Annotated in this window: 54 protein-coding genes (1 of these 54 cut by a window edge); 28 read left to right on the top strand and 26 right to left on the bottom strand. The window is 52.5% G+C overall.

What is annotated here, in order from left to right; translation table 11 throughout:
• The 3 genes in view from KK062_RS16115 to KK062_RS16105 are tightly spaced (at most 54 nt apart) and all read right to left on the bottom strand, a layout consistent with a single transcriptional unit that may run on beyond the window.
• A protein-coding gene (locus KK062_RS16115; RefSeq protein WP_254085352.1) for an FKBP-type peptidyl-prolyl cis-trans isomerase crosses the window boundary here: on the bottom strand, nt 1-862 show its 5' portion. Its footprint begins 83 nt before the window's first position; 862 of the gene's 945 nt are visible here — the first part of the coding sequence; its start codon is at nt 860-862; the stop codon falls past the left edge of the window.
• A 17-nt stretch (nt 863-879) separates the two neighbouring features.
• The gene (locus tag KK062_RS16110) at nt 880-1,782 is read right to left on the bottom strand and encodes an FKBP-type peptidyl-prolyl cis-trans isomerase (RefSeq protein ID WP_254085351.1); all 903 of its coding nucleotides are present in this window, start codon (nt 1,780-1,782) and stop codon (nt 880-882) included.
• A 54-nt stretch (nt 1,783-1,836) separates the two neighbouring features.
• Nucleotides 1,837-2,856 (bottom strand): DHH family phosphoesterase, encoded by a 1,020-nt coding sequence (locus KK062_RS16105; protein WP_254085350.1) that lies wholly within the window; start codon nt 2,854-2,856, stop codon nt 1,837-1,839.
• A gap of 150 nt (nt 2,857-3,006) precedes the next feature.
• On the opposite strand from KK062_RS16105, the gene ndk reads away from it, so the two are divergent.
• A complete protein-coding gene (ndk, locus tag KK062_RS16100; protein WP_254085349.1) occupies nt 3,007-3,426 on the top strand; it encodes a nucleoside-diphosphate kinase in 420 nt (139 codons plus the stop codon).
• 73 nt (nt 3,427-3,499) lie between these two features.
• On the opposite strand, the gene KK062_RS16095 is transcribed toward ndk, so the two are convergent.
• The 7 genes from KK062_RS16095 to KK062_RS16065 form a co-directional block, all read right to left on the bottom strand.
• Nucleotides 3,500-5,011, bottom strand: a complete 1,512-nt coding sequence (locus KK062_RS16095; protein WP_254085348.1) for an APC family permease — start codon at nt 5,009-5,011, stop codon at nt 3,500-3,502.
• A 191-nt stretch (nt 5,012-5,202) separates the two neighbouring features.
• Nucleotides 5,203-5,895, bottom strand: a complete 693-nt coding sequence (locus KK062_RS16090) for a lipoprotein signal peptidase (RefSeq protein WP_254085347.1) — start codon at nt 5,893-5,895, stop codon at nt 5,203-5,205.
• Nucleotides 5,896-5,917: 22 nt separating this feature from the next.
• Nucleotides 5,918-9,391: an isoleucine--tRNA ligase gene (gene ileS / locus KK062_RS16085; protein WP_254085346.1), complete on the bottom strand. Its 3,474-nt coding sequence runs from the start codon at nt 9,389-9,391 to the stop codon at nt 5,918-5,920.
• A gap of 147 nt (nt 9,392-9,538) precedes the next feature.
• Nucleotides 9,539-12,001 carry an efflux RND transporter permease subunit gene (locus KK062_RS16080; protein WP_254085345.1) on the bottom strand — a complete coding sequence of 821 codons (2,463 nt, stop codon included), beginning with the start codon at nt 11,999-12,001 and terminating at the stop codon, nt 9,539-9,541.
• 341 nt (nt 12,002-12,342) lie between these two features.
• Nucleotides 12,343-13,668, bottom strand: a complete 1,326-nt coding sequence (locus KK062_RS16075) for a deoxyguanosinetriphosphate triphosphohydrolase (RefSeq protein WP_254085344.1) — start codon at nt 13,666-13,668, stop codon at nt 12,343-12,345.
• 164 nt (nt 13,669-13,832) lie between these two features.
• Entirely contained in the window at nt 13,833-15,371 is a 1,539-nt protein-coding gene (locus KK062_RS16070; protein ID WP_254085343.1) for a glycine--tRNA ligase, read from the bottom strand.
• Between the two features lie 129 nt (nt 15,372-15,500).
• The gene (locus KK062_RS16065; RefSeq protein ID WP_254085342.1) at nt 15,501-16,781 is read right to left on the bottom strand and encodes a sensor histidine kinase; all 1,281 of its coding nucleotides are present in this window, start codon (nt 16,779-16,781) and stop codon (nt 15,501-15,503) included.
• Nucleotides 16,782-17,252: 471 nt separating this feature from the next.
• Between KK062_RS16065 and KK062_RS16060 the strand changes: the two genes are divergently transcribed.
• Complete coding sequence (locus tag KK062_RS16060; protein WP_254085341.1) at nt 17,253-19,040, top strand: M2 family metallopeptidase; 1,788 nt, start codon at nt 17,253-17,255, stop codon at nt 19,038-19,040.
• Nucleotides 19,041-19,044: 4 nt separating this feature from the next.
• Here KK062_RS16060 and KK062_RS16055 read toward each other — a convergent pair whose 3' ends face one another.
• Nucleotides 19,045-19,821: a Rossmann-like and DUF2520 domain-containing protein gene (locus KK062_RS16055; protein ID WP_254085340.1), complete on the bottom strand. Its 777-nt coding sequence runs from the start codon at nt 19,819-19,821 to the stop codon at nt 19,045-19,047.
• 158 nt (nt 19,822-19,979) lie between these two features.
• Between KK062_RS16055 and KK062_RS16050 the strand changes: the two genes are divergently transcribed.
• The 9 genes from KK062_RS16050 to KK062_RS16010 are packed head-to-tail and all read left to right on the top strand — an operon-like array spanning nt 19,980 to nt 25,919.
• Nucleotides 19,980-20,414: an RrF2 family transcriptional regulator gene (locus KK062_RS16050; RefSeq protein ID WP_254085339.1), complete on the top strand. Its 435-nt coding sequence runs from the start codon at nt 19,980-19,982 to the stop codon at nt 20,412-20,414.
• A 47-nt stretch (nt 20,415-20,461) separates the two neighbouring features.
• On the top strand, nt 20,462-22,267 hold the full coding sequence (locus KK062_RS16045) for a cbb3-type cytochrome c oxidase subunit I (protein WP_254085338.1): 1,806 nt from the start codon (nt 20,462-20,464) through the stop codon (nt 22,265-22,267).
• Between the two features lie 13 nt (nt 22,268-22,280).
• A complete protein-coding gene (locus KK062_RS16040) occupies nt 22,281-23,309 on the top strand; it encodes a cytochrome c (protein WP_254085337.1) in 1,029 nt (342 codons plus the stop codon).
• Between the two features lie 4 nt (nt 23,310-23,313).
• Nucleotides 23,314-23,580 carry a hypothetical protein gene (locus KK062_RS16035; protein ID WP_254085336.1) on the top strand — a complete coding sequence of 89 codons (267 nt, stop codon included), beginning with the start codon at nt 23,314-23,316 and terminating at the stop codon, nt 23,578-23,580.
• Entirely contained in the window at nt 23,577-23,984 is a 408-nt protein-coding gene (locus KK062_RS16030) for a cytochrome C (RefSeq protein WP_254085335.1), read from the top strand. Before KK062_RS16035 ends, KK062_RS16030 begins: the two co-directional genes overlap by 4 nt.
• Nucleotides 23,981-24,397, top strand: a complete 417-nt coding sequence (locus tag KK062_RS16025) for a group III truncated hemoglobin (protein ID WP_254085334.1) — start codon at nt 23,981-23,983, stop codon at nt 24,395-24,397. The genes KK062_RS16030 and KK062_RS16025 overlap by 4 nt, the downstream gene beginning before the upstream one ends.
• Nucleotides 24,394-24,834 carry a hypothetical protein gene (locus KK062_RS16020; protein ID WP_254085333.1) on the top strand — a complete coding sequence of 147 codons (441 nt, stop codon included), beginning with the start codon at nt 24,394-24,396 and terminating at the stop codon, nt 24,832-24,834. The genes KK062_RS16025 and KK062_RS16020 overlap by 4 nt, the downstream gene beginning before the upstream one ends.
• Nucleotides 24,822-25,556 (top strand): iron-sulfur cluster repair di-iron protein, encoded by a 735-nt coding sequence (gene ric, locus KK062_RS16015; protein ID WP_254085332.1) that lies wholly within the window; start codon nt 24,822-24,824, stop codon nt 25,554-25,556. The genes KK062_RS16020 and ric overlap by 13 nt, the downstream gene beginning before the upstream one ends.
• A 9-nt stretch (nt 25,557-25,565) precedes the next feature.
• Nucleotides 25,566-25,919: a 2Fe-2S iron-sulfur cluster-binding family protein gene (locus KK062_RS16010; protein ID WP_254085331.1), complete on the top strand. Its 354-nt coding sequence runs from the start codon at nt 25,566-25,568 to the stop codon at nt 25,917-25,919.
• A 12-nt stretch (nt 25,920-25,931) separates the two neighbouring features.
• Here KK062_RS16010 and prmC read toward each other — a convergent pair whose 3' ends face one another.
• On the bottom strand, nt 25,932-26,789 hold the full coding sequence (prmC, locus tag KK062_RS16005; protein WP_254085330.1) for a peptide chain release factor N(5)-glutamine methyltransferase: 858 nt from the start codon (nt 26,787-26,789) through the stop codon (nt 25,932-25,934).
• A 28-nt stretch (nt 26,790-26,817) separates the two neighbouring features.
• Here prmC and ribD point away from each other — a divergent pair, with 28 nt between their 5' ends.
• The gene (gene ribD / locus KK062_RS16000) at nt 26,818-27,864 is read left to right on the top strand and encodes a bifunctional diaminohydroxyphosphoribosylaminopyrimidine deaminase/5-amino-6-(5-phosphoribosylamino)uracil reductase RibD (protein ID WP_254085329.1); all 1,047 of its coding nucleotides are present in this window, start codon (nt 26,818-26,820) and stop codon (nt 27,862-27,864) included.
• Here the strand turns inward: ribD and KK062_RS15995 are convergent.
• Nucleotides 27,824-28,555: a CTP synthase C-terminal region-related (seleno)protein gene (locus KK062_RS15995; protein WP_254085328.1), complete on the bottom strand. Its 732-nt coding sequence runs from the start codon at nt 28,553-28,555 to the stop codon at nt 27,824-27,826. The two genes, ribD and KK062_RS15995, sit on opposite strands and share 41 nt — an antisense overlap.
• A gap of 113 nt (nt 28,556-28,668) precedes the next feature.
• Here KK062_RS15995 and KK062_RS15990 point away from each other — a divergent pair, with 113 nt between their 5' ends.
• Both KK062_RS15990 and KK062_RS15985 read left to right on the top strand, forming a co-directional pair.
• Nucleotides 28,669-29,151 (top strand): free L-methionine (R)-S-oxide reductase MsrC, encoded by a 483-nt coding sequence (locus KK062_RS15990; protein ID WP_254085327.1) that lies wholly within the window; start codon nt 28,669-28,671, stop codon nt 29,149-29,151.
• 11 nt (nt 29,152-29,162) lie between these two features.
• Nucleotides 29,163-30,950 (top strand): MutS-related protein, encoded by a 1,788-nt coding sequence (locus tag KK062_RS15985; protein ID WP_254085326.1) that lies wholly within the window; start codon nt 29,163-29,165, stop codon nt 30,948-30,950.
• A 4-nt stretch (nt 30,951-30,954) separates the two neighbouring features.
• On the opposite strand, the gene KK062_RS15980 is transcribed toward KK062_RS15985, so the two are convergent.
• From KK062_RS15980 to glmM, 4 genes are all read right to left on the bottom strand, one after another.
• A complete protein-coding gene (locus KK062_RS15980; RefSeq protein WP_254085325.1) occupies nt 30,955-31,398 on the bottom strand; it encodes a cold-shock protein in 444 nt (147 codons plus the stop codon).
• A 267-nt stretch (nt 31,399-31,665) separates the two neighbouring features.
• The gene (locus KK062_RS15975) at nt 31,666-32,613 is read right to left on the bottom strand and encodes an NHL repeat-containing protein (protein WP_254085324.1); all 948 of its coding nucleotides are present in this window, start codon (nt 32,611-32,613) and stop codon (nt 31,666-31,668) included.
• A 42-nt stretch (nt 32,614-32,655) separates the two neighbouring features.
• Nucleotides 32,656-33,795: a cysteine desulfurase family protein gene (locus KK062_RS15970; RefSeq protein ID WP_254085323.1), complete on the bottom strand. Its 1,140-nt coding sequence runs from the start codon at nt 33,793-33,795 to the stop codon at nt 32,656-32,658.
• 66 nt (nt 33,796-33,861) lie between these two features.
• Nucleotides 33,862-35,241, bottom strand: a complete 1,380-nt coding sequence (gene glmM / locus KK062_RS15965; RefSeq protein ID WP_254085322.1) for a phosphoglucosamine mutase — start codon at nt 35,239-35,241, stop codon at nt 33,862-33,864.
• Between the two features lie 153 nt (nt 35,242-35,394).
• Between glmM and mazG the strand changes: the two genes are divergently transcribed.
• A complete protein-coding gene (gene mazG, locus KK062_RS15960; RefSeq protein ID WP_254085321.1) occupies nt 35,395-36,210 on the top strand; it encodes a nucleoside triphosphate pyrophosphohydrolase in 816 nt (271 codons plus the stop codon).
• On the opposite strand, the gene KK062_RS15955 is transcribed toward mazG, so the two are convergent.
• Complete coding sequence (locus KK062_RS15955; protein WP_254085320.1) at nt 36,194-37,141, bottom strand: alpha/beta hydrolase; 948 nt, start codon at nt 37,139-37,141, stop codon at nt 36,194-36,196. The two genes, mazG and KK062_RS15955, sit on opposite strands and share 17 nt — an antisense overlap.
• Before the next feature lie 221 nt (nt 37,142-37,362).
• Here KK062_RS15955 and KK062_RS15950 point away from each other — a divergent pair, with 221 nt between their 5' ends.
• From KK062_RS15950 to KK062_RS15940, 3 genes are read left to right on the top strand one after another with little or no spacing between them, the layout of a single operon-like run.
• Entirely contained in the window at nt 37,363-38,232 is an 870-nt protein-coding gene (locus KK062_RS15950) for a DUF3667 domain-containing protein (protein ID WP_254085319.1), read from the top strand.
• A 22-nt stretch (nt 38,233-38,254) separates the two neighbouring features.
• Entirely contained in the window at nt 38,255-39,238 is a 984-nt protein-coding gene (gene hemB / locus KK062_RS15945; protein WP_254085318.1) for a porphobilinogen synthase, read from the top strand.
• A gap of 16 nt (nt 39,239-39,254) precedes the next feature.
• On the top strand, nt 39,255-41,258 hold the full coding sequence (locus KK062_RS15940; RefSeq protein ID WP_254085317.1) for a sensor histidine kinase: 2,004 nt from the start codon (nt 39,255-39,257) through the stop codon (nt 41,256-41,258).
• Between the two features lie 6 nt (nt 41,259-41,264).
• On the opposite strand, the gene KK062_RS15935 is transcribed toward KK062_RS15940, so the two are convergent.
• The gene (locus KK062_RS15935) at nt 41,265-41,717 is read right to left on the bottom strand and encodes an acyl-CoA thioesterase (protein ID WP_254085316.1); all 453 of its coding nucleotides are present in this window, start codon (nt 41,715-41,717) and stop codon (nt 41,265-41,267) included.
• An 86-nt stretch (nt 41,718-41,803) separates the two neighbouring features.
• Between KK062_RS15935 and gloA2 the strand changes: the two genes are divergently transcribed.
• The 3 genes from gloA2 to KK062_RS15920 are packed head-to-tail and all read left to right on the top strand — an operon-like array spanning nt 41,804 to nt 43,463.
• Nucleotides 41,804-42,193 (top strand): SMU1112c/YaeR family gloxylase I-like metalloprotein, encoded by a 390-nt coding sequence (gene gloA2 / locus KK062_RS15930; RefSeq protein ID WP_254085315.1) that lies wholly within the window; start codon nt 41,804-41,806, stop codon nt 42,191-42,193.
• On the top strand, nt 42,183-42,809 hold the full coding sequence (locus KK062_RS15925) for an LbetaH domain-containing protein (protein ID WP_254085314.1): 627 nt from the start codon (nt 42,183-42,185) through the stop codon (nt 42,807-42,809). Before gloA2 ends, KK062_RS15925 begins: the two co-directional genes overlap by 11 nt.
• A 3-nt stretch (nt 42,810-42,812) precedes the next feature.
• Nucleotides 42,813-43,463 carry a DUF4230 domain-containing protein gene (locus tag KK062_RS15920; RefSeq protein WP_254085313.1) on the top strand — a complete coding sequence of 217 codons (651 nt, stop codon included), beginning with the start codon at nt 42,813-42,815 and terminating at the stop codon, nt 43,461-43,463.
• Between the two features lie 58 nt (nt 43,464-43,521).
• On the opposite strand, the gene KK062_RS15915 is transcribed toward KK062_RS15920, so the two are convergent.
• Both KK062_RS15915 and KK062_RS15910 read right to left on the bottom strand, forming a co-directional pair.
• Nucleotides 43,522-44,265, bottom strand: a complete 744-nt coding sequence (locus KK062_RS15915; protein WP_254085312.1) for a LytR/AlgR family response regulator transcription factor — start codon at nt 44,263-44,265, stop codon at nt 43,522-43,524.
• A gap of 53 nt (nt 44,266-44,318) precedes the next feature.
• Nucleotides 44,319-45,437: a sensor histidine kinase gene (locus tag KK062_RS15910; protein ID WP_254085311.1), complete on the bottom strand. Its 1,119-nt coding sequence runs from the start codon at nt 45,435-45,437 to the stop codon at nt 44,319-44,321.
• Nucleotides 45,438-45,576: 139 nt separating this feature from the next.
• Here KK062_RS15910 and KK062_RS15905 point away from each other — a divergent pair, with 139 nt between their 5' ends.
• The 6 genes from KK062_RS15905 to KK062_RS15880 all read left to right on the top strand — a co-directional run bounded on the left by KK062_RS15905 (nt 45,577) and on the right by KK062_RS15880 (nt 51,063).
• Nucleotides 45,577-46,791 carry a carboxypeptidase-like regulatory domain-containing protein gene (locus KK062_RS15905; protein ID WP_254085310.1) on the top strand — a complete coding sequence of 405 codons (1,215 nt, stop codon included), beginning with the start codon at nt 45,577-45,579 and terminating at the stop codon, nt 46,789-46,791.
• A 213-nt stretch (nt 46,792-47,004) separates the two neighbouring features.
• Nucleotides 47,005-48,774: a circadian clock protein KaiC gene (kaiC, locus tag KK062_RS15900; protein ID WP_254085309.1), complete on the top strand. Its 1,770-nt coding sequence runs from the start codon at nt 47,005-47,007 to the stop codon at nt 48,772-48,774.
• Nucleotides 48,758-49,048 (top strand): circadian clock protein KaiB, encoded by a 291-nt coding sequence (kaiB, locus tag KK062_RS15895; protein ID WP_254085308.1) that lies wholly within the window; start codon nt 48,758-48,760, stop codon nt 49,046-49,048. The genes kaiC and kaiB overlap by 17 nt, the downstream gene beginning before the upstream one ends.
• A gap of 26 nt (nt 49,049-49,074) precedes the next feature.
• Nucleotides 49,075-49,368 carry a circadian clock KaiB family protein gene (locus KK062_RS15890; RefSeq protein ID WP_254085307.1) on the top strand — a complete coding sequence of 98 codons (294 nt, stop codon included), beginning with the start codon at nt 49,075-49,077 and terminating at the stop codon, nt 49,366-49,368.
• A 4-nt stretch (nt 49,369-49,372) separates the two neighbouring features.
• The gene (locus KK062_RS15885; protein WP_254085306.1) at nt 49,373-50,665 is read left to right on the top strand and encodes a sensor histidine kinase; all 1,293 of its coding nucleotides are present in this window, start codon (nt 49,373-49,375) and stop codon (nt 50,663-50,665) included.
• Entirely contained in the window at nt 50,662-51,063 is a 402-nt protein-coding gene (locus KK062_RS15880; RefSeq protein WP_254085305.1) for a response regulator, read from the top strand. Before KK062_RS15885 ends, KK062_RS15880 begins: the two co-directional genes overlap by 4 nt.
• A 7-nt stretch (nt 51,064-51,070) precedes the next feature.
• Here the strand turns inward: KK062_RS15880 and KK062_RS15875 are convergent, their stop codons facing one another.
• The 5 genes from KK062_RS15875 to KK062_RS15855 all read right to left on the bottom strand — a co-directional run bounded on the left by KK062_RS15875 (nt 51,071) and on the right by KK062_RS15855 (nt 55,475).
• The gene (locus tag KK062_RS15875; protein ID WP_254085304.1) at nt 51,071-52,195 is read right to left on the bottom strand and encodes a hypothetical protein; all 1,125 of its coding nucleotides are present in this window, start codon (nt 52,193-52,195) and stop codon (nt 51,071-51,073) included.
• Between the two features lie 127 nt (nt 52,196-52,322).
• Nucleotides 52,323-53,519: a pyridoxal phosphate-dependent aminotransferase gene (locus tag KK062_RS15870; RefSeq protein WP_254085303.1), complete on the bottom strand. Its 1,197-nt coding sequence runs from the start codon at nt 53,517-53,519 to the stop codon at nt 52,323-52,325.
• 187 nt (nt 53,520-53,706) lie between these two features.
• A complete protein-coding gene (locus KK062_RS15865) occupies nt 53,707-54,222 on the bottom strand; it encodes a hypothetical protein (protein WP_254085302.1) in 516 nt (171 codons plus the stop codon).
• 304 nt (nt 54,223-54,526) lie between these two features.
• The gene (recR, locus tag KK062_RS15860) at nt 54,527-55,141 is read right to left on the bottom strand and encodes a recombination mediator RecR (protein WP_254085301.1); all 615 of its coding nucleotides are present in this window, start codon (nt 55,139-55,141) and stop codon (nt 54,527-54,529) included.
• 52 nt (nt 55,142-55,193) lie between these two features.
• Entirely contained in the window at nt 55,194-55,475 is a 282-nt protein-coding gene (locus KK062_RS15855) for an ATP-dependent Clp protease adaptor ClpS (protein WP_254085300.1), read from the bottom strand.
• A 120-nt stretch (nt 55,476-55,595) separates the two neighbouring features.
• Between KK062_RS15855 and KK062_RS15850 the strand changes: the two genes are divergently transcribed.
• Nucleotides 55,596-57,059, top strand: a complete 1,464-nt coding sequence (locus KK062_RS15850) for a sodium:solute symporter (protein ID WP_254085299.1) — start codon at nt 55,596-55,598, stop codon at nt 57,057-57,059.
• The last annotated feature ends 146 nt before the right edge of the window (nt 57,060-57,205 follow it).

Below are 57,205 nucleotides of genomic sequence, written 5' to 3'. Positions count from 1 at the left end.
CACCCTGCACGCCAAAGCCCAATCCCGACGGAATGTAGAACGTGGCTTTCGAGCCTTCGCGCAGCTGTTGCAACCCGATCATGAGGCCCTGGATATAATCCACGGGGCGGCTATCTGTTACGTCTTCCTGCGGCTTCAGTTCCAGCACGTCGGTCACCGCGCGGGTATCGTCCGTGAGCAGCTTGTACTGCGCTTTGAACGTCACCTTGTGGAACCAGCCCGGCTGCAAACCACCACCCTGTGTCGTGATCCGGTAAGCAATGCCCGTGCTGTCGTAGACCACATCGGTATAATCCTTTCCTTCCAGGTACGTGCGGATAGCCGTTGTATCTGACTTAAACTGGTTTTGCTCTGCGCTGCTGATCTCAGCATTTATTAAATCGAAGTGGAACAGCAGGGGCGTGTTTGGCGCAATTTTGGCATTTCCTTGAGTACCATAAGCCCACAGGGAAGGAACATAGAGCTCGGCTTCCGTACCCACGGGTAGCTTCATGGCCATGGTTTGCCAGGCTGTGATTAGCGTGCCGAGTTGGTCACCAGAGATTTGTCCCTGATCAACGGGGGTGGTACTGGCGGGGGGAATCGTAAAGAGTTTATAGTCCGCTGTGATCTTTGTCGCCGTCGTACGCGCCGGCAGCTTCGTTCCCAGTTTTTTAATGACGAAACGGATCTTGGTATACTCGTCTTCCTGGTAGGCGTATATGCCCTCGGTCAACATGTAATTGTCGATGGTCGCTATATCTTTTTGCAGCTGGATATTCGGGTCTGCAATGTCGTCCGGTGTATCCAGGCAGCTACTCACGCCAAGCAGCGCCGCGGCTACCAGGGCAACTCCGAAAAATCTATGAACACTTCTCTTCATGATGGTATGGATGTTTTCTACTTACAGCTGTGTGCTTCCTGGTCGTAGGTATCGCCTACACCCAGCAGCGCCACGTCAAAAATCAAAATGGCATCCGGCGGGATAGCGCCCGGGTAGCCTTGTGGTCCGTAGGCCAGCGCAGAGGGGATGTAGAATGTTGCCGAATCGCCAATGCCCAGCATCGGAATGCTGATTCTCCAACCCGGAATAACCTGGCCAAGCGAGAAGGCGATCTTTTCATTCTTATCGAAAATATGCTCATCCTTCAGGAATTTACCTTCGTATTTCACTTCCACGCAGCTGGCAGCCGTAGGTTTTTTACCACCGGCGTTGTTGTGGATCACGTAGCGAATACCGCTGGTATCAGTCTTCACGTCGGCGATCTTTTTCTCGGCGATGTATTTGTCAATCGCGCTTTCGTCTTTGCTTTTTTGCTTGCCTTTGCGCTTCTCATACAGCTTGGCCTGGAATTCGTTGAACTTCTGCATGTCGAGAATTTCAATCACGCGCAGGTTGCACGTAATGGTGACGGTAGAGTCAACTTCCGGTGTGAGGGGCCGACCCAGTACGTCCTTGAAGAATTCTTTGGCCGGCTTGCTGATCGTGATGCTGTCATTGTCCGACAGCTGGCGGAACATTTGCATCATGCCGATTTCGGTCTTCAGCGCCGAAGTGTCCTGAATACGGATCACGCCGGGGAAGCCATTTTCATAGGTATCGATCCAAACGGAATCTTTGGAATCTTTCATAACGTATTCAAATACCAGCAACTGGTCCTGCTTCGGCACAATGCCGTCGCCAGCTTCTACTACTTGGTACTTAAAGCCATTGGGAGTTTCTTTTGTTTCAGCGTTTTTGCATGCCGCTACACCGAGTAACAGCAATCCCATCAGCACGTTCGCGAGTTTGGTCATCTTCATGATTAGACAAGAGTTTAGAGTATAAAGTTGGAATTAGGTAACACTTTTTTAGGGTTAAGGCTCATCCGCCGTGAGCTCGTCTTTGTAGGTGGGCAGCAGTTCCAGGAATTTCTGCAACGTCTGGTCCAGTGTCAGATTGGTCTGGCCGCCGGCGGCATTGCGGTGACCTCCCCCTTCAAAATGTTTACGCGCCAGGTCGTTTACGGAAAAACTTCCGAGCGACCGGAACGACAGCTTAATATTATCCCGCCGGTCCGAGATCATCACGGAAAGCCGGACGCCTTTAATGGACAACCCATAATTCACCAGGCCTTCCGTGTCGCCGGTCTGCGAGGCGAATTTCTTCAGGTCTTCGGCCGACAGGGCCATGTAGGCCGTTCTGTATTCGGGCAGCACTTGCAGCTTTTCACTCAGCACGTAGCCCATCAGCCGGAGGCGCTCCAACGAGTTGGTGTCGTAGATCTGCTTGGAGACCTTGGCCGGTTCTGCCCCCAGGCCCACCAGCTCGCCCGCGATCTGAAATACTTTATGCGTGGTATTCGGATGGCGAAATCCCCCGGTGTCGGTCATAATGCCGGCGTACAGGCAGCTCGCAATATTGGGGTCGATCAGCGATTTGTCCCCCAGCTGCTCGATCAGCTGATACACCAGCTCGGCAGTCGATGCCGCGGTTTCGTCCCACTGCTCGAAGTCGGCAAACTTTTCGGGCTCGAGGTGGTGATCGATCAGCACCTTGCGGGCCGTCGAAACTTTCACCATTTCGCCCAGGTCGTGAATGCGGTTGAGGCTGGAGAAATCGAGGCAGAAGATGATGTCGGCAGCCTCTATCACCTGGCGCGCCTTCTGCGGCCGGTCCTTCTGGAAAACGAGCACCTCGCTGTTTCCCGGCATCCAGGCGATAAAATCGGGATAATCGCTGGGCGTGATCACCTGCACGGTGTGGCCTTTTTTCTTCAGATAGCCGGCCAACCCCAACGACGAGCCAAGCGCGTCGGCATCGGGCTTAAAATGCGTGAGAATAACCACTTTCCGTGGCTGATCCATATAATCCTTAAAGGCCTGGATGTTTTGCATGGTCAGGGTTATAGCAGGGCGCAAAAATGAGTATTTTTTTTAACAGTGCACAGACCACCTTTTTTTCTATTTTTGCCGCCGCTTGCCGGACGCCGTTTAAAACATTATCCGGCCGCGATCCATAAACCAAACGAAATAACAATAACAAAAATGGCTACAAACAGAACTTTTACAATGCTGAAGCCCGATGCCGTCGGTGCGGGCAATACCGGAGCGATCATTAAACGGATCGAAGAAGCAGGCTTTAAGATCATCGCACTGAAGAAAACTCAACTTTCTGCTGCGTTGGCGGGCCAGTTCTATGCCATCCACAAAGAACGCTCTTTCTACAACGAGCTTTGCGCGTATATGTCGTCTGGCACCATCGTGCCGATGATCCTCGAGAAAGACAACGCCGTAGAAGACTTCCGCAATCTGATCGGCGCAACCGACCCGAAGAAAGCAGCTCCCGGCACCATCCGTGCCGACTTCGCCAAGTCTATCGAGGCGAACGCCATCCACGGCTCTGACAGCGACGAAAATGCAGCCAACGAAGGAAACTTTTTCTTCTCGGCATTCGAGCAATTCTAATTCTTAGAAGATACACAGCAATAAAAAAGGCTCCTTGCGGGAGCCTTTTTTATTGCTGTGCCAGTGCGACAGCCTATTTCTTTTGCCGCAGCTTGCTGTGGTGCTTGCTGTAGCCAAAGTATACCACCAACCCAACAACCATCCACGCAAACGCTACCGTCAGCGTCTGGCTGTCTAGTGCTACGATCATGCCCAGACAGATGAGCGCGCCCAGGATCGGCACCAGCGGGAAGTAAGGATTCGACAACGGCGACTTAAACGGCCGCTCGACGTTAGGCGATTTAAACCGCAGAATCCATACGCCGATGCTCACCAGCACAAACGCAAACAGGGTACCGAAGCTGGTCAGGTCACCCGCTACGTGCCCAGGCACAAAACCTGAGAACAAACCAACGAACACAAAAAGAATCCAGTTGGCTTTATAAGGAGTTTTGAATTTAGGATGCAGGTCGCTGAAGATGGGAGGAATAAGACCATCTTTGCTCATGGTATAAAATACCCGGCTCTGGCCCATTAACATCACAAGAATAACCGATGAGAAACCCGCCAGGATGGCGACCGTCACGGCAGTAGCCAACCAGCCATAACCGGCCATATAGGTACTGATCGCATAGGCAACAGACGCTTCACGGCCTTTCTCCGGATCGACAAAGTCCTGCCAGTTCGCCACACCGGTCAATACGTGACCAAACAATATATAGAGTATTGTACATACCAGCAGCGAGCCGAGAATACCGATCGGCATGTCGCGCTTCGGATTCTTTGCCTCTTGAGCAGCGGTAGACACAGCATCAAAACCAATGAACGCAAAGAATACAATGGCCGCACCGCCCAGTACACCGCCCCAGCCGTGCTTAAATACACCGGAGTAGTCGGCAATAACTTTACCAGCCTGGTCTACCACGGGGGGAGTACCTTCGGGAATAAGATAAGGCGTATGGTTTGCAGGATTGATGAACTGCCATCCGATAGCGATGAACAGCAATACAATAGCAACCTTGATAAATACGATAATGGCGTTAAATATAGCAGACTCTTGCGTGCCTTTGATCAGCAGCATGGTCAACGCCACCAAAATAATAAGGGCCGGAAAATTGACGAGGCCCTGGTGTAACACACCGGCCGAATCGGTATAGCTTTCAAATGGTGAGTGGCACCATTCATACGGTATGCCTCCCCCCAAAAGCTTATTGAGGTATTCACTCCAGGCAATACTAACGGTAGCCGCCCCCAGGGCATATTCCATGATCAGGGCCCATCCAATGATCCAGGCAGTAAGCTCGCCCATCGTCACATAACTATAGGCATAGGCGCTCCCGGCAACCGGGATCATCGAGGCAAATTCGGCGTAGCATAATCCTGCAAAGGCACAACCCACCGCGGCAACGATAAACGAAAGAGTAACGGCCGGACCAGCAGCCTGACCGGCAGCAGCCGCTGTACGCACAAAAAGACCCGCGCCGATAATAGCGCCAATGCCCAACGCAACAAGATTTCCAGCGCCCAACGTTCGCTTTAATCCTTTCTCTCCCTCGTCGGCCTGTGAAAGCAGCTGCTCCAACGGCTTCTTAATAAACAAACTCATTATAGTGTTATAGGTTTAAGGTTAGGGGATAATTAACTATACGTTATCCGTTAAATACTTATCAGCCTTAAAAGTAATAATAATAATGAACTTGGCTAACGAGCAGTAGCATCGATCGACAAAATTAATGACCGACGGTATGCGGGGCCTGTATTAAATCTACAGGCCCGGTAGAGGTGTCCGCGTTACTGTTAACGCGAAGAAGACGTGGAGTCCGCAGGCTTTTCAATCGTTTCTTTCGATGAAGGCTCCTGCGTATCGGTGTGTGTTGTATGCAATTCCGGCGGCACGGTGTCGCCGATGTGCTCGCCAAAGAAACGGCGCTGAAAGAGCAGGATGACAACTACGCCGACAAAAATGGAAGAATCGGCGATATTAAATACGGGGCTAAAGAATAAGAAATACTCCCCGCCGACGACCGGCACCCACTTCGGCCACGTCAAATCAAACAAGGGGAAGAACAGCATGTCGATTACCTGCCCGTGAAACCACGGTGTAGGCGAATCGACCGGATGGTTATTAAACCACACACCGTAAAAGGTGCTGTCGATAACATTGCCCACAGCGCCCCCCAGGATCAATGCCATACACCACAGAAAACCAGTGTGGGCATGTCGTTGCGCCATCTTCCACAAATAATACGCTATACCGCCCATAGCCAGGATACGAAACACCGTCAACGCCAGCTTGCCAAACTCATTGTTCCAGCGTATACCAAATGCCATACCCGGGTTCAATAAGTAATGTAGCTTAAAGCCAAAACGCTCGCCACCCAGTATGGTGATCTCTTCGTGCAGATCCATGTGATGATGCACGAGCAATTTAGAAGCCTGGTCGATCAGGATGACAACGACGGCGAGAATAAAGTATTTATATATTTTCATGGGCTTCAAGCCTTTTTCCAGGTTACTTCTTTAAGCTGATTTTGACAGTAAGAGTAAAGTCGTCCATATCCACCTCGGTGGCTTCCACCAATGCCTCGCGGAAATCCAACGTGAGGGCTTGTGTTTCCGTGCTGATATACTCTTTGAAGTCCGTCAGCGCCGCCGTAACAGCGTCGTCGGGCTTGCCGACTTCAATCGCAATCTTATCCAGCACTTCCAGACCCATATCTTTACGCAGGTTCTGCACGCGGTTTACAAAGTCGCGGGCAATGCCCTCGCGGCGTAGTGGCTCCGTCAACGTAATATCCAACGCTACCGTCACGGCCCCTTCGGTCGCGACCGACCAGCCCGGTATATCTTCGGATGAGATCAATACATCATCCAACGCCAGATCAAATCCACCTTTCGCAAGCGCACCTTGTTTCTCCAGGGTACGAATATCGTCCGCGGTAAGTGTCGCGATCACCGCCGCTACTTCCTTCATCTTCGGTCCATACTGCTTACCAAGCTTAGGCAAATTAGGCTTCACCTTCTTCACCAACACGCCCGAGGTATCGTCCATATAGTCGATGCTCTTCACGTTCACCTCGGCCAGGATGATCTCCTCCACCGTTTTGATGCGTGTAGCGAAAGCGGTATCAAGCACGGGCAACAGAATGCGCTGCAACGGGGTTCGTACCTTGATGCGTGCGTTCTTACGGATGGAGTGTACTAACGAGCAGATCTGCTGCGCATACGCCATCGACTTCTCCAGCTCGGCGTCGGTGCGATGGGCTTCGGCTTGTACCAGGTCTGTCAGGTGTACGGACAGGTGACGCAGCGGTGTACCGTTGGTAACAGCTACCTCGCGGATGTTGTCCGTCAGGTTGCGGTATAACCATTCGCTAAAGAACGGCGCGATCGGCGACATCAGCTGTGCCGTTACCAGCAAGCATTCGTACAACGTTTCATACGCCGCCTTTTTATCTTCGCTCATCTCGCCTTTCCAGAAACGCTTGCGGTTCAACCGCACGTACCAGTTAGAGAGATGATCGTTTACAAAATCCTGAATGGCGCGCGCGGCGCGCGTAGGCTCGTACTCTTCGTAGGCCTTTGTCACTTCGATGATCAGCGACTGCAGTTTGGAGATGATCCAGCGGTCCAGTGACGTCAGTTTTTCGTATGGTACCACATTCGACTCGTCTTTTACAAAGCCGTCGATGTTGGCATACAAAGCAAAGAACGAATATGTGTTTTGCAGCGTACCGAAGAAACGGCGCTGTACTTCTCCAATGCCTTCGAAGTCAAATTTGAGGTTGTCCCACGGCGGTGCGTTCTCGATCATATACCAGCGCACAATGTCGGCGCCGTACTTGCTCAACGTCTCGAACGGGTTCACCACGTTACCCTTGCTCTTCGACATTTTGTTGCCATTCTTGTCGAGTACCAGGCCGTTGGAGATAACGTTCTTAAATGCCACGCCTCCATTACCGGTCTTTTTATTGACCGCCTGCACTTCCGGACTACTATCCTGGATCATCGCCGCAATAGCGTGCAAGGTGAAGAACCAACCACGCGTCTGGTCCACACCTTCGGCAATGAAATCGGCGGGATAGTTCTTTTCAAAGATCTCCTTGTTCTCGAAGGGATAATGCCATTGCGCATAGGGCATGGCGCCCGAGTCAAACCACACATCGATCAGGTCGGGCTCGCGGTACATCGGTTGGCCGCTGGCGCTAACCAACACCACATCGTCTACATAGGGACGGTGCAGGTCGAAGTCCGGCGACAACGGCGCCGCCATGTGCCCGGCTGTAACAGCCCTGGCTACTTCATTATTCAGCTCTTCCAACGAACCGATACAAATCTCTTCCTTACCATCTTTGCTGCGCCAGATCGGCAGCGGCGTGCCCCAATAGCGCGAACGCGACAGGTTCCAGTCTACCAGGTTCTCCAACCAGTTGCCAAAGCGGCCCGTACCAGTCGACTCCGGTTTCCAGTTGATGGTTTTGTTCAGCGCCACCATTTTGTCTTTCAGGGCCGTGGTGCGGATAAACCACGAGTCCAGCGGATAATACAATACGGGCTTGTCCGTGCGCCAGCAGTGCGGATAGGTGTGCTCATATTTCTCCACCTTGAAGGCTTTGTTCTCTTCCTTCAAAATGATGGAGATGATCACATCCGTATTCTTGTAGTCCGGGTTCGACTCGTCTTCGTTGGTATAGTTCTTAACGTAAAAGTCAGCAGGGCCCATCGGCTTATGGGTCTTGATGCTATAGCGCGCGACACCGGCCTGCAGTTGCTGACCGATCGCGTCGATAAACTTACCCTTGCGATCTACCGTCGGCACTTCGTTGCCCGCTTCGTCTTTTACTGTAATGGGCGGAATACCTTGTTGTTTGGATACCCGGAAGTCGTCCGCACCGAACGTAGGCGACGCGTGTACCACACCCGTACCGTCTTCGGTTGTCACAAAGTCGCCCGCAATTACTTTAAAGGCTTTGTCAGCATCGTACAGCGGCTGCACGTAGGGCAGCAATTGCTCATAGGCAATGCCCACAAGGTCTTTGCCGGTAAACGCCCGCACAACCTGATAGGGTATTGCTTTGTCGCCGGCTTTATAGGCATCCAACGCCAGGTCCTTATTCTTTTCAGAGAAGTATTTACCCAGCAGGTCTTTTGCCACCACTACACTAACCGGTTTGTGAGTATAGGGGTTATAGGTGTTTACCTGTACATAGTTGATCTTCTCCCCCACCACCAGCGACGTGTTAGAGGGCAGCGTCCACGGCGTGGTCGTCCAGGCCATGATATATACTTTGTCGCCAAACGCATCGGGGAAGAGAAACTCCGACTTCGCGTCACGCTTCACCGTGAACTGCGCCACGATGGATGTATCTTTTACATCTTTATAGCAGCCGGGCAGGTTCAGCTCGTGCGAGCTAAGGCCGGTACCGGCGGCGGGTGAATAGGGCTGAATGGTGTAGCCCTTGTAAAGCAGTTTCTTGTTGTAGAACTGCTTGAGCAACCACCACAGCGACTCGATGTATTCTTTCTCGTACGTGATGTAGGGATTCTCGAGGTCGACCCAGTAACCCATTTTCAGGGTCAGGTCGTCCCACTGGTCTTTGTACATCATGACCGTCTCGCGGCACTTGCGGTTGTACTCTTCGATCGAGATCTTCCGGCCGATGTCGTCTTTGGTAATGCCCAGCTGTTTCTCCACCTGCAGCTCTACCGGCAGGCCGTGTGTGTCCCAGCCGCCCTTGCGTTTTACCTGGAAACCCTGAAGGGTTTTGTAACGGCAGAAGATGTCTTTCACCGTGCGAGCCATGACGTGGTGAATGCCGGGAGTGCCGTTTGCAGAAGGCGGGCCTTCGTAGAAGGTAAACGACGGTGCCCCTTCACGATTAGTCACAGATTTCTCGAAAATCCCTTCCTTTTTCCAAAATTCAAGGGTTTCAGCAGCGATCTGTGCAAAATTCAATTCTTTTAGGTCATTATATCTGGCGGCCATTTCGAGGTACGATCTTACGCGTTAATGGGTACTACTTCGATTAAGACCGCAAAGATATTTGTTATTTACGATTTCCGAGACATGGAACAGCGCACCTCACCAAATTTCCTATGGGTTCAGCACCCCGCTGTCAGCATCTTCTTTTGCTCACTCGGCAGCCGAGTGCCGGTTGTGAATCTGAATCTTATCCAGGTCGATCTCTTCATCCTCCGACTCACCATAAAAACTTGCATCAAAATCGTCGATCGGCAGGTGCTCGCCTTTCTTCTTTTTGGGTCTGTCGAACGTCAGGATCAACGCCGGTAGCAGAATCAGGTTCGTGAACATCGAGATAATCAGCGTCACGGATGTTAACAGGCCCAGCGCAATCGTACCGCCAAAGGACGAGAATGTGAAAATGATAAAGCCCGCAAACAGCACGATAGAAGTATACATGATGCTCTTACCGGTCTCGAGAATAGCATCTGTCACGGCCACCGGAATAAAGAAGTTGTTGGCCAGGATCTCCTGCCGGTACTTCGCCAGGAAACGAATGGAGTTATCGACGGAGATACCAAACGTAATGCTGAAGATCAGCGCCGTGCTGGCCTTGAGCGGAATATTGAAATAACCCATCAACCCCGCCGTGATCATCAACGCCAGCAAGTTGGGCACCAGCGAAATCACAATCATCCGCACATTGGCAAACATAATTGCCATCGACAGCGTGATGAGAATAAACGCCAGCAACAAGCTCTCGCGCAGGTTGTCGACAAGGAATTTGTTGCCTTTTATAAAGATCTTGGTCGAGCCGGTGACTGTTGCGACCACCGAGTCTTTTTCTGTCGAGACAAAGATCGAGCGCATGCGCGGTTCGATCACATCGTGCACCAGCGAGTCCATGCGAATGGACCCCACGTCGGCAATTTGACTCGACATCCGCACCCTGGTAAAGGTAGAGTCTACGAACGATTTGAATAGACCCTTGCCCTCGCCACTACCTTCCCCGCCCGCGCTCGGGTCGACCTGGCCCTTCATATAGCGCAGAATAAATGCGCCCTCGCTCTTCGACGGCAGCGCGTAGCGATCGGGGTTGCCATTGTAGAAGGCTTGTTTGGAAGCTTTGATCAGGCTTAATACCGACACCGGCCGCGACACTTCCGGCAGCGAGTCGAGGAAATTTTCAAACTCTTCCAGTTTCTGCAGGTTCTTCACATCCAGCACCGGGCGGCGTTTCTTCGTCTTAAATTCCACGACGATCTCCAGCGGCATGACGCCGGTGAAGTTGGCTTCAAAGAAGTGCAGATCTTTTTTTATCTGGCTTTCTTCCGGAATGTCGTCTACCATGTACGACACCGAGCGCAGCTGCATCATGCCATACGCCGAGAAGATGGCCAGCGCCATCGACACCATATAAACCAGCGGACGACGACGATGTACCACCGCGTCGACACCTTTCAGGAAGTCGCCCATGATGCGGAAGTTGAGGTGGCGCAAGTGTTTCTCCGACGGCGTCGGCAGCCACGAAAACACACTGGGAATCATCACGAGGCTGACCAGAAACAATACCATGATGTTGATCCCCGCCACAATACCGAACTCGCGCAGGATAAGGATATCCGTCGACAGCAGCGTCAGGAAGCCAATCGCTACGGTAAGGTTGGTGAGGAACGTAGCCAGGCCCATCTTCTGTACCACGGTGGCAATCGCCTCGAGCTTGTTGTTGGTCTTGACGAACTCCAGATGGTATTTATTCAATAAATAGATTGCATTGGTAATCCCGATCGTCACAATCACCGGCGGAATAAGGCCACTCAGCAGCGTGATCTTAAAGCCGAACAACGACAGTGTACCCAGTGTCCACACCACGACGATACCAATAATGATCATCGAGAAGAGTACAGCGCGGAACGAACGGAAGAACAGGAACATAATCAGGCCGGTAACAATGGCTGAGGCGTAGAGAAAGAAGGCCATTTCGCGCTTCACCTCGTTGGCTACCAGCGTGCGGATAAAGGGCAAGCCGGCATAATGCAGTTCAATGCCGGTGTTATCAACAAAGCGTTTGCCAGCATCTTGCAGTGACTGTGCCAGGGCCTCCCGCCTGGAAGAGTTCATCACTTCTTTCTGTACCCACACCAACATCATCGCGGCACCATTGCTTGTATTGACAATGCGGTCCATGTACACCTTTTGATTGTAGGCTACCGCCAGGGCGGTGTCAAGGTCGGCCTGGCTGGAAAGTTTTTCGGGAAATACCGGCAGCAGGGTAAACCGTTGCGCCGCCGTATCTTTCACGATCATTTTCATGACCGGCAGGCTCAACACCTCGTTCACACCTTCAATCTTTTTGATGTCGGCGGAAAGCGTGCGGAAGGCCTCAAAGTTTTTCAGCTTGTAGACGTTGCTGTCTTTTACGCCTACGGCAATCATGTTGCCGTCCTCACCGAACTGCTCCTTGAATTTGTTAAGGTAGATCATGTCGGGGTCCGACAGTGGCACCGTGCGGGCAAAGTCGTAGCTCATTTGCACGCGTGATGCGTAATACCCCATGACCACGGTTAGCAAACCGATGACGATAATCAAGGGCAACCTGTATTGAATGATAAACCGGGCGATCCTATTCCACATAGCTGTTTATATCAGTAATCCGAGGGGCCAAAGCTAAGAATTTTGGCCGGAAGTCGGCACACCCCCCGTACGTCCGTTCGCGCCGCTCATAACGTGCTATTTACCAGCCCCCCAGCCGTACAACTGTGGACTTTTTTTTACTATTTTTGAAGACCAAATAACTTTTACAAGCTATGGCGAAATCACAAGATGCTCGGAAAGAAGAGAAGAAAAAACCGGTTAAGACCCTGAAGGAAAAACGTGCTGAAAAGCGCGACAAGAAGTCTAAGTAATAAACGGCTTTCCAATCTTCAAAAGGCTTCAGCGTTCAGGGAACGCTGAAGCCTTTTTTGTTGCACGGATTAGAAGGAGATGCCCTTGATGCGACGGTAGAGCGACAACGCATGCCGATCCGTCAACCCCGACACAAAGTCGATGACCAGCCGCAGCATATTGTACACATTTTTCTCCGTGCGTATAGCCGCCTCGATCTCCGCCGGAAATAGCTTCTGCAAATTCTCATATTTGCGCGACTTCCGCCGTTCCATCAGGTACATTCCGGCTTTCGTGAACTCTTCCAGCAGCCCCGGCAACACTTCGTGCCCGGCCGCTTCGATCTCCACCACCTTGCGCGCGCGGTAGATCTTTTCTTGTGATACTTTAATAATTTGCTCAAGCGCCTGCCACGAGGGGCATTTATCGGCCAGGGCCACATCAAAGTTGCCTTGCAAAATTTCCTGCTCATGATCCAGGAACAGCGTGGCGCATTCGCCCATCAGGTCGCCAATCGCCAGGGCGCGCAGATAGCCGATCTTTTCCTGTTGGCCATTGATCTCGTCGAGCTTGCCAATCTTGGATTTACCCTTTGTCAACACGTTTTCAAAAAGCTGGCGTGCTTCTTCGTAGCCTACCAGCCCCAGGCTGCACCCGTCTTCCAGGTCTATTATACTATAACAAATATCGTCCGCAGCCTCCACCAGGAAAGCCAGTGGGTGGCGATTCCAGCTGATGTCGCTCGTCGTCGCAAGCCCCAGCTGCCCGGCTACGTCCGTAAAGATGTCTTTCTCCGATTGGAAGAACCCGAATTTCTTCTGGCTCCGTTGGTTCTTGTCGCGGTTGGGAAAAAGCGCGGGGCAAGGGTATTTCGTAAAGGCACCCAGCGTGGCGTAGGTCAGCTTCAGCCCATATTGATTTTTATTGAGGATGCGAAAGCCCTGCGCATTGCCTTCGAACTTGATGAGGTCGCACCACTCCGCTTCCGACACATGCACTTTAAATTGCTGGCCCTGTTCGTGGCAAAGGAAAAAGTCAGAGATGGCATCTTCGCCGGCGTGGCCAAAAGGCGGATTGCCCAAGTCGTGGGCCAGCGATGCTGCCGCCACAATGCTGCCGAGGTCAAAGAGTGAAAATTCTGGGGCGAGCTCGGGGTGGCGCTTTAACAGCTCCTCTCCCACACGCTTACCGAGTGAGCGCCCCACGCTCGACACTTCCAGCGAGTGCGTCAGGCGAGTGTGTACAAAGTCGTATTCAGGCAGCGGATGCACCTGGGTTTTGTCTTGCAGCCGCCGGAAGGGTTGCGAGAAAATAATCCGGTCGTAATCTTGCTCAAAGGCGCTGCGCGATTGTTCCGACGCCACCACCCGGGTTTGCCCGGCTCGTTGCGGCGAAAAAAGCTGCTTCCACTCCATAGATCTGGGTAAAATTTGCTGCAAGATTAATCGTTTTCTGCCGTCAGCACAAAATCCAGCTGGCTTTAGACGCTGCTCTCTGGCGCAAAAAGTACCCCGGAGCACAAAAAAAGCGCCCGGGAGAGTGCCCAGGCGCCTGTTGATTATCTTCCTGTTAAACGTGATTAGATCTTCCGCAGCAAGTTGTTGATCGAGCAGGCGTCGACCAGCTTCGCCTTCAATTCGGCAATCTTCACACGCTCTTGTTTCATCGTGTCGCGATCACGGATGGTGACGGTGTCGTCTTCCAACGTTTGGTGATCGACCGTAACACAATACGGTGTGCCGATCGCATCCTGTCTTCTGTAACGTTTACCAATGGCGTCTTTTTCTTCGTAAAAGCAGCGCAGGTCGTATTTCAGGTCGTTCATGATTGCCTCTGCCTTTTCGGGCAGGCCGTCTTTCTTCATCAGCGGCAGAATAGCCACCTTGTGCGGCGCCAGCGGTGCGGGTATACGCAGCACAACACGCTCGCTGCCGTCTTCCAGCTTCTCCTCCACATACGATTTGGAGAGTACCGACAGGAACATCCGGTCAAGCCCCACCGACGTCTCTACCACGTAGGGGATATAGTTTTGGTTATCTTCGGTATCGAAGTATTGCAGCTTCTTACCGGAATGCTTTTCGTGTGCTTTCAGATCGAAGTCGGTACGCGAGTGTATACCTTCCAGCTCGCGAAAGCCCATCGGGAAGTTGAACTGAATGTCGCACGCCGCGTTGGCATAGTGCGCCAGGTTGAGATGGTCGTGGTAGCGATAGTTCTCGCTGCCCAGGCCCAGGGTCTGGTGCCACTTCATCCGCTTGTCTTTCCAGTACTCGTACCACTTCATCTCTTCGCCCGGCTTCACAAAGAATTGCATCTCCATTTGCTCAAACTCGCGCATACGGAAAATGAATTGGCGCGCGACGATCTCGTTGCGGAAGGCTTTACCGATCTGCGCAATACCAAAGGGGATCTTCATCCGGCCGGTCTTCTGCACGTTCAGAAAGTTCACAAAGATGCCCTGGGCCGTTTCAGGACGCAGGTAAATCTTATTGGCATCATCGGCCAGCGAGCCGATCTCAGTCGAGAACATCAGGTTAAACTGGCGCACGTCCGTCCAGTTCTTTGTGCCGGAGATAGGGTCGGCAATTTCCAGGTCGTCGATCAGTTGCTTCATGGCAGCCATGTCGCCATTGCCCATGGCGTCTTTCAGCCGGGCGTTGATGTCATCAATTTTTTTCTGATATTCTACCACGCGGGCGTTTGTGGTCACAAACATGGCCCGGTCAAAATTCTCAAAGCGTTTGGCGGCCTTTTCAACTTCCTTCTCAATCTTCTCCTCCAGCTTCTCGATCACACCTTCAATCAGTTGGTCCGCGCGGTAACGTTTCTTCGAGTCGCGGTTGTCTACCATCGGGTCGTTAAAGGCATCTACGTGGCCAGACGCCTTCCAGGTGGTGGGATGCATAAAGATGGCGGCGTCAATGCCCACGATGTTGTCGTGCAGTAGCGTCATGAACTTCCACCAATATTCCTTGATATTGTTTTTCAGCTCGGCACCATTTTGACCATAGTCGTATACGGCGCTAAGCCCGTCATAAATTTCACTGGATGGAAAAACAAACCCATACTCCTTGGCATGGGCAATCACATTCTTGAAAAGGTTGTCTTCATTCGCCATAGCGGGCAAAGATAATATTAGTCCACAGTCTGCGGCGTACAGGCTGTGGGAATTTGTTAAACGCCCGGTCTGAAAAAGGAATCCTTTCGGTCGTTAGGAGCCGGTTTTCCCGAAAAAGGTAAGCGGCGGTTAACGCTTCGGCAACTTTACGGTAAAGATCGACCCCTTGCCCGGTGCCGATTCCAGATGTATGGAACCCGACAGTTTGACAAGCGCCTCCTTTACAATATACAAGCCGAGGCCCGAGCCTTTGGATTGCTCGTTGCCACGATAGAACATGTCGTAAATACGGCTGTGATACTCCGGTGCGATGCCCTGCCCGTTATCTTCCACGCGCAGGTAAAACACCTTGCCGTTCATCTGGTGCTGCAGCCTGATAAACCGCTCGGCCTTGGCCAGGTCGTGGTACCGTATAGCATTGGAAATCAGGTTGCCCATGATCACACGCAAGCGGTTCTTGTCCGACTCCACGAAGGCATCCTGGGGAATCTCCACGTGGAAGTTAATGCGCTCCGCCTCGGGCGCGAACTTCAGGCTGTCCCAGATCTCGTGGGCCATCTCCGACAGGTTAATCTTCTCGCGCACAATCTCCAGGCGGTTGTTGCGGGAGTAATCGGTAATATCCCGAATAAATTTATCCAGCGAATGGACCCGTTCCTTCATCATGGACAGGTACCGTTTGACATCCTGTAGGTTTTCCGTGCGGTCGGCAATGTTGATCAACCCCAGCACGGAGCTGAGCGGCGCACGCAGGTCGTGCGAGGTGCTGTATACAAAGCGGTCCAGCTCGGAGTTGGTCTTGGTCAGCATCTCGTTGCTTTGCACCAACTGAATGGCGTTATAATGATTCAGGCTGATCAGCAGGTAGACACCCATGGTCGTGGCGGGCAAGGCGACAGTAAAATTCACCACCACATGAAAGAGCAGCATTTCTTCGGTGTAGTCACGCTTCGGCATAATGCTGAAATCGATGAAATACGCCAGCGCAAAAAGTATATAGGTGAACACCGCAAATAAAATCGACACCAGGCGCTCCTTGTAGTTAAACACCGCAAAAGCGGCGACGGCCACTACAATAAAAAACATAAACGCCCCGGTATTGGGCGATTCGCTGGCGGCAAATAGGTATACCGTAATATTGATGGTGGGCAGCATGAAGTAGTTTGCCAGCCCATGGTCGCCCTGGCGATGTATAAAGACGGAGAGTGCGAGGAAAAAAATTGCCGTGGCAAACACCGGGATCGATACGTAATTACCCGACGAAAAGTCGAACAACATATACACCAGGCATAACAAGATACCGATCAACGCGAAGTGCCCCGACAGCATGACCTGTTTGTACTCCCCCCACGACTCAATGTATCGGTCTTCCCCAATGATGATGTTCCGTACTCTCTTCTTCAGCGACATACCCACAGTAATATTTGCCTCTGGGCAAAAGTAGGCGGATGGCGCGGGGTAGATTTTAGATTTCTCGGGTGGCTGGTAGCCATGCAAGTTTTTTAGTGGAAATTCACAGTTTGGGAAAATTGCACCTCAACAAAGCAATCAAGATAAAATGGACAACCTATAGTTATTCAGGGATAATGCGGGCGCTTATCCGGTCGACTGGAGGATGACCCTGAGGCAGCCCACCACACACGGGTTGCACACCGACCGTACTTTCTACCGGCATATAGCTCGTTTCCTGGTATCAAAAGCACTATTTCAATAAAAATGCACAACCCTATACGATGGTTGCGAAGATTGCGTGGTCCCGTGTCGTTATGAAACCCTCCCAGCCCCCGAAGAGATATCATTTGTTAACCCGCTACCCACGTCCCCTTGCCCAAGCGCCTACTTTTTATATACCTTCACCGATTACCAAACCTATTTACGTGTATGAGACGGTATTTACCTCTACTGGCCATCATTTTATGGGGCGCCTGTTCCAATCCGCAACAAGACGTCCAAAAGTTCATCGATCAGTATACCAAGACCTATGTGGAACGGTATACCGCGTCCTCCCAGGCAGCCTGGCAAACCAATATCGAGATTAAAGAAGGCGATACGGTCAATGCCTATAACTCGCGCGTAGCCGATGAAGCCCTTGCCTCCTTCACCGGCAGCGTAGAAAACATCGGGCAGGCGCAGAAATTCCTGGCGCAGAAAGACAAGCTCACCCCCCTGCAAATCCGCCAGCTGGAGATAATACTGTATAAAGCCGGCAGCGACCCGCAAACCGTAAGCGGCGTGGTGAAAGAAAAAATCCGCGCCTCGGTAGCCCAAACTGAAAAGCTCTTTGGATTTGCGTATACCCTGGACGGTAAATCCGTGTCGACCAACGACATCGACAACATTCTCAAGACCGAAAGCAACGAACAAAAACGCCTGGCCGCCTGGAACGCCAGCAAAGAAGTGGGCAAAGTATTAAAGCCCGGCCTGGTAAACCTGCGCCGGCTGCGCAACGAAACCGTGCAGGCCCTGAAGTATCCCGACTTCTTTTCGTACCAGGTATCGGACTATGGCCTTTCCACACCCGACATGATGGAGCTCATGAAGCGCCTCAACCAGGAACTGCGCCCGCTGTTCCGCGAACTGCATACCTACGCCCGCTATACCCTGGCCAAAAAGTACGGCGCCACAGAAATACCCGACTACCTGCCGGCACACTGGCTACCCAACCGCTGGGGCCAGGACTGGAGCGCCATGCTCGATGTTAAAGGGCTGAACGTCGACAGCGTGCTGGCGACAAAAACACCGCAGTGGATTGTCCAGGAAGGCGAAGCATTCTATAAGAGCCTGGGCTTCGATGCCTTACCGGCGTCGTTCTGGGAAAAGTCCAGCTTATACCCCTATCCATCCGACTCGGTGGTAAAGAAAAATAACCACGCATCTGCCTGGCACATCGATCTGAACAACGACCTGCGCAGCCTCATGAGCATCGAGACCAACGCCGAGTGGTTTGAAACATCCAACCACGAGCTGGGCCACATCTATTATTATCAAAGTTATACTACTCCCGAAATACCGCCGCTATTGCGCGAAGGTGCTAACCGCGCTTTTCACGAAGCCATCGGCAGCATGATGGGCATGGCCGCCATGCAAAAGCCTTACCTCATCGGCCGCGGATTGATCGCTCCGGGCACCAGGACCGACTCCATTCAGATCCTGTTAAAAGAGGCACTCAACTTTGCCGTCTTCATTCCATTTGCCGCTGGCACCATGAGTGAATTTGAAAAGGCGCTGTACGCCGACAACCTACCCGAAAGCGAGTTCAACAAAAAGTGGTGGGAGCTGACAAAACAATATCAAGGCATTGTACCACCTTCCGAACGCGAAGAAACATACTGCGACGCCGCCACCAAGACACACATCAACGACGATGCCGCACAATATTATGACTATGCGTTGTCGTATGTCATCTTGTTCCAGCTGCACCAACACATTGCCGAAAAGATCCTGCACCAGGATGCCCGCGCCACCAATTACTTTGGCAACCAATCGACCGGTGAGTTCTTAAAGAAGATCATGGCTTCCGGCGCCTCTAAAAACTGGCGCGACGTACTGAAAGAAGCCACCGGCGAAGACATGAACGCAACGGCCATGGTACGCTACTTCGAGCCGCTCATGCAATGGCTCAAGACCGAAAACCAGGGGCGAAAGTATACGTTGCCCGAGCAACTATAGCCGACTAAGTATGATACCGATCGACGATATGCTGACTCACGATCTTATACACCTCCGCCAACGACGGGTCGGTCTGTAAAAAGATCATATGGTTGTCTAAGATCTCAAAGTCACCGCGCTTAGCCGGCCCCGTCTGCGCATTCTCGGGACCGATGCTTAAGCTCTTATTGATAGTCTCGGCAATGAGCGGCTTCAGCCAATCAAAGCTGAGACTATTATCTTTCATAACCTCCTGCGCCAGCAGCAGCATATGGTTGGTGAAGTTCGACGCAAACACTGCCGCCACATGCAAAGCCTTCCGGTCATGAGACGTAATCTTCACCCCATCGCGACCCAGCGCCCTGGCCATCTTTTGCAATACCTTTTCGGTCTCCTTGTTATCGCTTTCTATAAAGAGCGGTATGTCGGCAAAATCTACCTTCTTGGATTTGGAGAAAGTCTGCAGGGGATAAAACACACCGATATTTGGCGTGGCCGCAAAGCCCAACACGCTCAAGGGCCTGCTGCCGGACGTATGCACCAGGATAGCATCGGCCGGCAGGATAATCTCTTGCACAACGTCTTCTATAACATCGTCGGTCACCGCCAGGATAAAGATGCGCGATGTGCTGGTAGAAAAGTCCAGCGACGCCTTCACCTGGCCCTCGTATAGCTTTTCCACCAGGGCGGCGGCGTGGGCCGGGTTCCGGCTATATACCTCGCGGACGGCAAAGTCCGTGTTGTCCAGGGCCGGCGCCAGATGCCACGCCAGGTTGCCCGAACCGATGATCGATACCTGCATACTTGTTACGTTTCGATTGTAAAAATGCCCTTTTTCCGGGAAAAACCGCATCCGATTACCAGAACCATCGGCGGGTAAATAAAAAGACAAAATTATCCTTTATTCCTCAACCCGTTGTATCTTTGTCCCGTTCAACGTCATACCAACCACCAAACGGCATGTTCTCAAAGGCTTGTGAATACGGCATACGCGCGATGATCTACATCGCCCAGCAATCGCGGCAGGGTGAGCGTGTCGGGTTGAAAGACATCGCGCAAGGCATTGATTCGCCCGAGGCGTTTATGGCCAAAATATTACAAGCGCTAAGCCGGCAAGGTTTGGTGCAATCAGTCAAAGGTCCCAATGGCGGCTTTTATATGGACGCCCGGGGCCTGAAAGTAACGCTGGCCGAAGTTGTACTGGCAATCGACGGTGATCAACTTTTTAATGGTTGTGGCCTCGGCCTGCCGGAGTGTAATGAGAAAAAGCCCTGCCCCATACACGATGAGTTTAAGCTCATCCGCAATAAGATCAGATCACTTTTAGAAACTACCCAGGTGGGCGAGTTCAATGAGCTCCTGGAAAAAGGAGTTTTACACCTGAAGCGCGTCTAAAAAAATTTACTCTAATAAAGGACAAAAATGTCTTAATATATACGGTTATGAAACCTGCTCGATCGCTTCTTACCTACACTCTCTTGCTCACGGCTCCCGCGTTGCCACGGGCAGGCTACGCACAGCCTGTGGCAGAACAAAGTGCCCCTTTGTTAGCGCAGCCCGGTATTCTCATTACGCTGGTGCTGATTCTTATTCCCTTGTTGGCTGCATTCATCTTTATGGTGTTGCAGGTACGCAGAACGTTGCTCCGTCTGCAGTGGCAAAAGCAACCCACCACGCAAGCCGATCAGCTTGAATACCTCGAAGGTGAGGCCATCGATGCCACTCGCTTACAGTACAAACCCGCCGCGGCATATCACCTGAGCGGCCGCGAGCTGGCAGGCACCTACGCCCCGGACGACAGCCGCGGTGTCATTCAACAGGCCAGCAATAACCACGCTATACCCTTTGTAGCCGAAAAGAAAAAAGCACAGGCAAGGCCGGCTGTTGACCCGATGCTGACGCGTCTCATTTTGTGGTATCTGGGCACGGCTACGTTCTGGCTGGTGGTAGGGACCACCGTGGGCGAATACCTGGGGATCAAATTCGTATCGCCTGATGTGGATACCACGTCGTGGCTGAGCTTCGGGCGTCTGCGCCCTGTACATACCAACGCCGTGTTCTGGGGTTGGTCATCCCTCGCGATGCTCGGTCTGGGATACTATGTCGTGCCCAAGGTTAGTAATACAACGATCGCAAGCTTACGCCAGGGCTGGCAGACCCTGATTCTCATCAATGCCGCGGTCGTGCTCGGCAGTCTTTGCCTGATGAGCGGCATCAACAACGCCGGTGGCGAATACCGCGAATATGTCTGGCCGGTGATGGCGCTCTTCGGCGTGGGACTAATCATTACCCTCATCAACTTCCTGCGTACCGTAGCACGGCGTACCACCACCGAAATATATATTTCTAACTGGTACATCATCTCGTCCATCATCTTTGTATTGGTGATCACCGTCATTGCCTATTGGCCTACGTGGCAAAACGGCCTGGGCGAGACAATCGTGCAAGGGTACTATATGCACCAGGGGGTAGGCATGTGGTTCATGCTCTTCAACCTGGGCCTCGTGTATTACTTCCTGCCGCAACAGCTGAACAAGCCGATATATTCCTATAGTCTCGGCATCCTGGCTTTCTGGGCACAGATCCTCTTCTATACCCTTATCGGCACGCACCATTTTGTGTTCAGCTCCATACCCTGGTGGTTGCAAACGGTGGCTATTGTGGGAAGCATGGGCATGTTGATACCAGTCATTGCCGGCACGACCAACTTCTTCATGACCTTAAAAGGCGGCTGGAACAAGATTGGCAGCAGCTATACGCTACCGTTCTATGTAACGGGCATCATCTTTTACTTCACCGGCTCCTTTCAGGGAACAGCCGAGGCCTTCCGGTTTACCAACTTGCTGTGGCACTTTACAGATTTCACCGTGGCACACTCGCACTTGACCATGTATGGCATCATCGCCTTCTTGCTGTGGGCCAGCATCTATGCCCTGGTGCCGCGTCTCACAGGCCACGAGCCGCCGCAGTGGCTGGTGGGCGCTCACTTCTGGCTGGCGTTCCTGGGGCTGATGTTTTATACCATTCCGCTCATGATCGGCGGTACGCTGCGCGGCCTGATGTGGATGGACGGTAAACCCTTCATCGAAAGTGTCGTGCTCATGGCTCCTTACTGGCTGTGGCGCGCCATCGGCGGCTCGCTGATGTGGCTGTCGCACTTGCTCTTTGCCTATAATTTTTATCGCATGGTGGTGGGTGCCCGCGTGGCCCACCGGGCGGCAGCGCCTGTACGCGAAGTCCTGGCTTAATCTTCTGACCGATATGAATCTCTTTCGTAATCATACATACTTATATACCACCGCCTTCCTGTTCTTTGTAGGCTTGTCGCTTGTCATCGCCATACTCCCGGCGCTGTATAACCAGGAGAACAACGCGCCGCTGCCCGGCACCGAGCCATTGAGCGAAGACGCGCTCGCCGGCAAGCATGTCTTTATTGCCAACGGCTGTGTGGCCTGTCACTCGCAACAAGTGCGCAACGTCGCCATGGACAACGTCTGGGGCCCACGTCCGAACGTGGCCGCCGACTATGCCCACAACACGCGCATGCACTGGTGGATGAACACCGCTACCCTCATGGGCACCGAGCGCACCGGCCCCGACCTGACCAACATCGGCGCCCGGCTGCCCAGTATTGACTGGCACTTGTTGCACCTGTACAATCCGCGCGCGGTGGTAGAAGAATCTGTCATGCCCGCTTACGCGTGGATGTTCGAAATCAAAGAACATGTAGAAGAAGGCGACAAGGTGGTAAACGTACCGACTGAATTTCTGCGCGGCCAGCAAGGCACGGTAGTGGCCACACGCGAAGCCCTGCAACTGGTTGCCTACTTGCAAGCGCTGCAACAAGCGCCGCTGCCCGATGGCACCGCAACACCGGCTTTCCTGTATAAATCACAAGCACCGGCGCAAGCCGCGGCCAATACATCCACCGAGATCGCGCCAACCGAGGCGGCATTGGATGGTGCCGCGATCTATGCCGCCAACTGCCAGGCCTGCCATCAGGCCAGCGGCACCGGACTCAAAGGTGCATTCCCGCCGCTGAAGGGAAGCGCCATTGTCCAAAACGACAATCCGGAAATATTGATCGACATTATCCTGCATGGGTATAACGCCCGCGAAGAATACGGTGAGATGCCGGCCATCGGCACGATCAACCATCTCGGGCCCGAAGAGATCACGGCCATCATCAACCACGAGCGCACCAGCTGGGGTAACAAGGCACGCGAAGTGTCGGTGGCCGAAGTCAAAGACATCATCGCGATGCTGGAATCAAAAAAGAATAATCCATAAGAACATGAAGAGAATCATCATAACCTTGCTGGCAGTAGCACTGTATCGTGCCTCTTTCGCCTGCGATGTGTGTAAGAAACAACAACCCAAAGTGCTGCGCGGCATTACGCATGGCGCGGGTCCGCAAAGCAACTGGGACTACGTCATTGTCATCACGATCGCCATCGTGGTACTGATTACACTCTTTTACTCCATCAAGTGGCTGATCAGACCCGGCGAGAAACGGGCAGACCATATCAAGCATAGCATTTTTACACAGGAATCTGTATGAGCGAAAAAAGCAAAGTGCGCCTCTTCCTGGACGACGAGACGGTTCCCCTGGGCGACTTTTATACGCCCATCCACTTTGAGCTCGATACGCGCCGACTCATAGACGGCGAACACGTGCTCAAGATTGTAGGGCAGGATCCGTCCGGCAAGGAAGGTCTCCGTACCATACCATTCACCGTTCGCAACGGCCCGGCCATTAGCATCGAGGGTCTGAAGCCACACGACGTTGTAGATGGTGTGCTGCCCCTCATGATCAATGCCTACGGCAAAGGCGACCAGCACAAGTTCCTTATCGAAGGAAGCGAAACACCCCGCAGTGCGCCGGCGTGGATCTGGGCTGCCATTATACTATTTGCCGGCTGGGCCGCCTATTATTTTATCACATCACTACAAGTTGCGTTATGACAACCACCAGAAAGAAAGACATTGAGAATATCGACGACATCAAATATCTCGTCGACACCTTTTATGATAAAGTACGGGTTGACTCGTTGTTGGGACCAGTTTTCCTTGCGCGTATACACGACTGGCAACCACACCTCGAGATCATGTACCGCTTTTGGAATGCAGCGCTGTTTGGCGTGCGTGGGTATGTAGGAAATCCTTTTGCCAGGCACGCTGCACTTCCTTTAGAGGCCGAACACTTCGAACAATGGATTAACTTATTCTACGCCACCATCGACGACCGGTTCGAAGGACTGATTGCCGATGAAGCCAAACGCCGCGCCATGATCATGGCACATACCTTTTATGGCCGCATCCATGCCGGCAAAGAGAAAGCCCTGCACGATCTGCCCGCCATCCGCAAAGCACCATGAGAAAAGAAATAGCATACGGTAAGATTGCCATTCCATTTATCTGGGCGGGCTGTGTCGGGGCCATTAGCTTCCTGGAAGCCTGGCTTAAATTCACAGCGCCCGGCGTCACGCTGACGACCGGACTCAGCATTGGCAAAGTAGTATTTGCCGCGTTAAATAAAGTAGAGTTGACGTTTGCCGTGCTGCTCGCCTTTACCTGGCTTTTTAAACGAAAGGTAGACTGGGGCACCGAGGTGTTTTACCTCGTGGTGCTGGCCATCCTGATAGTACAGAGCGTTTGGCTCCTACCGTTGTTATCATCGCACATTGACATATACCTCGCGGGTAAACTACCGCCGCCTTCCAACGCGCATATCAACTTTGTTGTGCTGGAGGCCGTCAAGCTCATTTCACTTTTATTATACGGATTTAAATTATTAGCTACATGGAAACTCTAACAACCCTCACCCTGGGTGAGATCGTCAAAAAACAATACCGCGCTGCCGAAGTATTTGAAAAATTCGGATTGGACTTTTGCTGCATGGGCAGCCAAACGCTGGCAGAGGCCTGCAGCGCCAGCCAACGCGACCCCGCCGAAGTGACCGCAGCCCTGCAGGCGCTGGAAGCCGAAGGCAGCGACGGCGTAAACTTCGACACCTGGCCCCTCGACCTGCTCGCCGACTATATTTACCAACGTCACCACCACTATGTAGAAGAGAAAACACCCATCATTCAGGGCTACCTCGACAAGATCTGCGCCGTACACGGCAACCGTCATCCCGAGCTGCACGAGATTCGTCGCATCTTTCAAGAAACATCCGGCGCACTGGCCGTGCACATGAAAAAAGAGGAGCTGATGTTGTTCCCCTATATCAAGCGCCTGGCCAAAGCCCGCGAAAGCCACGAGCCTGTCAGTTCGCCGATCTTTGGCAGCATCAGCAATCCCATCCATGCTATGAAGGACGACCACCTCGACGAAGGACAACAACTTCAGAAAATGGCCGCGCTCAGCAACGACTACACGCCGCCCGCCGATGCCTGCTCTACCTATACCGTTACGTATAAAATGCTAAAGGACTACGAAAAGGACATGCACTTGCACATTCACTTGGAAAACAACATTCTGTTCGCGAAAGCCGTTCAACTTGAAGAAGCCCTGAACGAGCCAGGCGCTGCCTGATTCACCACGATGCCAACACGTCAAACCGATATAGCCGTAACCGTAGTGTACGAAGAACGTGAACACGTTCTTCGTACCTATACACATGAATACCGCAGCTTGATGGCGTTGATCTACGACAAACTCTACATGGTAAACTTCGGCGACTGCAAAGGCATTGGTCGTTGCGGCACCTGCCACGTACGCTTACCGGAATATGCCGAAGAGACATTACTGGTGCGCTCGGGCAATGAGCCCAATACCTTGGGTAAAATAACGGGCGTATTACCTACCAGCCGGTTGTCATGTCATATACCGATCGACGAACGCCTCCACGGACTGCGGGTAGAAATTATGCAGGACGAAGAACCCGGGCTATATTGATATTCCTCCTGCTCAGGGCTTCACGGCCATCACAATCCGGTCTTTGCCCGGTATGTCCCGCACCGTCTTCATGTTACTAAACCCCGCCGCACGAAAAGCCTCCTCCACAGCAGCGGCATACTGTTCGTTAATCTCAACAGCCAGAAGACCTTTTGATACTAATGCCGGGAAAGCACGGGCGGCAATGGCACGGTAAAACAACAGCGGGTCGTCGTCTGGCACAAACAACGCCAGGTGAGGTTCGTAGTCCAGTACGTTGGCATGCATGGCTGCTTGCTCACGCGTTGTAATATAGGGCGGATTACTGACAACGGCGCTCAGATTCGTAAAAGGCAGTGGCTCTGTTAAAATATTGTGTGGCAGGAAGGATACAGATGCCTGTAGAGTATTCGCGTTTTGCGTGGCAACCTGAAGCGCCGCCGGGCTTACGTCGGTAGCATATACCTTTGCCGGGCGCAGCTCCAGGGCCAGGGTAGTAGCGATACAGCCGCTGCCGGTGCCGATGTCCAGGATGGATAAAGAGTCTGGTTCACCCGGCAGGGAGTGATGCAATATCGCTTGTACCAGCTCTTCGGTCTCGGGGCGCGGAATCAGCACCGCACTGCTCACCGCGAACTTGCGCCCGAAGAAATAGGCTTCTCCCAACACATATTGTATCGGCTCGTGGCGGTTGAGGCGCGTTACGATTTCTGCCAACCGGTCTTCTTCCGCCGCCGTCGGGATAATTTCTTTGCCCATGAGCATTTCGGTGCGCGAGAGGTGGAACAGGTGTTCAAACACCTGGTATGCAATGCCCTGGATCTCGTCCGGATCGTCGCGCAAGGTGAGGCGGCGTACGAAATCGTGAAGCATTGTTTTGGAATTCATCATGGGCTGGCAATCTTTGCAAGTATAATCAATGGAAAAGCACGATCACTCGCACGATGAGTTTTTTATGCGGCGCGCGCAGGAGCTCGCCACACTGGGTCGCGGTCACGTAAGCCCCAACCCCCTGGTAGGGTGTGTGATCGTACGCGACAACCAGATCATCAGCGAAGGATGGCACCATCAATATGGCGGCCCTCACGCCGAAGTAGATGCCGTACAAAACCTGGCGGACAAAAGCCTGGTCGCCGGCAGCACGGTATATGTCAACCTCGAGCCCTGCTCGCACGTTGGCAAGACTCCACCCTGCGCCGACATGCTGATCGCACATCGCCCGGCGAAGGTCGTTGTGGCCAACCTGGACTCGAATCCCCTGGTGGCGGGCAATGGCATCAAAAAATTGCGCGCGGCCGGCATTGAAGTCATCACCGGTATACTTGAAAAAGAAGGGCGGCTACTGAACCAACGTTTCTTTACCGCGATGGAGAAGGGACGGCCGTATATCATACTCAAGTGGGCCCAGACCGCCGACGGGTTTATTGCCCGGCAGAACCACGACTCCAAGTGGATCAGCAATGTATACGCGCGGCAGCTGGTACACCGCTGGCGCACCGAAGAAGATGCTTTTATGATCGGCGGCCGCACCGCCGCACACGACAACCCACAGTTGAACGTACGCGACTGGACCGGACGCAATCCCGTGCGTGTCGTCATTGACCGGTATTTGCGCTTACCCAACAACTTGCATCTGTTTGACGGCGCACAACGCACGCTGTGTTACAATGTACTGAAACACGAAGAGCGTCCGAACATCTCGTTTGTCCGGCTGGATGAAAACGACTTTCTGTTAAACCTGCTGCACGACCTGCACCGGCAAAAGATCCAGTCGGTGGTAGTAGAAGGTGGTACCACCATTCTTCAACTGTTTATCGAACGCGGACTGTGGGACGAGGCACGTGTCTTTACTTCCCCCCAACGTTTTGGCAAAGGCGTCAGCGCGCCCGTGTTGAACGCTACGCTAACGGAACAGGTACCCGTTGCTACCGATCTGTTGCAACGGTTCCGGCCGCTACCGGTGTAGCGCAGTGCTCAAAGAAATTCATGATTAAAGGATTGGGCACCTCCGGTGTAGACTCCAGCGGCGGTTGAAACAAGGTGCCTTCAAAGAAGCGGTGACCTTTTAACTCCACACCGCGTACTGCACCGCTTTCCGAAAATGCCGTAAACACAAAAGGATATTGATTGAGCCTATCGGTATAGGCAGGGTTTACCCCATACGCACAGTTAAAGAAGCCTGTAATCACATCGCGTTGTAATACGCGGTATAACCAGGACTGTCTGTCTGTAATCCGAACCTCCTCTTGTTGACCTTTCAGCGAGCAGCTCAGCTTAGCAACAACAAGCTGCGGCAGGGTGGGGTCGCTTTCTTCATGCGCTGCGTCCAGCATGCCGAGCACGTTTCGGGCATACTCAACCACCATATATTGAAAACCACCGCAGGTGCCCAGCAACGGAACGTTTTGCTCCCGCGCCCAGCGAATGACTTCGTAGACCGCTTCGTCGTTTGCATAGGGTGAGCCGGGCGTAATCCACAGACCATCGTAGTCTCGTGACAACACGGTTGAGTCGGGAATGGCTGTTGTGGGGATCCAGGTAGTTTTTACGGGAAACTGTAATTTTTCACGGCAATGTCCGACACATGTATTTAGAGCCAGGTGGGTATGCTTCTTTTCATTGAAGTCACCGATCAGGGCGATGTGGATGGGTTTCATGGGGATGTTTTGGATAAAAATAATGTTTCCTGCTACAGGCGTAAACGCTGGGTGCCCGGAAAACGTTAACCTTGCACCCTGGAACATTCCATCAAAATAACAGTTTAGCAGGCATGGCAGAAGAGCTTATCATTTCCACCTCTACCGACAAAGAAGAACGGTATAAAACACTGGCTCCCCAAATCGAAGCGCTCGTAACGGGCGAGCCCGACCTGGTCGCCAATCTTTCCAACATCGCCGCGGCGCTACGGCAATCGATGGAGTTCTTTTGGGTGGGCTTTTACCTCGTCAAACAAAATCAATTGGTGCTGGGCCCCTTCCAGGGTCCGATCGCCTGTACCCGCATCGACTTTGGCAAGGGTGTGTGCGGAGCTTCCTGGAAAGAACAAAAGACTATTCTTGTACCCGACGTAGAGGCCTTCCCGGGGCACATCGCGTGCAGCTCAGCCTCGCGATCGGAGATTGTACTACCTGCTTTTAACAACAACGAAGTAGCCCTCGTGCTGGATGTAGACAGCGACAAGCTGGCCGACTTCGATGCCGTTGACCAGCAATACCTGGAAAAGATCATGCGTATCATCGAGGGTCTTCTGTAATCTGTGCCTGTATGACATCTGCTGAGCTCGACACCTTTTATACCCAACGACACGCTGCCTTTGCGGCGACGCTGGCAACCCTTCGAAAGAAGATCAACAACGTTTCGAATATACGCCTGGCCACCGCCGTGGTGTTTCTGATCGTGCTGTATGTTGGTCTGGCAAAAGACAATCTATACCTCTATGGTGCGTTGGCATTGTTGGCGGCGTTCATCGCGCTCGTGAAATATCACGCGCAGCTGTTCGACCAGCGCGTGCACCTGGAAAACCTGGTCCGCTTAAACGAAGGCGAACGCAAGTCGCTGACCGGCGATCACGATGCTTTTCCGTCGGGCATCGAGTTCACAGACCCGCATCATCCCTATACACACGACCTCGACATCTTTGGCGAAGGCTCGTTGTTCCAGGCCGTCAATCGCTGCAATACGTTGAGTGGCAAGAAAAAATTTGCATACCGGTTAGCGCATCCATTACCCACCGCACCAGATATCGTAGCCTACCAGCAGGCGGTGCAGGCGCTGGCCGGCGCCACCGATTTCCGCCAGCACTTCCAGGCGGCCGGCATGAGTGCCGACGAAAAGGCCGGCGATCGCGAGCAGCTGGAAACCTGGCTAAAGCAGCCGGCGTTTTTATATGGCAAAGCGTTTTATCGCTACGGGCTTATGATCATGCCCGCCGTTACCGTGCTGCTGGTGATCGCTTCATTCTTTGTCGCACAGGCAAAGCCGTGGGCTATTTTGTTTGCCTTGTCACAATGGGCCTTTCTCGGTTTTCACCTCCGAAAGATCAATGCCTTTCACGACTATATCAGTCGCAAAAAAAATATACTCCGTAAATACGCGCGGTTGTTACACGAGATGCAGCGCGAGCGGTTCGAAGCGCCGTTGCTACAACGGCTCACCCACCAGGCACACGAAGCCGATGTACGCGTACGCACCCTGGCAGCACGCGTCAGCGCACTCGACGCCCGGCTCAATGCCATGACCTCCCTTGTGATGAACAGTTTGTTTCTGTACGACCTGCGGTGTGTATACAAACTGGAGCAATGGAAAGCCCGGCATGCCGACCAGCTCATTCCCTGGTTGGAAGCCATCAGCGAAACCGAAGTGCTCTGCAGCCTCGGCACCTTTGCCTTTAATCATCCGGCGTTCCGGTACGCCACCCTTCAGGAGAAGCTCGCCATTGAAGTGAAGGCCCTGGGGCATCCGTTGATCAGCACTGAAGAACGCGTCGACAACGACCTGTCGGTGGGCGCGCAACAATCGGTATTGATCATTACCGGGGCAAACATGGCGGGAAAAAGTACGTTTCTGCGCACGATCGGCATCAACCTGGTGCTGGCGTTGAACGGCGCACCGGTGTGTGCCGAAGAATTTCGTTGCCCCGTGATCGGCCTGCGCACGGGTATGCGTACAGCCGACTCATTAAAAGATCATCAATCGTATTTTTATGCCGAGCTGAACCGGCTGAAGACCATCATGGACGAATTGCGTCAGGACCGGCCGCTGTTGATTTTGCTGGATGAGATTTTAAAAGGAACAAACTCGACCGACAAGCAAGCGGGCTCGATCGCCCTGGTAAAACAACTGCTGCCCCACCCCTGCCTGGCGCTGATCGCTACACACGACCTGGCGCTGGGCGAGCTTGAGCAGGAGTATCCTGAGCAGGTAAAAAGCTATTGCTTTGAGGCCACAATTGAGAATGACCAGCTTTCGTTTGATTACAAACTCAAGCCGGGACTCGCGCAGAAAATGAATGCCACGTTCTTAATGAAGAAGATGGGGATAATCCCCGTCTGACCGATTAGTTCTTTTTAACCTGAATAGCATTCAGGCCCTTTGCACTGTGCTCGGTTTCGAATGTCACCATATCGCCTTCTTTGATCGGCGCGCTTAGCGCATTGGCGTGTACGAAAATACTTTCCTGGGTCATCAGGTCTTTAATAAATCCGTATCCTTTGGACGTGTTGAAATAAGAAACGCGTCCTTTACGAAGTGGAGCTGCCTCCTGACCACCGATATTCCGGGAGCCGATGACAATATCATTTTCGTTAATGACGGCTTTTTTCCGGGTCGGATCGGGCGGTACCGTAGTGATGTTACCATTTTCATCCACGTACGCCATCATGTCATCCAACGATGCGCCGGATTTGGAGTTTGCTTTACGGTCAGCTTTGCGCTGTTCCTTTTCCTTTTTCTTTTGGTCTTTCTTTTTTTCGTTCTCTCTTTTACTGAATGTTTCTGCCATAGGCTATTATTAGGGTTAATATTTTATTGTTCAAATACGCCAACAACGTTTTTCTAGGGAAAGTTGCGCCATCAAACCGATAAAGCGCACTGAAGCTGGATTAGGCGTACGAAGTCGTCTGTAAAGATACAATTCCTGGAGCGGATTGCACGGCAATAGTCGTTGTTACGACTATTTTAATTTTAGCCGTCCCTTCGCAATCGTCTGAAAATACTGTAAAAATCAGGGGCTTCCGGTCTTCGCGATTAGCTCATACCGTTCCGACAACTACTGGTTTGCAAAACGCAGCACCATGCCGTACGACTCGACGCCGTCCACGACCACTTCCGGGGTGCCGCTGCCATCCAGCGCTGCCCGTTTGATCTGATGCGTTTTTGCACCGGTATCAGGATCGGTGGCGGTCTCTGACCAGTAAATCATGCTGTTTCCACGATCTACAGCAATTGCGTCGGGGCGGGTGACGCCGTCTTCGCGGTCGTACAGTACGAGCGTACCGCCGTTGATCGTTCCCTGAACAATTTTTTGCAACCCTTCGTCCGCCCAGAACAGTGAAGTCGATGGCTCGTCATAATACAATGCTGACGGATTCTGAAGGCTCAGAATGCTGCTGCCGAAAAGAACGCCACGGGAACCGGTTCCGTCGGTACGGGCAGCCCAGATAGAAGCCTGGTCGCCCAGGTCGGAGAAATACAACAAGTGGTTTCTGTTGTCGATCACCAGACCGTAGCAGTAGTCTATGTACTCGCGGTAGCTGAACATAGAGCCCGAAGCGTCGCCACCGGCAAGGGGGCCGCTTTTTAACTGACCCGTTCCCGAGTTGGCCCAGTACAACAGTTTGTTTTGCACATCGATGGCAATGGCCGTCGGCATGCTTACGCTGTCTGCCTCGTCGTAAAGTACGGTGGGGCTATCGGAACCGTCAAGGTTCAGACGCAACACGCGGTTGTTGGTCTCTTCTACCGTGTAAATGTGATCGTTGGTAAAGTCGATCGTTAAGCCTGCCAGCGTGTCGAGGCCGTCGTTGGCATCAAACAACGAGGTGTACGTGCCGATGTTGTTCAGGTCTACCACGCCCACTTGCCGACCGGAGTAGTCGGTGAAGTAAAGGTGTGTGGCCTTGGGATATGTCGGGTCCGTATTAGTATCGGCGCAAGACGCCAGCAATACGAGCAGCGGCAAAACAACAACAGAAGAAAACGATCGGGTAAAGTTCATGAAGTTCAACAAGGGAATATTCGGGTTATGGGTGTGTGGCAGTTATGCCGGTACTTTTACCAGTTCGGCCAGTTTCTTAACGGCAACGTCTACATCCGCCTGCGTGTTGTATTTGCTGAAGGAAAAACGTATCGCACCGCGTTTGGAATCGGGATACAACGCACCGAGCACATGCGAGCCCGTCGTGGCACCGCTCGAGCAGGCGCTGCCGCCCGAAGCGGAAATGCCCTGCAGGTCGAGATTGAACAACATCATGTCGTTCTCTTCCGACTCGGGCAGGCTGACGTTCAGCACGGTGTACAAGCTGCGGTTCAGGTTGTCGGAGTCGCCGTGGAAGGTCACGCCGGGTACCTGCTCCTTTAACTGGCCGATCATGCTGGCTTTCAGTTGCTCGATGTGTTTTTTATGGTCGTCCATGTCGCGGTAAGCGATTTCCAATGCTTTTGCCAGGCCCACAATGCCATAAACGTTCTCCGTACCCCCGCGCATGTTGCGCTCCTGGGCACCGCCGTGCATAAACGGCTGGATCTTTTTGTCCTTACGGATAAACATAAAGCCCACGCCTTTGGGGCCGTGGAATTTGTGCGCCGCTGCCGCGATGCCATGCACTTTCAGGGCGCTGAGGTTGTGCCGGTAGTGGCCCACCGTCTGCACCGTGTCGGAGTGGAAGTAAGCGCCATACTGGTCGCACAACTGTCCTACCCGGTCGATGTCCAGCAGGTTGCCCACTTCGTTGTTGGCGTGCATGAGCGACACCAATGCCCGCGGATTTTCCTGTAACAGGGCCTCCAGGTGGCTGATGTCGACATGGCCCCTTTCATCCAGGCTCACCATGCGTAACGCGATCTTGCGCTGTGCGGCCAGAACTTGCAGCGTGTGCTCTACCGCGTGGTGCTCGATCGGCGACGAAATGAGGGTCTGCACACCGTACGTCTGCAGGCCGCTGGCGAGAATGGAATTGTCGGCTTCCGTACCACCCGAAGTAAAGATGATCTCACCGGGCGTACAGTTTAACAATTCTGCAATTTTTTTCCGGGCAGATTCAATGGCTGCCCGCACCTTGCGCCCGTGGGCGTGGGTCGATGACGGATTTCCGAAATCTTCCAACATAAAAGGCTTCATAGCCTCGAAAACCGTTGGGTCGAGCGGGGTGGTGGCAGCATTGTCCAGGTAAATGCGCATGGCTGGCTAAATGTTAATGAGTCGACCCCAAAGGTACGGTGCATTGGGGAAATGCCGTAGTATTTTTTAGCTGATGATCTCCTTTATATCGGAAATGATCTTACGCGCCAGATTGTCAGCTTTCGCTTCCAGATCAGATTCGGCATAAATGCGGATAATGGGCTCCGTATTCGATTTCCGTAGGTGTACCCACTCCTTGTCGAACTCAATCTTGACTCCGTCTATCGTATTAATCGGCTGATTTTTGTACTTCTTCTGCACTTCTTCCAACACCTTGTCAACGTTAATACCCGGGGTCAGCTCAATTTTATTTTTAGAGATGATGTACGCCGGGTACTTAGCGCGCAGGCGCGACACCGTCGTGTCGGACTTGGCCAGGTGCGTCAGGAACAGCGCGATGCCCACCAGCGCGTCGCGGCCGTAGTGCAGGTCGGGGTAGATCACCCCACCGTTACCCTCGCCACCGATCACGGCGTGCACGTCTTTCATCATCGTCACCACGTTCACTTCGCCAACCGCGGCAGCCGAGTATTGCCCCCCCGCCTTTTCCGTCACATCACGCAGCGCGCGGGTGGACGACAAGTTGGATACCGTGTTGCCTTTTTTCTTGCTCAACACATAATCGGCCACGGCCACCAGTGTATACTCTTCGCCAAACGGCGTACCGTCTTCACCCACCAGGGCCAGGCGGTCTACATCCGGGTCCACGACAATGCCCAGGTCGTACTTGCCTTTTTGAATCTCCCGGATGATGTCCGTCAAATGCTCGGGCAGCGGCTCGGGATTATGCGGGAAATGGCCCGTCGGCTCGCAATGCAATTCTTTTACCTCCACGCCCATGGCTTTGAGCAGCATGGGCACCGCCGTACCGCCCGTCGAGCACACCGCGTCGACTACCACGCGATACCCTTTGCCGGCAACGGCGTCGACGTCTATCAATGGCAGGGCCAGGATGGCGTCGATATGTTTTTTCAAATATTCGTCTTTCTTCACGTAGCTGCCGAGCTTGGTCACGGCGGCAAAGTCAAAGCCTTCGGCTTCGGCGATCTTCAAAAGCTCCTCGCCGTCCTGAGCCGAGATAAACTCACCTTTCTCATTGAGCAGCTTCAGGGCATTCCACTGCACCGGGTTGTGGCTGGCAGTAAGGATAATACCCCCGGCCGCATTCTCCCATGGCACCGCCATCTCGACGGTAGGGGTAGTAGAAAGTCCCAGGTCTACCACGTCTATACCCAGTCCCTGCAAGGTGGCCGTTACCAGCGAGCTTACCATTTCGCCCGAAGGGCGTGCGTCGCGGCCGATCACAACCTTGGGAGTGGCCGTTTTTTTCTTCAATACGGTGCCATAGGCAGCCGCGAACTTAACAACATCTACCGGTGTGAGGTTATCACCAGTTTTGCCACCGATGGTACCCCGGATACCTGAAATTGATTTTATGAGCGTCACGTGTTGGATTGGTTTTAAAGCGGACGGCAAAAATAGTAGAAAATTTCGTCAACCCACCCCCACGTGGTACCTTCGCTGCCAGCCGTATGATCTTCTGTGCCTGTTGGGGGACACGCCGTAAAATTTGAGGGGTATATGGCCTGAATACACTATATGAAAAAGAACGTATCACAACCCGACCTGCGTCGTGCCGACAAGGTAAAAGCTTTCGACCGCCTGCTCACCATCATGGATGAGCTCCGCGAGAACTGCCCGTGGGATAAAAAGCAGACACTGGAAAGCCTGCGCCACCTCACCATCGAAGAGACCTACGAGCTTTCCGACGCCATTCTCGAAGGAGACCTGACGGAAGTCAAGAAAGAGCTGGGCGACCTCATGCTGCACAACGTATTCTATGCACGCATTGCCTCCGAGCAAAAAGCCTTTGATGTAGCCGACGTGCTCAACGCCATCTGCGAAAAGCTGATCGAACGTCACCCGCACATTTACGGCGACGCGGTAGCGGATGATGAAGATGCCGTAAAAGCCAACTGGGAAAAGATCAAGCTCAAGACCGGTAATAAATCCGTACTGGAAGGTGTACCCACTTCGTTGCCGGCCCTGGTAAAAGCCATGCGTATCCAGGACAAGGCGCGCGGTGTAGGCTTTGACTGGGAGCGCAAAGAGCAGGTGTGGGAAAAAGTGGAAGAAGAAATGCAGGAATTTAAGACCGAGTTTAATACGGAGTCCAATAAAGCCATCGACAAAGAAAAGGCTACGGCCGAGTTTGGCGACCTGCTATTCTCCCTCGTGAACTATGCCCGTTTTGTCGGCATCGACCCGGAAGAAGCCCTTGAGCGCACGAACAAAAAATTCATCAAACGCTTTCAATACCTCGAAACCGAATCTGCCCGCGACGGCAAGCAGATGGGCGAAATGACGCTCGCCGAAATGGACGTGTATTGGGAGCGCGCTAAGAGGAAGGTGTGAGGGTGCCCACAAAGGCCTCCACGTCGTGAACCCAGGCGGATTGATTCCCCGGACTGAAAACATTGTGGCCCGCGTCAGGATATATCTTTAATGTTTTGGGCTGGGGCAGGTTGGCAAAGATGCGTTCTGTCTCTGCCACCGTCACCCGTTCGTCTTGCGCGCCAAACAGTAACAACGTCGGGCCGGTAGCCCGCCCGGCATAGTCGGCAGGGTTGTGCGCAAAGGCCCAATAGCCATGCTGCACGCCACCCCAAAAAGTCAGCAATCCCGCCATGGGGAAGCTGGGCACGTGCATCAGGTTGAAGCGGGCGCAGACCGTGTTATACAACGAGCCGAAGGGGCACTCCAATACCGTAGCGGTCGGTTTGATACCATAGTCGCTCATGGCCTTCAGTACAGCCACGGCACCCATCGACGTGCCAAAGAGGATAATGTTCTGTTCCCCCGTAGTGGCGAGGTGATCAAAACAGTCCTTTACCTGCGTCGCCTCGGTATATCCCACCGACGTGCTGTTGCCCTCCGAACCACCCGAACCGTAAAAGTCAACCAGCAGGGTGTGATAGCCCATCTTGCGAAATTCCGCGGCTCGACTTAACAACGACGACCTTTCGCCGGCATAGCCGTGAAACAGTATCACGGTACCCTTAGCGCCAGGTTGCGCGATGCGCCAGCATTGCAACTTGCCCGAGCTTTGTACATATATCGTTTCAAAAGCATCGGCAGGCTGCTCTTTCGCCTGCGGGCGCGGATTGTCGATGCCGGTAAAGAGTAACCCCGCTTTGGCAAAGACGGAAAGCTCTTCGGGGTCTTTGGTGCGAACGACATCCGGGGAAGAAAAATGCGTGAACGTATAGGCGTGTAAAAAGGCCACGGCATTAATCGCCACGAGGGCGACCATAATAATAAGGATGAGCTTTGCTCTATTCTTCATGTTAAGCACTCATGGAAAGGTCTTTTAACGTGCAAACCTCACGGATCGTTTCGAGCCTGGTTCCGCCACCCCGTAGCCGTCATGAGGCTTCTTAACAAAAACATCACACCGGACCTGGCGAAAATATATACAAGTGTCAACCTTTTGGGGTGCATTTTTACCGGGTGGCTGTTTTTTGATCTGCCGGAAGCCGTTACCTTTACCTTTCGCTTACCCCGCCCATGAGCCACAAGAAATACCGCGTTGAAACTAACTGTCTGAACTGCGGTGCCGAAGTAACACGTAAATTCTGCCCCGAATGCGGTCAGGAGAATATCGAGCTGCGCGATTCATTTGTGCATGTCGTGGGCCACTTCATTTCCGACTACTTACACTACGACTCGAAGTTCTTTAAAGGACTGCTGCCGCTGTTCACCAAGCCGGGGTACCTCACCCGCCAATACCTGGAAGGCAAGCGCGCCAGCAACATACACCCCCTGCGCCTGTTCTTTTTCTGTACCATCTTCATGGTGTTGGTCTCCAACCTCTATTATCATAAGTTCGAGGATTCGATTCGTCAGGAGATCATCACACAGGAAAAGGTCTCCACGACCGACTCGACGCAGGCTTTACCCCGAAAAAAACAGTTCGGCGTCCGCATTACCACCCGGGACGATGGTAAAGACGGCGAAAAAACACCCGAGCAAATGATGCAGGACGCGCGGGCGGGCCTTGCAGAGTTCTTCCACAACATCAAGTACATTTCGTTCTTCCTGCTCCCTGTTTATGCATTGATCTTTAAGCTGTTCTACGTACGCCGCAAGACGTATTATGTTGATCACCTGATTTATACCATGCATCTTCAATCGTTTGTGTACATCCTGATCTCGCTGCTGCTGGTCCTCCTGCTGTGGGTGGCACCGGGGTGGCGCGGATATACCGGCGGGCCGCTCATAGGCGTTGTATGGGTATACGTGGCGATGTCGCTGCGGCAGGTGCATAAACAATCCTGGTGGAAGAGTATTCTGAAAGCCGCGTTGGCCGTGGCACTATGCCTGTTTATCACCGCGGTCATATTTACGGGCTACATCGTCATCCGAGGAATTTTATAGAGATACATATTGTTCGCACCCCATGATACAACTATCACACAGACCCCGACGGAACCGAAAAAGTGCAGCTATACGGGCCCTGGTGGAAGAGACCAAAGTAACGACTGACGACCTGATCTTCCCGATCTTCCTGCTCGACGGGAAGAACCAAAAGGTGGAGGTGGCGTCAATGCCCGGCATTTTCCGGCTGTCGACCGACTTGGTATTGAAAGAAGTCGAAGAATGCCTGAACTTAGGCATCCGGGCGTTCGACATCTTCCCGGTAGTGGAAGAGTCGCTGAAAGATAAAATGGCCACCAAAAGCTATGATTCAAGCTTCTTTTACCTGCGGGCATTGCGCGAGGTGAAGAAACAGTTTCCCGAAGCTTGTATCATGACCGACGTGGCCATGGACCCATACAGCTCCGACGGCCACGACGGCCTGGTAGAGGACGGTCATATCCTGAACGACGAGACGCTGGAGATTCTGGGCAAGATGGCCCTGGCACAAGCCGAAACCGGCATCGATATACTTGGCCCGTCCGATATGATGGACGGACGTGTAGGCTACCTGCGCGAAGTGCTCGACAGCAACGGGTTTACAGACGTGTCGATCATGAGCTATACCGCCAAGTATGCCAGCGGCTTTTATAACCCCTTCCGCGATGCCCTGGATTCGGCGCCGAAGTTCGGCGACAAAAAAACGTACCAGATGAACCCGGCCAATAGCCGCGAGGCGATGATCGAGGCAGCGTTGGACACCGAAGAGGGAGCCGACTTCCTGATGGTGAAACCGGCGCTGGCATACCTGGACATTATTAAATTATTGAAAGACAATTCCGACTTACCCATCGCTGCCTACAACGTCAGCGGTGAATATTCGATGGTGAAGGCGGCGGCACAGAAGGGATGGCTCGAGGGCGAGCGTGTGGCGAAGGAAATGCTGCTGAGCATGAAGCGTGCAGGGGCAGATATAATTCTGACCTATTTTGCTAAAGAGTTTGCGCAGGCCGTGAAACGTCAATAGTCCCTATCCCCTTTTTATGCACCGCAAGACCTCTCTTCTTGTTTTGCTTCTTCTCCTCCTGTCACTGACGGCGTGGCCGCAGGGATTGCGGCTGTCTGACAGCGGCTGGCTGGTGGTGAAAGGAAACATGATGCACTGGCGCGATGCCACCGGCGAACTGACCATCGACCGTATCCGGGAGATGCAGCTTGACTCGCTGCCGCCGGCAGATGCGCCTAACTTTGGGTTCGACCGGGCCGTGCATTGGTTCCGGTTTGATGTCACAAACGACTCGCACGAAAAGGACTGGATGATGGAGGTGAACTACGCACCGCTCGACCACATCGACTTTTACATGGCCTCCGACTCATCGCTGACATGGGTGCACAAGATTTGTGGTGATACCCTGCCGATCTCCGCCCGCACCCTACGCCATCGCCACCCCGTGTTTACGTTCAGCCTGCAGCCAGGCGAATCGAAATCCATTTATTTGCGTGTGCATACCGTGTCATCGGTGCAGTTGCCGGTAACATTCTGGCATCGCCGGGCATTCCTCAACGGTATTTATAACATCCAGTTGATAAACGGCCTCTTCTATGGAGGCATGATCCTGATGATGCTTTACCAGCTGTTCCTGTTCTTTTCCGTACGGGATAAGATCACATTCTACTATGTCTGCACGCTGCTGACGATGATCAACATCGTCGCGTACTTTCAAGGATATACCTTCCTGTACATCTTTCCACAGACACCTGTTTTAAACGACGTCTTTGCCATGTTCTCGGGGCCGGCATTTGTCACAGCCTCCACGATGCTGACACGGTCGTTCCTGAACCTGCCCAAATTCAGCCGCTTACTGGACCGTCTCATGTTGCTGAATATGTCGCTGAACATTCTGGCGGGCATTCTGATGTTTATTTTCTTCCGCAAGATCTCGTACCAATACCATCATTACTTTATCCTGATACACTGCATGCTGTCCCTGGTCAGCGCGGGGTACTGCTTCTATAAAAAATACCGGTCGGCCCGCTATTACCTCATGGCCTGGATCACCATCCTCACCGCGACTTCCGTCTTTACCATGAGCAACCTGGGATTTGTGCCGGGGTATATGAGCACGAACTACAGCGGCCTGATGATCGGCTGCATCTTGCAGATGTTGTTCATCTCCTTTGCGCTCGGCGACCGCTGGAATATTCTGGAGAAGGAAAATCGCCGTGCCAAAGAGCTGGAATTAAAACGCAATCAGGACGAGAACGAGCGTCTGGAAAAAGAAGTCTTGTTGCGCACCGAAGAGATCCAAAACAAGAGCGAGCGCCTCGAAGAAGTAAACCGGGTAAAAGACAAGTTGTTCTCGGTTGTATCACACGACATCAAGGGACCGCTTAGCTCATTGCAACTGGCGCTCTCGTTGCTGCGTGCCGGCGACGTAAGCGCCAAAGAATTCCAACAGCTTTCCAACTCCCTGGAAGAGCGCTTCAGCCACACCACGGAGTTTATCGAAAACTTATTGCAGTGGGCTACGCTCCAGCTGAAAGGCGAGTCGTACGAACCGTCACAAATCAACCTGTCCGACATTGCCGACGAAACCGTGTCCCTGCTGAGTACCGAGATCAAGCGCAAGAATATCACGGTACGCAACAATCTCCACAGCTATAAGCTCCAGGCGTATGCCGACCTGAACATGGTCCGGTCGGTGCTGCGCAACCTGTTTACCAACGCCATTAAGTTTACCGGCGAGGATGGCATGATTACACTCTCTTTCCTCCGCACCGACCGCCAGGTGATTGTCTCGGTGGCCGACACGGGTGTAGGGATACCGGCGTCACATCGCAACCGGCTGTTTACGCTCAACAGCATTACTACGCCGGGCACCAGCAAAGAAAAAGGTACCGGCCTCGGCCTGCTGCTGTGCCGCGAGTTCGTGGAAAAGAACGGCGGCCGCATTTGGTTTGAGACCACGGAAGGCAAAGGCACGACATTCTTCTTCTCGCTGCCGGAAAGCGACCTGGCTATACGCCAGAGTATGGCAAACGGATAAGTCGGTCTACTGCAGCGGTTTGGGTTCTACCCATTGAAAGTCGGGCGCCTGCGGAAACTTGGCAAAGGCCCCGTGAACAAACTCGCTCGGAATCGTCAGCTTGCGTTTTTCCATGTCGATCCAGGCGCCATCTACGGTGAGGATCGCGCACACCGTTCCATCCTCGCGTGTAATGTTATGACGCAGGCTCCAACGGCCGTAGTCGCGTGTAGCCTTGATTACTTCGGCGTCTATCGTGATCTTATCTTCCAGCTTGATCTCACGGCGAAAGACGGCCTCCTCGCGGAAAAGAATGGGGCCGATCTTTAATTCTTCGAGCTTGGCGGTGGTCAGGCCTTCCGACGACAGCAAGGCCATACGCATCATGGCGCCGTAGTCGTAGTACACCGAGTGGCGCATGTGGCGATTCTGGTCTATGTCAGACCAGCGGATCTGTATGGGCAGAACGAATTTTTCCATGGGTTGTATCGACGTTAACAGTGGTCAAGGTACTATTTTGGGAACATAATTTTATAGAACTTTAGCAGGTAAACCTTCGCTCGTGTATGCTTTCGTTACGTCACGTTCACCATATCGCCATCATCTGCTCATCGTACGAAGTCTCCAAACGGTTTTATACAGAAATCCTCGGCTTTACCGTCGTGGGGGAGTATTACCGCGCCGAGCGCAACTCGTATAAACTCGACCTGGCGCTGAACGACACCTATACGCTGGAGTTGTTTTCGTTTCCGGATCCGCCCGCAAGGGTATCCGGCCCCGAGGCCTGCGGCCTGCGCCACCTGGCCTTTGCCGTAGCCGACATCGACGACGCCGTAGCCACACTGCAGAAGAATGGCATAACGCCCGAGCCTGTACGCATCGATGAATATACCGGCAAGCGGTTTACGTTCTTTCGCGATCCTGACAATTTACCCCTGGAGCTTTATGAGTCCTGACATGCTTCGCCTCAGCGATTACGTCGCCCGGTTCAATACGTTGTTTCCCGATCTGTCGCACCTCCTGCCGTGGCAGGTCGTCGCTGCAGCGTCGGAAATCCTGAGCGACAAGATCAAAATGCTACCCCACGACTATGCCGTGCAGGGACTGGTCGCTATTCATAAAGATGCCCGTGTAGAAGAGCATGTTATTCTCAAAGGCCCCGTCATTATCTGCGCGGGGTGTTTTATCGGCGCCCATGCCTATATACGCAACGGGGTGTACATTGGCGAGAAGACCAGCATCGGCCCGGGCTGCGAAGTGAAGTCCAGCTTTATCATGCCGGGCGCTGCGCTGGCGCACTTCAACTTTGCCGGCGACTCCATCATCGGCTCGGGTGTGAACATGGAGGCAGGCTCCATCATTGCCAACCACTACAACGAACGCACCGACAAGCTCATTGACGTCATGCTCCGGGGCCATCGCTACGCTACCGGCATTACCAAGTTCGGTGCGCTGGTGGGCGACGATACCAGGATCGGCGCCAACGCCGTACTTTCGCCGGGCACCATTCTTACACCGCGCAGCATCGTACGCCGGTTGGAACTGGTGGAACAAGTAACCTATCCGGCATAAGACATGTTTTCAAATCGCAAGATCGTCCTCGTCATTATCCTGTTGATCACGCTCAGCATTACAGCCTATGTGCTGATCGTTGTTATACCGGCACGCCTCGCCGAGAAGGCGTATGCCGGCGCGCGACAACTGGGACAAGACTTTCGCGAGGCGTTTCATTTTACACCCGAGGTGACGGTCAACAACACCGTGGTACTGCAGCAACAAATCCCCATTATGGAGCTGGCCACGCTGTCGCAAAAGTTTCAACACCGGTACGAGTGGCGCAATACGTGGATGAAGAGCACAAAAAAGATTGAGATCACCGGTACATTCGAAGCCAAGGCCGGATTTGATCTGCAGAAAAAATTCACCATCTCCATAGATGACACCGTTGCCACGGTAACCCTGCCCGCACCGCAGCTTCTATCGCTCGAGTCACAACCCGACGTCACCTTCCACGATGAAAACGGCATCTGGAACTGGGTCGATGCAGCCGACCGCTCCACGGCCATGAATGCTTATACGGCTGATGCCCGGCGGTATGCCGAACAGGCGCCCTTTGTCGCCGACGCGCAGAAGGCGTTTGAAGTCCGCATACGCGAAATCCTGAAACAACATGGCAAGCATGCCGTGATCCGTTATACATCCACCGAAACGATCGAGCGGCGCTGACATAAAAAAAGCCACTCCGTAGAGTGGCTTACATCCCGTCTGGTTATTACAGGACAGTTTAAACAACCTTTTTCCGGATCAGCTTCGCATACGTGCGGCTTACCGGGAAGCTTTTGCCGTTCTGCATCTTTACCACCATGCCGCCATTGAAATGCTTTTCGATTTCTTTCAGGCTGTTGATGTTGATGATGGTACTGCGGTGCACTCGGATGAAGATCTCCGGGTTCAGAATTTCTTCCAGCTTACCAATACCCGACGAGCTTACGAATTGATCGTTTTTTGTCGTGAGGATGGTATAATCGCCGGAGGCTTCGAGGTATACAATTTCGTCTACCGGCAGGTTGAGCAGCTTCTCAGACTTTTGTACGAAAATGTGTGAGTCGTACGAAGTCTTGTTTTCCGTCTTCATGTTGCGCAGTAGCTCGCCCACGTTGTTTTGCTCCATCTTCATACGAGCAATGGCGCGCTCAACGCCCTGCTTGAACCGTTCCTGGTCCAGCGGCTTGAGAATATAGTCTACGGCGTTTTTCTCAAAGGCCTTGATGGCATACTGGTCGTAGGCCGTACAGAATATAACATAGGGGTCGTGGGTGATCTCGTCTAGCACGTCAAAGCCGGTCATGCCGGGCATCTGTACGTCGAGAAAAACCAGGTCGGGTTTTTCTTTGTCGATCAACTCAACGGCATCCTTCCCTTTGGAGGCCTCCCCGATGATCTGGATGTTCGGGATCTGCTGTATATATTCCTGGAGCAGGTCACGGGCCAGTTTTTCATCGTCTACGATAACACAGGTTATATTCATGAAACTACAATTTAGTTATGGTGAGGTTGATATATTCTGTTTTCATAGAGGGTCTACATAGCTTTACTGTTGAGCGCTTCAACGGCGGGCTCCTCAAACGGTATGAAGAAGCTGACAGAATACCCCCATTCATTGGAGTGTATCCGCAAGCCCGAACCGGGGCCAAAGATACTTTTTAGACGCTCATCCGTGTTCTTCATCCCTACCCCGCTTGAGCTGCCGTCCATTACTTTCTTGGCATTTGAGCCAAGACCGTCGTCTTTGACCTCAAAAAATATCATGTTGTTAAAACGCTTCACGGTTAAAATAATCGTGCCGCCATCGTCCTTCGGTGCGATCCCGTACTTCACCGAATTCTCCACCAGCGGCTGCAGGATCATCGGCGGGATCTCCACACTCAGACACGAGAAGTCTACCTGCTTCACAAACTTGAGGCGGTCGCCGAAACGCACCTGCTGGATGCGGATATAGTTATCGATAAAATCGAGCTCGTGAATGAGTTTTACCATCTGGTCGCCATGCGAATCAAGCGCATAGCGGAAGATGTCCGACAGCTGCGTGATTACCTTACGGGCCTGCTCCTTGCTGGAACCGATCAACGTATTGATGGAGTTGAGCGTATTGAACAGAAAGTGCGGGTTGATCTGCGACTTCAGCAGCGAAATCTGCATTTCGCGGTTCTTTAGGGCCAGCTCGCTCTTCTCTTGCTCCTGGTGCTGCACGCCCTGGAAGTAGCGAATGACGTAGTACACGCCGATGGTAATAATATACTGGTCGTGGAAGTGCAGCCCTTCCCATTTTAAAAGTCCTACAATGTGGGCTTTCCAGAAATCCCAGCCGATATAACCCTCGACATAGTCCTCCAGGTAATAGGACAACGTACCCATGACCAGGAAGTGGAGCATGGCCCCGGCCGTATGACAGGCAATCTGCACGTAGACATTAAACCGGAACAGCCAATTGGTATAAAAAAAGATGGCGATAATGAGAATACATAACGCTTCGAACTGCTGTAAAGCATTCCAGAAGATATAGGTATTGGGATTTTCGAGTTTCCATTCGATAAACGTGCCTACAGCATAATTGGCGGCATACCAGAAGCAGAGCAGCAGGTAGGCCCTTTTCCAAATCCGAGGTATTTCTTCTAATGACTTCAAGCCCGGAAAATTCATGATTAAAAGTAAGCAATGAAACGCAAATACGATTAGGCTGGATTATTAGCGTTAAATCTGCAAAATGAGGGATTATCCTACAAAGTATTTGAAAGAAGGGGTTTAATGGTCAACTTGACCGCTTATTGCTACTCTTTGCATGCGGTTTATCCTGATTTTTGGCCTCTTCTGCATCGTTTTACCGGGTTGGACGCAGAAAATAGCCTTAACCGGCCAGGTTTCCGATACCGACACCGGTGAACCCCTGCCCTATGCATCTATGGCGATCAAAGGCAAGCCCGTGGGCACCATTGCCAACCTGCAAGGCGAATTTGACTTCTATTTTGAGGCTGCCTATCGCAATGACATCCTGGTCATTAGTATGCTGGGCTACCTCAACTATGAAGCACCCATCTGGTCACTCCTGGCCGAACAGCCCCTTCAGATCCGGCTCACCAAGTCGATCACCATGCTCGAAGAAGTGGTCGTCACCGACTCGCTGGATCAAGGCGGCGAAATCTTTCGTATAGCCCTGTCGCGCATCGACCAGAATTACCCCATGCAGCCGTTCCTGATGGACGGCTTTTACCGCGACGTAAAAAAGGTCGCCGGCACCAGCATCGCCCTGCTGGAAGCAGCCGTCAAAATATACGACGACAACTATGCCGAGCCCCGTAACCGGAACAAATTGCGCGAACGTGTAAAGCTGGTAGAAGTACGCAAGAGCATTGGCTACGACAACAAATTTACCTCCTACTTTGGGCAGACCAACCTCCTCGAGGATTTACTACTGCACAACAACATCCGTTACCGCCAGATCGAAGCCGACGAAGAGTTCTTTGCCAGCATGACCCGCGAGCCCGACTCGCATTATAATGGACACGACATCTTCGTCGTCAGCACCACCGACCAGTTCTTCCTGAAAGTATATATCGACAAAACCGATTATTCCATTGTGCACCTGGAATTCGAAATGGAGACTGCCGGCGACAACCTGGCCATCCGGAAGGGTATGGCCAGCAAATACCTTAAGTATAACAAAGCCATCGACTTCCGCCGCTACCAGGGCAAGATGTACTTAAACTACATCACGGTCACCTCGCACGAACGCTGGCACGACGAGCACACCGGCGCGCTGAAGTTTGAAACAGAGTTGATCCAGCACCTGGTGATCAACGAGATTCACGCCAATGCCAAAAGCCGTATTGGTCCTACCGAAAAGATGCGCAGCTATGGGCTGCAGTACCAGGATTATCCTTATAACAAAGAGTTTTGGGCGAGCTATAACGTGCTGAAGGAAACAACGCTGGACGCAAAAATCCGGAAAGACCTGGAGAAGGTTGCGCCGTTGGAGCAGCAGTTCGCAGATGAATAACATTCCAGGATAAACCCGGATAAACAGACCGGCGCCTTCCATGTGCGCGGTGTCTTTATTACTATAATTTCCCGATCGCGGAATTAGCCTTTAGTTATTTTCGGGAGTTTCACTACTTTTAGCATTCTATCAGAAATCTTCCTTCCGCGGTACGCGTCAGCCTGTCTTGTTTACAACGCGCTGATACGTCATTGTCGTTTCAATTCATTGCGCATGGCTAAAAGCAAAAGGAGTCTGCAACCCGCGTTGTCAGACAAACAACTAAAGAAATCCCCCACTGGCATAACCGGCTTGGACGAAATCACCCATGGTGGATTGCCCCAGGGGCGGCCGACACTTATTTGTGGCGGGCCCGGCGCTGGCAAAACCTTGTTGGGTATCGAGTTCGTCGTGAACGGTGCGCTGAGGTTCAAAGAACCCGGTGTGATCATAGCTTTCGAGGAAAAGAGCGACGAGCTTGCTACCAACGTAGCTTCGCTCGGGTTTGACCTCAGCAAGCTGCAACGGGATAAAAAGATCAAGATCGACTACGTACACGTCGATAAAGCTGAGATCGAGGAAACAGGCGAATATGATCTTTCGGGCTTGTTCATCCGCCTGGACCATGCAATTACAAGCATTGGCGCCAAACGTGTCGTGCTGGATACGATCGAGAATTTATTTGCCGGCCTGTCGAACGAAGGCATCCTGCGCTCGGAAATACGGCGGTTGTTTCAATGGCTGAAAGACAAAGGTGTTACCACGATCATTACCGGCGAACGCGGCGTCAATACCCTGACACGGCAGGGACTGGAGGAATATGTTTCCGACTGTGTGATCTTGTTGGAGCACCGCGTGCAGAACCAGGTGTCAACCCGTCTGCTACGGGTCATAAAATATCGTGGCACGGTGCACGGCACCAATGAATATCCGTTCCTGATCGATAAAGATGGCATTTCGGTGTTGCCAATCACTTCGCTGGAGCTCAAATATCCAGTGTCACGGGAAAAAATCTCTTCGGGAGTACCGTCACTCGACCAGATGCTGGACGAAGGCAAGGGTTTTTTCCGCGGATCCAGTGTGCTGATCTCGGGTACGGCCGGTACCGGCAAGACTAGTATTGCAGCATCGTTTGCCAATGCCGCGTGCCTGCGCAAAGAGCGGTGCCTGTTCTTCGCCTTCGAGGAATCGCCCCAGCAGATTGTGCGTAACATGAGCTCCATCGGTATGAATTTGGAGACACATATCAAAAGTGGTCTGTTAGAATTCCATTCGTCACGCCCTACGGTACACGGGTTGGAAATGCACCTGGTGGAAATCCATAAGAAGATACAACAGTTCAATCCGCGCGTTATTATACTCGACCCCATTACCAACCTGGTCACCATCGGAACGGTGAGTGAGGTCAAATCGATGTTGATCCGCCTGATCGACTTTCTGCAGAACAGGCAGATATCGGTATTGTTCACCGCGCTGAACTATAACAATGTGATAACGGAACAAACCGACGAAGGTGTGTCGTCACTGGTAGATACCTGGATTACGGTACGGGATCTCGAGTCGAACGGCGAGCGCAACCGCGGCCTGTATATCATGAAATCCCGTGGCATGAAGCACTCCAACCAGGTGCGCGAGTTCGTGATCACAAGCGAAGGCCTGGAGCTAGTGGATGTTTACCTGGGCCCGGGCGGTATATTGATCGGCTCTGCGCGCGAGGCGCAGGAGCTGGAAGAAGTAACGGGCCTGGCACTGAAAACACATGGCCTCAGCCGGCGCGACCGCGAGATCGAGCGCAAAAAGACTGTGTTGGAAGCCAAGATCGCCAGCCTCCAGGAAGAATTCGAGTCCGTGAAAGATGAGCTATACCGTGCACAGCAGGAAGAACAGCTGCGGCAGGAAATCCGCGACAAGAACCGGATAGAGCTGCTCAAAAAGCGGTATCTAAACGAAAATCCATCGAAAACCGAAAAAGGTAAAGGTAAAAGCCATGGCAAAAGCAAGTAAGAAATACGAGCTTCGGCTATACATTGCCGGCAATACCCCGCGTTCGGTTGCTGCGCTGAATAACCTCAAACGGTATTGTGAGGAGCATCTCAAGGGAATTTATGAGATCGAAGTGATCGACCTGCTGGTGAACCCAACGCTGGCCGAGGGCGATCAGATCCTGGCCATTCCCACGCTGGTAAAAAAAGTACCGGAACCCGTACGCAAGATCATTGGCGACCTTTCCGACGAAGAGAAGGTACTGGTAGGACTTGACATACGTCCCGCCCGCTAGTCATACGTTAACGCACGAACGCGCCTATGGGAAAACATCCACATTCTGCTGATGACTACATTCTGAAATTATACGTTTCAGGAGCGTCGCCCAATTCCCTGCGTGCGATCGATAACCTCCAACATATACTGGAAACGCACCTCGCCGGCAAGTATCAGCTCACGATCATCGATGTGCGTCAGGATGCAGCCGTGGCGGAGCAGCAACAGATCATCGCGCTCCCCATGCTGATCAAAGCCAGTCCCCTGCCGGAGCGCAGACTCATCGGAGACATGTCTGACCTGCGTAAAGTTCTAAACGGCTTAGGCATTAACGGTTAAGATCATGGAATCAAAATCCTCCGTAGATACACTGCAGGCCGAAATCGATGCACTGAAGCAACAACTGGAAGAAGCCAACGACACGCTCGACGCAATTCGCACCGGTCAGATCGATGCACTGGTCGTGAAGGGCGACGATGGACATGCACTGTATACACTGCGATCGGCAGATCACACGTACCGGATCTTTGTCGAGGAAATGACCGAAGGCGCAGTGACGCTCAATGCCGCCGGGATCATTCTGTTTAGCAACGCGCAGTTTGCCGCCATGGTACGGCAACCATTGTCGAAGGTGCTGGGCTGCCCCTTTATACACTTTGTTGCCGCGGCCGACCGGCCATTATTTGAGCATGCGCTATCGGCGGCCTGGAAGGACTCCGCCAAACGCGAAGAGGTTTTATTGTGCGACACGGATCCACTACCCGTACAACTGTCGTTGAAAGTGTTGAATTTTGACAGGGACAAAACGCTGAGCATAATCATCACCGACCTGACGCAACAGAAAAAAACAGAGGAAGAGCTGAAGTATAAAAATGAGCAGCTCGAAGCGTTAAACAATGCCTTGCTGAGCAGCAACCATGACCTGCAGCAATTTGCCTCAGTCGCTTCGCACGACCTGCAGGAGCCGCTGCGAAAGATCCAGGTATTCTCAAATTTTCTGATGGAGCGTAGCTATCACCTGTTGCCGGACTCCTCCAGGCAATACATCAACAAAATCATTTCGGCCTCAAATCGGATGAAGACGCTTATCGTCGACATCCTCACCTACTCCCGGCTGTCGGCGAACGACGCGCAGCCCGAAGCGGTAAACCTTCGGATGCTGGTGGAAGAGGTGCTGGAAGATTTTGACCTGAAGATCGTTGAACAGCATGCTGTCATCGAGGTGGGCGAGCTGCCCGTGGTCGAAGGAAACCGGGGTCAACTTCGGCAAGTGTTTTATAACCTGCTGAGCAATGCACTCAAATTTTCTACCCCCGGCAGCAACCCCTATATTTCTGTAACGGCCAAGCCTGTGAAGGCCGTAGAGCTGGGCGTTGCCTTATTGAACGAAGAAGAATATTGTCACATCAGCCTACGCGACAATGGCATCGGCTTCGATGAAAAATTTGCGTATGCCATTTTCAGCCTGTTTGAAAAGCTGCACCATAAGTCTACCTTTGAAGGGTCGGGCATCGGCCTGGCCATTGCCAAAAAGATCATCGACAAACACCACGGACTGATCATTGCCAAAAGTGCACCGGGCAAGGGATCGGAGTTTAGTATCATTTTACCGCTGAAGCAGACCAACCTGAGATGACCATCACGCGTGTAGTATTGGTGGAGGACGATCCTGACGATAAGGATATGTTCTATTCCTTTTTTTCCTCCCGCAAAGACCTGGAGCTACTGCCCGCCATGGCAAACGGCGTGGAACTGGTGGAGTACCTGCAAAACCTCCGTGCCGACGAGGCACTGCCTGACCTCATCATACTTGACCAGAACATGCCGATGATGAACGGACGGCAGACACTGGCCTTTTTAAAAGCAAATGAGCGGTTTGCCGGCATCGTCGCGGTAATTTATTCCACCTATGCCGACAGCAACCTGATCATCGAGTGCAAAAAGCTGGGTGCAGGGATGGTCGCGGTAAAGCCTATAACGGAAGAGGGATACCAGAAAATGATGGATAATTTCCTGCAGCTGGTGCGACGGTAAAGGGTCACTACTTCAACGCATACTTCGTAATCACGCCCCAGTAGGACGCCACAATCAAATCCCCACTGGGCAGCTCATGAATGCTACTGGCATCAACGAAAAGCTTCTGACGCTCGCTGTGTATATGTTTCCAGGTAACGTTGCCCATGTTGCTGATCTTGTACAGGTATATCTTCTCGTTTAGCGTAAACCAGCAGATGGCACCGCCGTCGTGTGTGGGCAACGTGTTGATCAAATAAGGCTCTATGCCTTTTGGCAACGTAAGTGTAACACCCCAGGCTTGCTGCCCCGAAGAATAAAATTTAGTGATACGTTCATGGTTGGATAGAAACCATGCTTCTTTATAACGTTGTGTTACATGCACAGCGCTGTAATTCGTGAAGCGTCCTTTGGTTTTTGAAAAATATACGCGCTTACCATTTTGGCTGGAAAATTTCATCAACACTACCTCGGTATCAGCGTTCGGAAGATTGATCACCAGCCATACGCCATCTGTACATGCTTGCAGGCTGAAGTCTACCGGGCCGTATATGTCCTGGTAGAGCGCATACCATTCTTTCAAGACATTTACATGTACCGTCCAGTATTTTTTATTGCCAGTGGCGGACCACCGCGAGAGCTCCCAGGTCCCTTGACTGGTCTGTGACTGACCAAACCGATAGATAGACTCATCTTCTACTTCATTGCTCCCGATAGCCCGTTGTCCCAATTTATCTTTGTCGAGCGACGAATAGTATTTCACCTGATGTTCCGCCAAATCGTAGTAACCTGGTATATGAGATTCTTTTGTCTCGGCCCATACCAGTGGACCCTTTGATGTCCGGTGTTTCATTCCGCTTACCATACGGCCATCGCCTTTCGACGCCACGATATGCTGCACGTTGCCGCCATCACTATTAATCTCTACGAGGTACGATTCTGTTTTAAGACGGGTATTTACAACCAACAGCGTATCATTCGGTGACGCAACGCCCACAAAGGTTGCCCAGTTGGGCCAGGTCAGCAGGGGAATTTCTTTTTCCAGTTCGAGTATCCACGCTTGTTCGTAACGACCCTCGGTTTGGCATGACGCTTCGTAAGCATAGAAAAGGCTCGCCGCAACCGTGACGAACAGCAGAAATTTTAAACGCATAACATAACTCTAAATGTCCTGTAAATACGCTGGACAGACAGAAGGTTACCGAAAAAAGCGGTGCCCTATGACTAAGAAAGGCCGCCCATTAGGCGGCCTCTCCGTTATTTCTGACGTTGATCTTATCCTATTTTAGTTGCGCCAGCGCTTCTTTGATACGCTTCAGCGCCTCCCGCAGGTCTTTTTCCGATGCTGCATACGACAGACGAATGCAGTTCGGCTCACCAAAGGCGTCGCCTGTTACCAGCGATACGTGCGCTTTCTCCAGCATATACATGCAGAAGTCATCACCGGTCTGAATGGTACGCGTGCCGTCGCTCTTGCCGTAGTAGTAGCTTACGTCGGGAAAGAAATAGAATGCACCCTCGGGGTAGTTCGCTTTGATGCCTGGAATTTCTTTCAACAGCTCATATACCACATCGCGACGGCGGCGGTATTCCTCCACCATTTTGTTGGTAGGCGTGATATCGCCGGTCACGGCTGCAAGCGCAGCGCGTTGCGCGATCGAGCAGTTAGCCGAAGTGATCTGGCCTTGTACTTTGTTACAGCCGTCGGCAATCCACTTGGGAGCGGCAATGTAGCCCACGCGCCAGCCCGTCATGGCATAACCTTTTGCAAAGCCGTTTACGGTAATGGTTTTGTCAAACATGCCGGGCAGTGATGCGATGCTCACCTGCTCGCCGGTATAGTTGATGTGCTCGTAAATTTCGTCGGCGATGACGATGATGCGCTCGTGCTTCAGCACTACTTGTGCAATAGCCTCAAGCTCCTTGCGCGAAAACACCGAACCAGTCGGGTTGCAAGGCGACGAGAAGATCACGATCCGGGTCTTGGGTGTGATGGCAGCTTCTAATTGCGCGGCGGTCACTTTAAAGTCGTTTTCGATACCGCCTTTAACGACTACCGGTGTGGCTTCGGTCAGGCGTACGAGGGCGTCGTAGCTCACCCAGTAAGGCGAGAAGATGACGGCTTCGTCCTCAGGGTTCAGCAGGGCCAGCATGGCGTTGGCAATAGACTGCTTGGCGCCGTTGGATACGACAATATGTTCGGCCTTGTAGGGCACGTTGTTTTCTTTCTGGTATTTGGCGGCCAGTGCTTCGCGCAGGTCCTGGTAGCCGGCTACCGGAGGGTATGCAAAGTACTTACCGTCATCAATCGCTTTCTTGGCAGCATCACAGATGTGCTCAGGGGTTTTGAAATCGGGTTCGCCGAGGCTCAAGCCGATAACGTCGAATCCTTTTGTCTTCAGCTCACGAGCCTTGGCAGCCATCGCCAGTGTGGCGGATTCCTGAATGGCTTCAATGCGATTGGAAAGTTTGTTCATGGTTACGCAGTTTTCAAAAAAGCGAGCAAAGAAAAGCATTAATGCCCGAACATGGAACCGCAGGCCGCAGAATTGAAAAATTCGTATTGGAGGGGGTTGGACGTTGTTTTTCGTGCAAAAATCAGCCGGTGCACCGGCTATGACCGATTAAAAATCGGAATCCTTCGCAGAGGCATGCACCGGAAAATTACTCCCGGAAGAAGTGGTCGTATACCCCCAGCACATCGGGTACTGCCGCCGTCGGCTTTATGGTCCGCCCCTCACGCATCAGGAAAAATTGGGTAGCAGGCTGATATTGGCGGTCACACTGCTTTTCGTCGTTGTCGTCCACAAAGCGCAGGTCGTACAGCGTAATGCGGTAGCGGTCACTTTTCAGATCTACTTTCAGCCTGCCCGAGAGGACCGGCGTAGACCCCACCAGCGCCCAATGGCCAAAGTTAATGCCACCATACCGGTTGCCGTCGAATGTGAGCATGTCGAATGACGCCAGCAGCGTGTTTTCCTCCAACATCACATCCGACACGCGCGAAAGGTGACTGTAAAAAGTACGAATATCTTCCAGGCGGAGCGTCGTATCAGCGACGTGCTGCCAGATCAGCTCCTGGCCGTCCAGCGTAAAGTGACCGTACGTTGTGATGGGTTGTTGCGCTGCGGCTGCAAAGCCGGCAAGCCAGAGGCAGGGTATGAGTATCCAGGGTTTCATAGGGAGAAAGTTATGTTGCCCCTAAATGTGCAAGGCCAATGCCAAAAAGTCCGGCGCGTATGGAAATTTACAAGGCGGGTTACTCCCTACTAAAGCCGTACTTAAGCCCTACTAAAGCCGTATCAAAGCCCTATGACAAGAACAACGTGGGACCCTGATGGATGGCTGCAATTTTGACAGGTAGCACAGGTACTGCTGTGCCGTAAACGGATTACAATAGACTCACTATAAGCTTACAATATGTCAACCATAGCGATGGTATAGGTATGCCATAGCGATGGTGGTAAGTATGCCCTAAGGTTGGCTAGTTGAAGAGGGTGCGGCCGGTGATGCTCCGTCCGAGGGTGATTTCATCGGCGTATTCCAGATCTCCGCCGACAGGCACCCCACGCGCAATGACGCTAATGCGCAGATCAAGGTCTTTGATCCGACGGTTGATATAAAAAGCCGTGGTATCGCCTTCCATCGTCGGGCTCAGGGCCAGGATCACTTCCCGCACCGGCTCGGAGCCCTGTCCGGGGCTCAACCGCTGCACCAGTGATTCGATTTTAAGATCCGCAGGACCAATGCCGCTTACGGGAGAAATAATGCCCCCCAGCACATGGTACAAGCCGGTGTATTGGGCGGTATTTTCAATCGCCATCACATCCTTCACGTCTTCTACGACGCAGATCATGCCGCGGTCGCGGCGGTGGCTGGCGCAAATGGAGCAGGTGTCGCCGTCGCAGATGGTGTGGCAGCGGCTGCAGAATTTAATATTGGCACGCAGGTTATTGAGGGAGTCGGTCAGGGCATAGGTTTGGATTTCCTTGCCTTTAATAAGATGCAGTACGAGGCGCAGGGCCGTTTTTTTGCCTATCCCGGGTAGTTTCGCGATTTGGTTAACAGCCTCTTCTATCAATCTCGACGGGTACTCCACGGCGCTTACGGAACAGTTTAAACAAGTTGGTCTACAGGCAGGACGGTGCTGCTTACATAATGCGGGCGTCAATGCCCTCTTCACAGATCGCCTCACGCATGGGGCGCAGAAAATCGAAGGTCCCGTGCTTCACGGTGCACTTGCCCTTATAATGAATAAGATACGTGCACTGCTCCGCCTGCTCGTTAGTATGCTTACACACACGGATCAGCGTTTGGATCACGTGCTCAAACGTATTGAAATCGTCATTGAACACGACCAGGTCCATAAGGTCGGTCGTCTCGACGGCTTCCAATACATCGGTTAACGTTTCTTCCTGGTATTCGGGGATCATGTATGACGCTGAAATTTTATTACAAAGGTAATGATTTCCCGGCGGAAGTGCGAGCAGCACTCTGCCGATTTGGTTTTAACAGGAATTTGCTGATTTTGTTCCCGAATTCACCGAAAATCTATGACCCCCACCCTGGTTGCCACCATCATGGCCGTCTATTTTGGCATGCTGATCCTGATCGCCTACCTCACGTCACGCGGAGCCGACACCAACACCTTCTTCACGGGCAACCGCCAAAGTCCGTGGTACCTGGTGGCCTTCGGCATGATCGGCTCATCCCTCTCCGGTCTTACCTTCATTTCCGTGCCGGGCAAGGTGGGTGTTTACGGATACGGCTATTTCCAGGTCATCATGGGCAACCTTGTCGGCTATTGGCTCATTCTCGGCGTACTCATGCCGCTCTACTATCGCCTCAACCTCGTTTCGATCTACACCTACCTGGAGCAACGCCTCGGCACCGCCGCGTACAAAACCGGTGCGTTCTTCTTTGTCGTATCACGCACCATCGGCTCGTCGCTACGCCTCTACCTGGCCGCCACCGTGCTACAGCTCTTCCTGTTCGACGAGTGGCAGGTGCCGTTCTACGTCACGGTAGCCATCACCATCCTGCTCATATGGGTATATACTTTCAAGGGTGGCGTAAAGACCATTGTGTGGACGGACAGCTTTCAAACACTGTTCCTCGTCTCGGCCGTATGCATCGCTGTGTGGCAAATTGCCTCCCAACTTGGCCTCTCACCCGGCAGCCTGATCGAAACGATCAGGAACAGCAACTACTCCAAAATGTTTTACCTCGACGACCCCAGTGCACCCAGCTTTTTCTTCAAAGAATTTTTGGGCGGCGTCTTCATCACCCTCACCATGACCGGCATGGACCAGGAACTGATGCAAAAAAACCTGACAGTAAAGACACTGGGCGGCGCACAGAAAAATATGTTCTGGTTCAGCCTCATGTCCGTCGCCATGAACCTGCTCTTCCTGACGTTGGGTGCCTTGCTATACCTCTACATGGCCGCCAACCCGGACATCGCGATGCCCACCTCGAGCGACCACCTCTTCCCCATGCTCGCCCTCGACAAGCTGGGTCTGGCCGTAAGCGTATTTTTCCTCTTAGGCATAACGGCATCATCATACGCCAGCGCCGACTCCGCGCTCGCGGGACTCACAACATCGTTCTGCATCGACTTTCTGAATTTCAAGAACAAAGACGAAAAACAAAAGCGCCAACAGAAGTTCATCGTACACTTAGGCTTCTCGTTATTGTTCCTACTGATCATCATCGTATTCAACGAAATCAATAAACAATCCGTAATCGACGCCGTGCTGAAGATCGCCGGCTACACCTATGGTCCCTTATTGGGATTGTTCTCCTTCGGCTTGCTCACCAAGCTACAAGTCCGCGGCAAACTAGTCCCGATAGTATGCATACTGTCACCCGCCGTAACATACGCCATAGCCACAACGTCAGAGACCTGGCTCGGCGGCTATAAATTCGGATTAGAAGTAATTCTACTGAATGGAACGCTGACTTTCCTGGGCCTGCTTCTAATCTCACAACCAAAAGAAGCTCGCATAACGGTATAAATTATTAAAGAATGTGGCGCAAGGTACTGTCATAAGGACCAAGTGTCAGGTTAAGATTTTTTACTAATCTTATCGTCTTAAAGAGGACCTCTGGTTTTCCAGGCGTTCATCTAGTGTAGCCGCTACTAAGTAGCGGCTACTTTGTT

It is taken from the genome of Dawidia cretensis (genome assembly GCF_018598175.1).
Taxonomy (GTDB): Bacteria; Bacteroidota; Bacteroidia; order Cytophagales; family Cyclobacteriaceae; genus Ohtaekwangia; species Ohtaekwangia cretensis.
Note: the sequence above shows the minus strand (reverse complement) of the source record. Positions and strands in the feature narration are given on the sequence as shown.

What these genes read in the sequence shown, in the direction of transcription:
- KK062_RS15890 (WP_254085307.1), top strand. Translation starts at nt 49,075, where the DNA reads ATGGGAAAACATCCACATTCTGCTGATGACTACATTCTGAAATTATAC.
- KK062_RS15950 (WP_254085319.1), top strand. Translation starts at nt 37,363, where the DNA reads ATGAGCCACAAGAAATACCGCGTTGAAACTAACTGTCTGAACTGCGGT.
- KK062_RS15940 (WP_254085317.1), top strand. Translation starts at nt 39,255, where the DNA reads ATGCACCGCAAGACCTCTCTTCTTGTTTTGCTTCTTCTCCTCCTGTCA.
- KK062_RS16030 (WP_254085335.1), top strand. Translation starts at nt 23,577, where the DNA reads ATGAGCGAAAAAAGCAAAGTGCGCCTCTTCCTGGACGACGAGACGGTT.
- KK062_RS16070 (WP_254085343.1), bottom strand. Translation starts at nt 15,371, where the DNA reads ATGGCGAATGAAGACAACCTTTTCAAGAATGTGATTGCCCATGCCAAG.
- KK062_RS16025 (WP_254085334.1), top strand. Translation starts at nt 23,981, where the DNA reads ATGACAACCACCAGAAAGAAAGACATTGAGAATATCGACGACATCAAA.
- ric (WP_254085332.1), top strand. Translation starts at nt 24,822, where the DNA reads ATGGAAACTCTAACAACCCTCACCCTGGGTGAGATCGTCAAAAAACAA.
- KK062_RS16060 (WP_254085341.1), top strand. Translation starts at nt 17,253, where the DNA reads ATGAGACGGTATTTACCTCTACTGGCCATCATTTTATGGGGCGCCTGT.
- kaiB (WP_254085308.1), top strand. Translation starts at nt 48,758, where the DNA reads ATGGCAAAAGCAAGTAAGAAATACGAGCTTCGGCTATACATTGCCGGC.
- KK062_RS15970 (WP_254085323.1), bottom strand. Translation starts at nt 33,795, where the DNA reads ATGCGCATTTACCTGGACAATGCTGCCACCACCCCGCTCGACCCAACG.
- KK062_RS15905 (WP_254085310.1), top strand. Translation starts at nt 45,577, where the DNA reads ATGCGGTTTATCCTGATTTTTGGCCTCTTCTGCATCGTTTTACCGGGT.
- prmC (WP_254085330.1), bottom strand. Translation starts at nt 26,789, where the DNA reads ATGATGAATTCCAAAACAATGCTTCACGATTTCGTACGCCGCCTCACC.
- KK062_RS15875 (WP_254085304.1), bottom strand. Translation starts at nt 52,195, where the DNA reads ATGCGTTTAAAATTTCTGCTGTTCGTCACGGTTGCGGCGAGCCTTTTC.
- KK062_RS15870 (WP_254085303.1), bottom strand. Translation starts at nt 53,519, where the DNA reads ATGAACAAACTTTCCAATCGCATTGAAGCCATTCAGGAATCCGCCACA.
- KK062_RS15955 (WP_254085320.1), bottom strand. Translation starts at nt 37,141, where the DNA reads ATGAAGAATAGAGCAAAGCTCATCCTTATTATTATGGTCGCCCTCGTG.
- ileS (WP_254085346.1), bottom strand. Translation starts at nt 9,391, where the DNA reads ATGGCCGCCAGATATAATGACCTAAAAGAATTGAATTTTGCACAGATC.
- KK062_RS16045 (WP_254085338.1), top strand. Translation starts at nt 20,462, where the DNA reads ATGAAACCTGCTCGATCGCTTCTTACCTACACTCTCTTGCTCACGGCT.
- KK062_RS16050 (WP_254085339.1), top strand. Translation starts at nt 19,980, where the DNA reads ATGTTCTCAAAGGCTTGTGAATACGGCATACGCGCGATGATCTACATC.
- KK062_RS16095 (WP_254085348.1), bottom strand. Translation starts at nt 5,011, where the DNA reads ATGAGTTTGTTTATTAAGAAGCCGTTGGAGCAGCTGCTTTCACAGGCC.
- KK062_RS16080 (WP_254085345.1), bottom strand. Translation starts at nt 12,001, where the DNA reads ATGTGGAATAGGATCGCCCGGTTTATCATTCAATACAGGTTGCCCTTG.
- KK062_RS15910 (WP_254085311.1), bottom strand. Translation starts at nt 45,437, where the DNA reads ATGAATTTTCCGGGCTTGAAGTCATTAGAAGAAATACCTCGGATTTGG.
- ndk (WP_254085349.1), top strand. Translation starts at nt 3,007, where the DNA reads ATGGCTACAAACAGAACTTTTACAATGCTGAAGCCCGATGCCGTCGGT.
- ribD (WP_254085329.1), top strand. Translation starts at nt 26,818, where the DNA reads ATGGAAAAGCACGATCACTCGCACGATGAGTTTTTTATGCGGCGCGCG.
- KK062_RS16090 (WP_254085347.1), bottom strand. Translation starts at nt 5,895, where the DNA reads ATGAAAATATATAAATACTTTATTCTCGCCGTCGTTGTCATCCTGATC.
- KK062_RS15865 (WP_254085302.1), bottom strand. Translation starts at nt 54,222, where the DNA reads ATGAAACCCTGGATACTCATACCCTGCCTCTGGCTTGCCGGCTTTGCA.
- KK062_RS16065 (WP_254085342.1), bottom strand. Translation starts at nt 16,781, where the DNA reads ATGTCGCTGAAGAAGAGAGTACGGAACATCATCATTGGGGAAGACCGA.
- KK062_RS15985 (WP_254085326.1), top strand. Translation starts at nt 29,163, where the DNA reads ATGACATCTGCTGAGCTCGACACCTTTTATACCCAACGACACGCTGCC.
- KK062_RS15855 (WP_254085300.1), bottom strand. Translation starts at nt 55,475, where the DNA reads ATGATCCCCGAATACCAGGAAGAAACGTTAACCGATGTATTGGAAGCC.
- KK062_RS15995 (WP_254085328.1), bottom strand. Translation starts at nt 28,555, where the DNA reads ATGAAACCCATCCACATCGCCCTGATCGGTGACTTCAATGAAAAGAAG.
- KK062_RS15915 (WP_254085312.1), bottom strand. Translation starts at nt 44,265, where the DNA reads ATGAATATAACCTGTGTTATCGTAGACGATGAAAAACTGGCCCGTGAC.
- KK062_RS15935 (WP_254085316.1), bottom strand. Translation starts at nt 41,717, where the DNA reads ATGGAAAAATTCGTTCTGCCCATACAGATCCGCTGGTCTGACATAGAC.
- KK062_RS15925 (WP_254085314.1), top strand. Translation starts at nt 42,183, where the DNA reads ATGAGTCCTGACATGCTTCGCCTCAGCGATTACGTCGCCCGGTTCAAT.
- KK062_RS16110 (WP_254085351.1), bottom strand. Translation starts at nt 1,782, where the DNA reads ATGAAGATGACCAAACTCGCGAACGTGCTGATGGGATTGCTGTTACTC.
- KK062_RS16020 (WP_254085333.1), top strand. Translation starts at nt 24,394, where the DNA reads ATGAGAAAAGAAATAGCATACGGTAAGATTGCCATTCCATTTATCTGG.
- KK062_RS15975 (WP_254085324.1), bottom strand. Translation starts at nt 32,613, where the DNA reads ATGAACTTTACCCGATCGTTTTCTTCTGTTGTTGTTTTGCCGCTGCTC.
- mazG (WP_254085321.1), top strand. Translation starts at nt 35,395, where the DNA reads ATGAAAAAGAACGTATCACAACCCGACCTGCGTCGTGCCGACAAGGTA.
- KK062_RS15850 (WP_254085299.1), top strand. Translation starts at nt 55,596, where the DNA reads ATGACCCCCACCCTGGTTGCCACCATCATGGCCGTCTATTTTGGCATG.
- hemB (WP_254085318.1), top strand. Translation starts at nt 38,255, where the DNA reads ATGATACAACTATCACACAGACCCCGACGGAACCGAAAAAGTGCAGCT.
- KK062_RS15980 (WP_254085325.1), bottom strand. Translation starts at nt 31,398, where the DNA reads ATGGCAGAAACATTCAGTAAAAGAGAGAACGAAAAAAAGAAAGACCAA.
- KK062_RS16105 (WP_254085350.1), bottom strand. Translation starts at nt 2,856, where the DNA reads ATGCAAAACATCCAGGCCTTTAAGGATTATATGGATCAGCCACGGAAA.
- KK062_RS16035 (WP_254085336.1), top strand. Translation starts at nt 23,314, where the DNA reads ATGAAGAGAATCATCATAACCTTGCTGGCAGTAGCACTGTATCGTGCC.
- KK062_RS15885 (WP_254085306.1), top strand. Translation starts at nt 49,373, where the DNA reads ATGGAATCAAAATCCTCCGTAGATACACTGCAGGCCGAAATCGATGCA.
- KK062_RS16040 (WP_254085337.1), top strand. Translation starts at nt 22,281, where the DNA reads ATGAATCTCTTTCGTAATCATACATACTTATATACCACCGCCTTCCTG.
- KK062_RS15920 (WP_254085313.1), top strand. Translation starts at nt 42,813, where the DNA reads ATGTTTTCAAATCGCAAGATCGTCCTCGTCATTATCCTGTTGATCACG.
- KK062_RS16010 (WP_254085331.1), top strand. Translation starts at nt 25,566, where the DNA reads ATGCCAACACGTCAAACCGATATAGCCGTAACCGTAGTGTACGAAGAA.
- gloA2 (WP_254085315.1), top strand. Translation starts at nt 41,804, where the DNA reads ATGCTTTCGTTACGTCACGTTCACCATATCGCCATCATCTGCTCATCG.
- KK062_RS15990 (WP_254085327.1), top strand. Translation starts at nt 28,669, where the DNA reads ATGGCAGAAGAGCTTATCATTTCCACCTCTACCGACAAAGAAGAACGG.
- KK062_RS16075 (WP_254085344.1), bottom strand. Translation starts at nt 13,668, where the DNA reads ATGGAGTGGAAGCAGCTTTTTTCGCCGCAACGAGCCGGGCAAACCCGG.
- KK062_RS15880 (WP_254085305.1), top strand. Translation starts at nt 50,662, where the DNA reads ATGACCATCACGCGTGTAGTATTGGTGGAGGACGATCCTGACGATAAG.
- KK062_RS16055 (WP_254085340.1), bottom strand. Translation starts at nt 19,821, where the DNA reads ATGCAGGTATCGATCATCGGTTCGGGCAACCTGGCGTGGCATCTGGCG.
- kaiC (WP_254085309.1), top strand. Translation starts at nt 47,005, where the DNA reads ATGGCTAAAAGCAAAAGGAGTCTGCAACCCGCGTTGTCAGACAAACAA.